The 54,946-nt window shown below is 61.5% G+C and carries 46 protein-coding genes and 1 pseudogene; 17 read left to right on the forward strand and 30 right to left on the reverse strand.

Going from position 1 to position 54,946, the window contains the following annotated elements; genetic code table 11:
• Nucleotides 1–733: 733 nt before the first annotated feature.
• A complete protein-coding gene (locus ACE3P0_RS16440; protein WP_374403811.1) occupies nt 734–964 on the forward strand; it encodes a helix-turn-helix domain-containing protein in 231 nt (76 codons plus the stop codon).
• Nucleotides 965–1,729: 765 nt separating this feature from the next.
• Here the strand turns inward: ACE3P0_RS16440 and ACE3P0_RS16445 are convergent.
• Together ACE3P0_RS16445 and ACE3P0_RS16450 are read right to left on the reverse strand one after the other, a co-directional pair.
• Nucleotides 1,730–2,023, reverse strand: a complete 294-nt coding sequence (locus ACE3P0_RS16445; RefSeq protein ID WP_374403812.1) for a zinc-ribbon domain-containing protein — start codon at nt 2,021–2,023, stop codon at nt 1,730–1,732.
• Nucleotides 2,024–2,109: 86 nt separating this feature from the next.
• Nucleotides 2,110–4,185 (reverse strand): heavy metal translocating P-type ATPase, encoded by a 2,076-nt coding sequence (locus tag ACE3P0_RS16450; protein WP_374403813.1) that lies wholly within the window; start codon nt 4,183–4,185, stop codon nt 2,110–2,112.
• A 267-nt stretch (nt 4,186–4,452) separates the two neighbouring features.
• On the opposite strand from ACE3P0_RS16450, the gene cadR reads away from it, so the two are divergent.
• From cadR to ACE3P0_RS16490, 8 genes are all read left to right on the forward strand, one after another.
• Entirely contained in the window at nt 4,453–4,884 is a 432-nt protein-coding gene (cadR, locus tag ACE3P0_RS16455; RefSeq protein ID WP_374403814.1) for a Cd(II)/Pb(II)-responsive transcriptional regulator, read from the forward strand.
• A 404-nt stretch (nt 4,885–5,288) separates the two neighbouring features.
• The gene (locus tag ACE3P0_RS16460) at nt 5,289–5,645 is read left to right on the forward strand and encodes a hypothetical protein (RefSeq protein WP_374403815.1); all 357 of its coding nucleotides are present in this window, start codon (nt 5,289–5,291) and stop codon (nt 5,643–5,645) included.
• Nucleotides 5,646–5,769: 124 nt separating this feature from the next.
• Nucleotides 5,770–7,074 carry a TolC family protein gene (locus ACE3P0_RS16465; RefSeq protein ID WP_374403816.1) on the forward strand — a complete coding sequence of 435 codons (1,305 nt, stop codon included), beginning with the start codon at nt 5,770–5,772 and terminating at the stop codon, nt 7,072–7,074.
• A 2-nt stretch (nt 7,075–7,076) separates the two neighbouring features.
• Entirely contained in the window at nt 7,077–8,273 is a 1,197-nt protein-coding gene (locus tag ACE3P0_RS16470; RefSeq protein WP_374403817.1) for an efflux RND transporter periplasmic adaptor subunit, read from the forward strand.
• A 13-nt stretch (nt 8,274–8,286) separates the two neighbouring features.
• Nucleotides 8,287–11,412 carry an efflux RND transporter permease subunit gene (locus ACE3P0_RS16475; RefSeq protein WP_374403818.1) on the forward strand — a complete coding sequence of 1,042 codons (3,126 nt, stop codon included), beginning with the start codon at nt 8,287–8,289 and terminating at the stop codon, nt 11,410–11,412.
• Nucleotide 11,413: 1 nt separating this feature from the next.
• The gene (locus ACE3P0_RS16480; RefSeq protein ID WP_374403819.1) at nt 11,414–11,752 is read left to right on the forward strand and encodes a P-II family nitrogen regulator; all 339 of its coding nucleotides are present in this window, start codon (nt 11,414–11,416) and stop codon (nt 11,750–11,752) included.
• A 68-nt stretch (nt 11,753–11,820) separates the two neighbouring features.
• The gene (locus ACE3P0_RS16485; RefSeq protein WP_374403820.1) at nt 11,821–12,138 is read left to right on the forward strand and encodes a hypothetical protein; all 318 of its coding nucleotides are present in this window, start codon (nt 11,821–11,823) and stop codon (nt 12,136–12,138) included.
• 432 nt (nt 12,139–12,570) lie between these two features.
• The gene (locus ACE3P0_RS16490) at nt 12,571–13,092 is read left to right on the forward strand and encodes an ankyrin repeat domain-containing protein (RefSeq protein ID WP_374403821.1); all 522 of its coding nucleotides are present in this window, start codon (nt 12,571–12,573) and stop codon (nt 13,090–13,092) included.
• 735 nt (nt 13,093–13,827) lie between these two features.
• Here the strand turns inward: ACE3P0_RS16490 and ACE3P0_RS16495 are convergent.
• The 3 genes from ACE3P0_RS16495 to guaB form a co-directional block, all read right to left on the reverse strand.
• A complete protein-coding gene (locus ACE3P0_RS16495; protein ID WP_374403822.1) occupies nt 13,828–15,165 on the reverse strand; it encodes a tyrosine-type recombinase/integrase in 1,338 nt (445 codons plus the stop codon).
• Between the two features lie 230 nt (nt 15,166–15,395).
• Entirely contained in the window at nt 15,396–16,979 is a 1,584-nt protein-coding gene (guaA, locus tag ACE3P0_RS16500) for a glutamine-hydrolyzing GMP synthase (protein WP_374403823.1), read from the reverse strand.
• 89 nt (nt 16,980–17,068) lie between these two features.
• The gene (gene guaB, locus ACE3P0_RS16505) at nt 17,069–18,529 is read right to left on the reverse strand and encodes an IMP dehydrogenase (RefSeq protein WP_374403824.1); all 1,461 of its coding nucleotides are present in this window, start codon (nt 18,527–18,529) and stop codon (nt 17,069–17,071) included.
• Here guaB and ACE3P0_RS16510 point away from each other — a divergent pair.
• A complete protein-coding gene (locus tag ACE3P0_RS16510; protein ID WP_374403825.1) occupies nt 18,528–19,052 on the forward strand; it encodes a DUF4124 domain-containing protein in 525 nt (174 codons plus the stop codon). The two genes, guaB and ACE3P0_RS16510, sit on opposite strands and share 2 nt — an antisense overlap.
• Before the next feature lie 48 nt (nt 19,053–19,100).
• Here ACE3P0_RS16510 and ACE3P0_RS16515 read toward each other — a convergent pair whose 3' ends face one another.
• Together ACE3P0_RS16515 and ACE3P0_RS16520 are read right to left on the reverse strand one after the other, a co-directional pair.
• On the reverse strand, nt 19,101–19,412 hold the full coding sequence (locus tag ACE3P0_RS16515; protein WP_374403855.1) for an RnfH family protein: 312 nt from the start codon (nt 19,410–19,412) through the stop codon (nt 19,101–19,103).
• The gene (locus ACE3P0_RS16520; RefSeq protein ID WP_374403826.1) at nt 19,405–19,851 is read right to left on the reverse strand and encodes a type II toxin-antitoxin system RatA family toxin; all 447 of its coding nucleotides are present in this window, start codon (nt 19,849–19,851) and stop codon (nt 19,405–19,407) included. Before ACE3P0_RS16520 ends, ACE3P0_RS16515 begins: the two co-directional genes overlap by 8 nt.
• 79 nt (nt 19,852–19,930) lie before the next feature.
• Between ACE3P0_RS16520 and smpB the strand changes: the two genes are divergently transcribed.
• Nucleotides 19,931–20,380, forward strand: a complete 450-nt coding sequence (gene smpB / locus ACE3P0_RS16525; protein ID WP_374403828.1) for an SsrA-binding protein SmpB — start codon at nt 19,931–19,933, stop codon at nt 20,378–20,380.
• Nucleotides 20,381–20,423: 43 nt separating this feature from the next.
• Here the strand turns inward: smpB and ppsA are convergent, their stop codons facing one another.
• Complete coding sequence (gene ppsA / locus ACE3P0_RS16530; RefSeq protein WP_374403829.1) at nt 20,424–22,793, reverse strand: phosphoenolpyruvate synthase; 2,370 nt, start codon at nt 22,791–22,793, stop codon at nt 20,424–20,426.
• A 112-nt stretch (nt 22,794–22,905) separates the two neighbouring features.
• Between ppsA and ACE3P0_RS16535 the strand changes: the two genes are divergently transcribed.
• On the forward strand, nt 22,906–23,736 hold the full coding sequence (locus ACE3P0_RS16535) for a pyruvate, water dikinase regulatory protein (RefSeq protein WP_374403856.1): 831 nt from the start codon (nt 22,906–22,908) through the stop codon (nt 23,734–23,736).
• Here the strand turns inward: ACE3P0_RS16535 and ACE3P0_RS16540 are convergent.
• From ACE3P0_RS16540 to rpsB, 16 genes are read right to left on the reverse strand one after another with little or no spacing between them, the layout of a single operon-like run.
• Nucleotides 23,730–24,524, reverse strand: a complete 795-nt coding sequence (locus tag ACE3P0_RS16540) for a TrmH family RNA methyltransferase (RefSeq protein ID WP_374403830.1) — start codon at nt 24,522–24,524, stop codon at nt 23,730–23,732. The two genes, ACE3P0_RS16535 and ACE3P0_RS16540, sit on opposite strands and share 7 nt — an antisense overlap.
• Before the next feature lie 41 nt (nt 24,525–24,565).
• Nucleotides 24,566–25,168 (reverse strand): ribonuclease HII, encoded by a 603-nt coding sequence (gene rnhB / locus ACE3P0_RS16545; protein ID WP_374403832.1) that lies wholly within the window; start codon nt 25,166–25,168, stop codon nt 24,566–24,568.
• Complete coding sequence (gene lpxB, locus ACE3P0_RS16550; RefSeq protein WP_374403833.1) at nt 25,165–26,316, reverse strand: lipid-A-disaccharide synthase; 1,152 nt, start codon at nt 26,314–26,316, stop codon at nt 25,165–25,167. The genes rnhB and lpxB overlap by 4 nt, the downstream gene beginning before the upstream one ends.
• Nucleotides 26,316–27,086, reverse strand: a complete 771-nt coding sequence (gene lpxA / locus ACE3P0_RS16555) for an acyl-ACP--UDP-N-acetylglucosamine O-acyltransferase (RefSeq protein ID WP_374403834.1) — start codon at nt 27,084–27,086, stop codon at nt 26,316–26,318. The genes lpxB and lpxA overlap by 1 nt, the downstream gene beginning before the upstream one ends.
• Entirely contained in the window at nt 27,083–27,523 is a 441-nt protein-coding gene (gene fabZ, locus ACE3P0_RS16560; protein WP_374403857.1) for a 3-hydroxyacyl-ACP dehydratase FabZ, read from the reverse strand. The genes lpxA and fabZ overlap by 4 nt, the downstream gene beginning before the upstream one ends.
• A gap of 2 nt (nt 27,524–27,525) precedes the next feature.
• A complete protein-coding gene (gene lpxD, locus ACE3P0_RS16565; protein ID WP_374403835.1) occupies nt 27,526–28,551 on the reverse strand; it encodes a UDP-3-O-(3-hydroxymyristoyl)glucosamine N-acyltransferase in 1,026 nt (341 codons plus the stop codon).
• Between the two features lie 6 nt (nt 28,552–28,557).
• On the reverse strand, nt 28,558–29,073 hold the full coding sequence (locus ACE3P0_RS16570) for an OmpH family outer membrane protein (RefSeq protein ID WP_374403836.1): 516 nt from the start codon (nt 29,071–29,073) through the stop codon (nt 28,558–28,560).
• Nucleotides 29,073–31,367, reverse strand: a complete 2,295-nt coding sequence (bamA, locus tag ACE3P0_RS16575) for an outer membrane protein assembly factor BamA (RefSeq protein ID WP_374403837.1) — start codon at nt 31,365–31,367, stop codon at nt 29,073–29,075. Before bamA ends, ACE3P0_RS16570 begins: the two co-directional genes overlap by 1 nt.
• Nucleotides 31,368–31,375: 8 nt before the next feature.
• Nucleotides 31,376–32,734: an RIP metalloprotease RseP gene (gene rseP / locus ACE3P0_RS16580; protein WP_374403838.1), complete on the reverse strand. Its 1,359-nt coding sequence runs from the start codon at nt 32,732–32,734 to the stop codon at nt 31,376–31,378.
• Nucleotides 32,731–33,921: a 1-deoxy-D-xylulose-5-phosphate reductoisomerase gene (gene ispC / locus ACE3P0_RS16585; protein WP_374403858.1), complete on the reverse strand. Its 1,191-nt coding sequence runs from the start codon at nt 33,919–33,921 to the stop codon at nt 32,731–32,733. Before ispC ends, rseP begins: the two co-directional genes overlap by 4 nt.
• A complete protein-coding gene (locus ACE3P0_RS16590; RefSeq protein ID WP_374403839.1) occupies nt 33,921–34,736 on the reverse strand; it encodes a phosphatidate cytidylyltransferase in 816 nt (271 codons plus the stop codon). Before ACE3P0_RS16590 ends, ispC begins: the two co-directional genes overlap by 1 nt.
• Before the next feature lie 3 nt (nt 34,737–34,739).
• Complete coding sequence (uppS, locus tag ACE3P0_RS16595) at nt 34,740–35,516, reverse strand: polyprenyl diphosphate synthase (RefSeq protein WP_374403840.1); 777 nt, start codon at nt 35,514–35,516, stop codon at nt 34,740–34,742.
• 36 nt (nt 35,517–35,552) lie between these two features.
• Nucleotides 35,553–36,110: a ribosome recycling factor gene (gene frr / locus ACE3P0_RS16600; RefSeq protein WP_374403841.1), complete on the reverse strand. Its 558-nt coding sequence runs from the start codon at nt 36,108–36,110 to the stop codon at nt 35,553–35,555.
• A gap of 16 nt (nt 36,111–36,126) precedes the next feature.
• Complete coding sequence (gene pyrH, locus ACE3P0_RS16605) at nt 36,127–36,843, reverse strand: UMP kinase (RefSeq protein WP_374403842.1); 717 nt, start codon at nt 36,841–36,843, stop codon at nt 36,127–36,129.
• A gap of 10 nt (nt 36,844–36,853) precedes the next feature.
• Nucleotides 36,854–37,753 carry a translation elongation factor Ts gene (gene tsf / locus ACE3P0_RS16610; RefSeq protein WP_374403843.1) on the reverse strand — a complete coding sequence of 300 codons (900 nt, stop codon included), beginning with the start codon at nt 37,751–37,753 and terminating at the stop codon, nt 36,854–36,856.
• Between the two features lie 47 nt (nt 37,754–37,800).
• Nucleotides 37,801–38,556: a 30S ribosomal protein S2 gene (gene rpsB, locus ACE3P0_RS16615; RefSeq protein ID WP_374403844.1), complete on the reverse strand. Its 756-nt coding sequence runs from the start codon at nt 38,554–38,556 to the stop codon at nt 37,801–37,803.
• A 258-nt stretch (nt 38,557–38,814) separates the two neighbouring features.
• Between rpsB and map the strand changes: the two genes are divergently transcribed.
• Both map and ACE3P0_RS16625 read left to right on the forward strand, forming a co-directional pair.
• Nucleotides 38,815–39,633 carry a type I methionyl aminopeptidase gene (gene map / locus ACE3P0_RS16620; protein ID WP_374403859.1) on the forward strand — a complete coding sequence of 273 codons (819 nt, stop codon included), beginning with the start codon at nt 38,815–38,817 and terminating at the stop codon, nt 39,631–39,633.
• 4 nt (nt 39,634–39,637) lie between these two features.
• A complete protein-coding gene (locus ACE3P0_RS16625) occupies nt 39,638–42,220 on the forward strand; it encodes a [protein-PII] uridylyltransferase (protein WP_374403845.1) in 2,583 nt (860 codons plus the stop codon).
• 23 nt (nt 42,221–42,243) lie between these two features.
• On the opposite strand, the gene def is transcribed toward ACE3P0_RS16625, so the two are convergent.
• Together def and ACE3P0_RS16635 are read right to left on the reverse strand one after the other, a co-directional pair.
• Complete coding sequence (gene def, locus ACE3P0_RS16630; protein ID WP_374403846.1) at nt 42,244–42,777, reverse strand: peptide deformylase; 534 nt, start codon at nt 42,775–42,777, stop codon at nt 42,244–42,246.
• Nucleotides 42,778–42,787: 10 nt separating this feature from the next.
• On the reverse strand, nt 42,788–43,522 hold the full coding sequence (locus ACE3P0_RS16635) for an S-methyl-5'-thioinosine phosphorylase (RefSeq protein ID WP_374403848.1): 735 nt from the start codon (nt 43,520–43,522) through the stop codon (nt 42,788–42,790).
• A 125-nt stretch (nt 43,523–43,647) separates the two neighbouring features.
• Here ACE3P0_RS16635 and typA point away from each other — a divergent pair, with 125 nt between their 5' ends.
• Nucleotides 43,648–45,465 carry a translational GTPase TypA gene (gene typA, locus ACE3P0_RS16640; RefSeq protein WP_374403849.1) on the forward strand — a complete coding sequence of 606 codons (1,818 nt, stop codon included), beginning with the start codon at nt 43,648–43,650 and terminating at the stop codon, nt 45,463–45,465.
• A 107-nt stretch (nt 45,466–45,572) separates the two neighbouring features.
• Here the strand turns inward: typA and galU are convergent, their stop codons facing one another.
• Genes galU through smc form a run of 4 tightly spaced genes read right to left on the reverse strand, consistent with a single transcriptional unit; the run spans nt 45,573 to nt 53,153 of the window.
• Nucleotides 45,573–46,448, reverse strand: coding sequence for a UTP--glucose-1-phosphate uridylyltransferase GalU (gene galU / locus ACE3P0_RS16645; protein ID WP_374403850.1), 876 nt, complete (start codon nt 46,446–46,448; stop codon nt 45,573–45,575).
• On the reverse strand, nt 46,445–48,520 hold the full coding sequence (ligA, locus tag ACE3P0_RS16650) for an NAD-dependent DNA ligase LigA (protein ID WP_374403851.1): 2,076 nt from the start codon (nt 48,518–48,520) through the stop codon (nt 46,445–46,447). Before ligA ends, galU begins: the two co-directional genes overlap by 4 nt.
• Before the next feature lie 8 nt (nt 48,521–48,528).
• Nucleotides 48,529–49,614 (reverse strand): cell division protein ZipA C-terminal FtsZ-binding domain-containing protein, encoded by a 1,086-nt coding sequence (locus ACE3P0_RS16655; RefSeq protein WP_374403852.1) that lies wholly within the window; start codon nt 49,612–49,614, stop codon nt 48,529–48,531.
• Between the two features lie 8 nt (nt 49,615–49,622).
• Nucleotides 49,623–53,153 (reverse strand): chromosome segregation protein SMC, encoded by a 3,531-nt coding sequence (gene smc / locus ACE3P0_RS16660; RefSeq protein ID WP_374403853.1) that lies wholly within the window; start codon nt 53,151–53,153, stop codon nt 49,623–49,625.
• A 166-nt stretch (nt 53,154–53,319) separates the two neighbouring features.
• Here smc and dapC point away from each other — a divergent pair, with 166 nt between their 5' ends.
• Nucleotides 53,320–54,525, forward strand: coding sequence for a succinyldiaminopimelate transaminase (gene dapC / locus ACE3P0_RS16665; protein WP_374403854.1), 1,206 nt, complete (start codon nt 53,320–53,322; stop codon nt 54,523–54,525).
• Nucleotides 54,526–54,574: 49 nt separating this feature from the next.
• Nucleotides 54,575–54,946 (forward strand): annotated as a pseudogene (locus ACE3P0_RS16670) (2,3,4,5-tetrahydropyridine-2,6-dicarboxylate N-succinyltransferase); the annotation flags it as partial.

The raw sequence follows: 54,946 nt of genomic DNA on the forward strand, positions 1-54,946 counted from the left end.
AAACGAACCCCCTCCGATTCCCGGCGCGGTGGCGCTAGATGCGAGCGACCTCGCCCCAACGCATAGGCTGGAGCTTCGGCGTGGTGCGGCGCGGAAAGCATGTCGGGCACCAAAACCGCCACCGCGCCGGGAAACGCCCACCCCGATTCCCGGCGCGGTGGCGCAAGAACCGAGCGACCTCGCCTCCAAGCGCACGGGGGGAAACGTCGGCGCAGTGCGGAGCGAAAAGCATGGCGGGCAACGAAGACACGAGCGCGCGGTGACGGGGAAGTTTACGGCGGCATGAGCCACTCATTGTCGCAGGTACGCCTGCACGAGACTGGCTTTGCGAGCATTAACATGACATTAGCTTCGTAGAAGCGCTGCCGGCAATTGCGCGCGCGCGCGCCACAGCTTCGGCTGCAACCAATCGAAACATTTATCAATTGTTAACAGATTAGAAAAGGGGTCACCGGCATCGCGCAGCAGCTATCACTGGCACCTCCACAGCGTTCTCCGCGCCGCACGACGACACTACTTAACGCGACCTCCACGACATGGTTATTCATATAGTACATACACCATAAAGCATTGATTTTACTTGCATCTCCCAGAGATGACGGACAGTTCAAATTGAGTCAGCATGATGGTCACTTGAACCGACCGGCTATCGGCAACGCGGCTCCCGCCAGTCGCGTCCAGCTGCAAAAAAACTGCTGAATACAATCGAACCTATTCTTTCTGGAGGCACTCAATGCCGCGAGTAACAAGGCTCAGCCAAGCTGTGCTGCGTTTTGATGATCTGCCCGACACCGCGTTGCTCAGCATATCTGATGCTTGCACACTGCTATGCCGCTCGCGCGCATCTATCTATCGAGCACTCAAGCAAGGAAAACTGCACTCAGTCAAAATCGGAGGATCCCGACGGCTCAGCGCAAGGGTTATCCGCGAGGCGGCCGGGGACCTGCGGAGCCTAGAGCAATAACGGTCACATTGCCCCCAAACGGTTCAGTGCCTCTGACCGCGGAGCACGTGGACATTGCGCTAAGCGAAGGCCAGCGCAAACACGGTGCGCATGAACCGAGATGTATCTGCGTATTCCGGTGAAACCAGCCGGCCGTTCTGGTTGAAACCCGCCACCTGTTCTGGTTCAAACTAAGCCAGCTGTTCTGGCTCAAACCATGGAACTGGCGACGGCCGTCCTCCATCCCGTGCGGTCACGAACGCGAATGGCAACCCGCAGCCCACTGGAGACATTCGACCTGTTGTGCTGCCAGAGGCGGGGAACTGGGTGCAGCGGTCATTCATGACCTGACGCGGGCTACTGGTGCTCGGCCTTAACTGTCGGTGAGCTCCGAGGCAAATTGATAGCGAACGTCAGCTAACGAGCACTAGGCGCGCATCGGCGTCCGGCCAGAAGCAGCCGCTGGCAACGACGACACAAGCAGTCAGTGAAGGCTGGTAGCAGACATTGTTCAGCAACACGCAAGCGGCGGCAGAGCCCAAGTCCGGTCATTCGAGGAACGCCCCTCCGAATGACCGCTGAGTCGTTCAGTCGATGCGCCAAATGCAGGGCGCCGAATGATCTCTTCCGTGCTCGATGAAGTGGCACTGCCGAACCACTGCAGGTCTTCCGTTTCGTAAGAGGCAGCCATCTACTGGGTTTCACGCACGCAAGGACTACCCGGCGGCCCTCGTTCGACTGATGCGACTTCGGGCTCTCGGCTCGATTCGATACCGAGGCCGGAAATCAAGCGGCTGTTCCGCACCGACTGCAGAACTTCGCGCCCGGCGGGAGAGACGTACCGCATTGCTTGCACCCGGAGGGGATGAGAGAGGCGCCGCACTGCTGACAGAACTTTGCGCCTTGGGAGTTCAATGCGTTGCAGTTCGGGCAGGCGATGCCGCTGTTCACGCTTGGCGGCTGCGACCTGTCGCTGTTGTTCCCACCGCCGTAGTTGTCTCGATGACCACCGCCGTGGTGACCACCACTGTAGTGGCCTCCGCCGTGGTGACCGCCAAATAACCTGTCAAAGATACTCATCTTTGATCTCCTGTTTGCTCCAGCTGCCGCCGAATGGGTTGGGTGCCGCCAACTGCAAGCACTGCGATGTCGGATCCATAGGGTGTTTACTTTCGCAACAGCCTTAATCCGTTGCCTACGACCAGCAGGCTCGCGCCAACATCAGCGAACACCGCCATCCACATGGTGCCGAAACCGACCAAGGTGAGCACCAGGAACACGGCTTTGATCCCTAATGACAAACTAATGTTTTGGACCAGTACCGAGCGCGTGGCTCGTGATAGACGGACGAACGCAGGAATCTTGCGCAAATCGTCGTCCATCAAGGCGACATCTGCTGTCTCGATTGCCGTATCGGTCCCCATCGCACCCATGGCGAAACCGATATTTGCGCGGGCAAGTGCTGGAGCGTCGTTGATACCGTCACCGACCATGCCTACAGTTCCTTCGGTGGCGAATCCTTCCACGACTTGCAGTTTGTCCTCGGGCAACAGGTTGCCGCGCGCTTCGTCGATGCCGACTTCCTGCGCGATGGCTTCGGCGGTGTGCGGGTTGTCGCCAGTTAACATTACGGTCCTGACACCAAGTCGGTGCAGCTCGGCAATGGCGGCCCGACTGCTATCTTTCACCGTATCCGCAACCGCGAACAGCGCCAGCACCTGCTGTTCATCGAACAACAGCACCGCTGTTTTTCCTTGGCGCTCCAGTTGATCAAGGCGTGTTTCGAGCTTAGGGGAGCAGCGGTTGAGTTCATGAACGAGGCGATGGTTACCCAACCAATATGGCTTACCACCAATCACGCCTCGCACGCCGCGACCTGCAAGCGCTTCGAGCTCATCAACTTGATCCAATGTCCCCGTATCGTCGCCGTTCGCCCGCGCAATGGCTTGCGATACCGGGTGGTCGGAACGACTGGCAAGGCTGACCACCAAATGGCGGCAACGCTTTTCATCCATGTCGGCCAGCAGTTCAAAATCGGTCTGCTGGGGTTTGCCATGGGTGATGGTCCCGGTCTTGTCGAGCGCAAGCCAACGCAGTTTGCGGCCCTCCTCCAAGTAGACGCCTCCCTTGATCAGAATGCCGCGCCGAGCCGCCGCGGCTAAGCCACTGACGACCGTAACAGGCGTCGAGATCACCAGCGCACACGGACATGCGATCACCAACAGGACCAGCGCTCGATAAATCCAATCCTGCCAGCCGCCAGCGAGGAACAGCGGTGGCACCAGGGCTACAGCCAGCGCGATCGCGAACACAATCGGCGTATAGACGCGCGCAAATTGGTCGACGAAACGCTGCGTTGGCGCCTTTGCACCCTGAGCCTCCTCGACTGTGTGGATGATGCGTGCGAGGGTCGTATTGTTAGCCACCGCGGTGACCCGATATTCGAAGGAGCCAGACTCGTTGATCGTGCCCGCGAAGACTGTGTCGCCGAGGTTCTTGTCCACTGGCATGCTCTCGCCTGTGATTGGCGCTTGATTCACGCTCGACGAGCCGCGGACTATCTCACCGTCTAGTCCGATGCGCTCACCGGGCCTAACGCGAACCAGACTTCCTATCGGCACGATGTTGGCCTCGATGTCTGCCCAGGAGCCATCCCCTTGCTGAACCGTAGCTGTCTCAGGAGCCAGTTTCATCAGTCCTTCGATGGCGTTGCGCGCACGATCAAGGGATTTCGTCTCAATCAATTCCGCCACGGTGAATAGCACCATCACCATTGCAGCCTCTGGCCATTGACCAATCGCCATTGCCCCCGTCACCGCGATGCTCATGAGTGCATTGATGTTCAGATTGCGGTTGCGGATCGCCACCCAGCCCTTCTTGTAGGTTGTCAGCCCGCATGACGCCACGGCCAATATGGCGAGTACCGCAGACACCCAGGTAGGTAAGCCAATCCAGCTCGTTGCCTCCGAGACGATTGCGCCAACACCCGCCAGAGCCAAGGGCCACCATTGCTGCCGGCGTTCCGTCGTGGGACCGAGCTGACCGCGAGTGTCGGGCAGTTCGGGCTCGAAACCGAGTGAGCGCAAGGCTTCGAGAATCCGGTCTAGCGCGTTCGGGGCATGCACGACCGTTAGCGCCTGCTGCATCAGATTGAATTCGATGGCTTTGATCCCCGCCATGCCGTCCAGCCTCTTGCGGATTAGCGCTTCCTCCGTTGGACAATCCATCTGCGTGATGCGCATTGACGTTCGAACAGTCTCCGCTTCCACTTCTGACGTATCTAGGCGAGCCGCCGCGACCGGCGCCTGCGCACAACATGAAGCGTCGATATGGTCGTGGGGGGGGGCCTCGATTGGTCTTTGGTCCGGGGAATCCTCTTGCTGAGCATCACGCCCAGGTTTCTTCTGATGGTCACAACAGCTTGTCATGGCGAGCCTCCGATTTTCGTCGTATGCTTCGCATTGAAAACCCTATAGCTACTGTAGGGTCAAGCGCGTTGGAGGAATTCCATGAAAATCGGCGAGCTCGCCTTAGCGGCGCAATGTACGGTAGAGACCGTCCGCTACTACGAACGCGAGGGGTTGTTAGCGGCGCCCGCGCGAACTTCTGCAAACTACCGAAGCTATGGCGCAAGCCACCTGGAGCGACTGCGCTTCATCCGTAACTGTCGTGCCCTCGACATGGCGCACGACGAAATTCGCGCACTCCTTGTCCTCGCGGAGCAGCCCGCCAGTGATTGCCACGGCGTTAACCATTTGCTGGACGAACACATCGCCCACGTCAACACCCGAATCGCGGAGCTGACACAGCTCAAGTCGCAGCTCGATGAACTTCGTCGTCGCTGCCAGCACGAGCAGCCGGTGGAAGCGTGTGGCATCTTGAAAGGACTCGCTTTGATGGAGCCAGAGACCCGGAAAGAAAAGCACACCCATTTGGGATAGCGATGGTTCGAATTGGGGTGTGTATGGGACGGCCAGCTTTCTCGGCGCAAAGTCCACATTGATGCGCTGGACGCAATGCCAACCGGCGTCAGGGCGCTAGACTCACGCATGACTGCGGTGCGGGGATCCCAACGCAAACAATGACGGTGGAGGCCCCAAAAGTGCTTACTCTTGGTTGTGCCAGCGAAACTGATCCGTCCAAGTCTGCTTGGCAGAAAGATTGACGCAAGATCTTCACGAGAGCCGCTTGACTCTACACCCACTTCAGGGTTTCTAATGGCGGCTACGTATGCAGCTTGAACGGCGAGCAAATCCGAAAAGAGGCTAGTAGTCTCGAGAGATTTGCCGAGCGCTCAGGGCTGCCAATACAGACCTTCTGTCAGTAGATCTTCCATCTGAACACTATGCGACGCCTCGTCTTCGTCCTGCTGCTCGTGTTTCTGCCGCTCCAGGCTGTCTGGGGTGCGGCGGCGAGCTATTGCGGACACGAGGCAGACCCGGCAGCCAAGCATTTTGGGCATCACCAGCACAAGCATCAGCCGGGGCAGGGCGAGCGCGGCACCGATGGCAACGGAAGCGCCAAGACCAACAGCATCGGGGACTTCGACTGCGCGACCTGTCACCTGAGCTCTCCCTCGCTGGCGTCCAGCCTCGTCGTGGGCCTCGTGCCGGCCGACGGCCCGCCGCAGTTCAACTACCACCGTAGCGATCTCTCGCATATCCCCGCAGGGCCTGAACGGCCGGATCGTGCGCTCGCCTGATTCCCGGCGAGCCGATCTCTTCGCGTTTCCCTTCGTGAGCTGAACGTCAGGCGCCAAGCCTGTCGGTCGCGGCATTGCGCTCGCCGGATCTCCCACGTCATTTCGTCGTACTCAGGAGAATCCGATGCGATTCAAGCTATTGGTCGCGGCCACGCTATGGGCTGCGACAACCGGGGCGAGCTTCGCCCAGAACACCGAACCACCGGTCGCGGGGCAGGCACTGCGCGCGCTGACGCTCGAAGAAGCCTGGCGGCTGGCCGAGCAGGCCAATCCTGCGCTGCGGCGCAAGGCCGCGCAACAGGCGGCCTTGGAGGGCCTGGCGCAGGACGCGCGTGCGCTCTTCTTCAGCAACCCCCAGATCAGCTGGGAAGGCACCCGGCGCGACGTGCCCCTGAGCGGGGCGCCAGACGAGCGCCGCAAGGAGTGGTCCGCGGGTCTTTCGCAAACGCTGGAGATCGGCGGACAACGTGGTTACCGGGTGTCCGCCGCCGATGCAGCGATCAGCGCGCAGGCGGCCCAACTGGAAACCCAGCGGCGCGAGCTTCAGGTCATCGTCGCGCAGCAGTTCTACCGGGTTCAGGCGCTTCAGCAACGGGTCGGCGTCGAGGAGGCAGCGCAGGCACTGTTCGAGCAGACCGCGAGCGCGGTATCCAAGCGCCGCGAGGCGGGAGAAGACACCAGGCTCGATGCGAACGTCGCCGCGGTGGAGGCCGAGCGGGCGCGCAGCCAGCTCGACGCCACCCGCGAGCAGTTGATAGCCGCGCGCAACGACTTGGCTGCCGCGCTGCAGTTGCCGGCCGGCGCGCAACCGGAGGTGTCAGCCGACCTCGCGACCGCGCTGGAGCAAGCCTTGCCTGCGTTGGCGCCGCTGCTCTCGGCACTACCGACGCAGCCGCGCCAGCGCGCGCTGGCGGCGCAGGAGGACGGTGCGCGAGCACGGCTGGGGCTGGAGCGTGCGAGCCGCATGCCGGATCTCACACTGGGCCTGAGCGTTGGGCGTGAGGGGGCGACCGATGCGCGTGAGCGCCTGACGACGCTGTCGCTGTCCGTACCGCTGCCGCTTTTCAAGCGCAACGCCACCGGCGTCGGTGAAGCCAGCGCAGCGCTGACGCAGGCACAGATTGAGCGCGAGAGCGGCCTGCGCGATGGCGAGGCGAACCTGCGCAGCCTGCATGCGCGGCTGCAGAGCCTGCAGCGCCGCGTGCAGCGCCTTCAGGGCGTGGTCGCGCCTACCCTCGCGAGCAATGCCCAGCTCTCCGAGAAGTCCAGGCGTGCGGGCCAGATCGGCCTGCTCGAACACATCGTCGTCAGCAGGCAGGCGCTCGACGCCCGCCGCGACCTGATCGATGCCCAACTCGAATTCCAGAACACGCGCCTCGCACTGACGCAGGCCGCCGGCCTGCCGCTGGCCCCCGAACAAGGAAAATGACCATGAACCCAAACCTCGACTACCCGCGCTCAGCGCTACGCCTAAGCCTGGTCGCAAGCGCCGTGGCGTTGACCCTGCTGGTTGGTTGTGGCGCCAAGACCGAAGCGCCCGAGGCCACCGACAAGGGGGCTCAGGCTGAAACACCTGCGGCGCAGAAGGGTGGCCTGCTCAGCTTAGGGAAGGACGAACTCGCGCGTAGCGGCCTCAAGGTCGAAGTGCTACAGGCCACAGCATTGACGGACGTAGTGGAAGTGACTGCAACCATCCAGCCCAATGCAGATCGCTTTGCTCGCGTAGGCGCCCCCGTGGAAGGCCGTGTCGTCAGCGTGGCTGCACCGATTGGCGCACAGGTGCGCGCCGGCCAGCTCCTGGCCGTGGTCGAGAGCGTGGCACTGGGCGAGGCCAACGCAACCCTGAGTGCGGCGCGCGCATCCGCGCGCATCGCCGAAGCGGACTTCAAGCGTGCCGAGGCGCTGCACGCCGACGAGATCATCGCGCAGAAGGACTATCTGCGTGCCCGCGCCGAGTACGAGAAGACCGCCGCCGAATTGCGCGCGGCGGAAGAGCGTGTTCGGGTGCTGGGCGCGAACCCGTCCGAGGCCGGGCGCGGAGGCGCTCGGCTGAGCATCACCGCGCCGTTTGCTGGCACGGTGGTGGCTCGCAAGGCAACGGTCGGCGAGCTCGCGACGCCTTCGGAGCCGATGTTCGCGGTGGCGGACCTATCCACCGTGTGGATCGAAGCGAACCTGACCGAGGCCATGCTGGCGCGCGTGCGTTCCGGCGCAAAGGCGAGCGTCAGTGTCGACGCGTATCCAGGCGAGGTCTTCGAGGGCAAGGTCACCTACGTGGCGGGCATGCTCGACAAGGCTTCGCGCACCGTGCCCGCGCGGATCGAACTCGCGAACAAGGATGGCCGCCTGAAGCCCGAGATGTTCGCGAAGGCGCGCATCGAGGCGGGCGACGCGCCGGCGACCGAACGCCTTGCCGTACCGGACGACGCGATCGTGCTGCTGCAGGGGCAGCCGACGGTCTTCGTTGCGGAGGCCGACGGCTTTGCTCCTCGCGCGGTCGAGCTTAGCGAGAAGCACGGCGGCCGCTCCGTGGTGCGTTCGGGGGTTGCGGCCGGTGAAAGACTGGTCGTGGCGGGAGCGTATGCCTTGAAGGCGCGCCTATTGAAGTCGCAGATCGGTAGCGATTGAGCGAAGGAGAACGATGATGCTCAATGCAATCGTGGATACCGCGCTGCGGTACAAGGTGCTGGTGCTGGTGGCCTTCGCGGTCATCGTCGGCCTGGGGGTGCAGGCTTTTCGCAACGTGCCGGTCGACGCTTTCCCGGATGTCACTCCGGTGCAGGTCAACATCTACACCGAGTCGCCGGGACTCGCGGCCGAAGACGTCGAGAAACTGCTGACGACGCCGATCGAAGGGGCCATGGCAGGGCTCGCCGGGGTCGAGGAAGTGCGCTCGGTGTCGCTGTTCGGCCTCTCGTATGTCGGTGTCTATTTCAAGGACAACGTCGACATCTACTTCGCACGCCGGCTCGTTGGCGAGAAGCTGCAAGAGGCGAAAGGGCGCCTGCCGCAAGGCTACGGCGAACCCGTGCTGGGGCCGAACAGCTCCGGTCTCGGCCAGGTGTTCTGGTACACCGTGGAGTCGGCCGACAAGAAACTCTCGGCGATGGATCTGCGCACCCTGCACGACTGGACGGTGCGGTTGATCCTGCGTACTGCGCCGGGTGTGGATGACGTGATCTCCTGGGGTGGCGAAGAGAAGCAGTACCAGGTGCAGATCGACCCGGCGAAGCTCATCAAGTACGAACTGGGCTTCAAGGAGGTAATGGAGCAGCTCACCGCCAACAACAAGCAGGTCGGCGGGCAGTATCTGAACATCGGCCGTGAGCAGTACTTGGTGCGCGGGCTCGGCCTCGTGTCGAACACGCGTGACATCGGCTCCATCGTGCTCGCCGAGCGCGACGGCACGCCGATCTACGTGCGCGACGTGGCGACGGTGACCGAGGCGCCCGCCCTGCGCTTCGGCGCGGTGACGCGCGACGGTAAGGAGGCGGTGCTGGGCATGGCGCTCTCGCGCGTCGGCGAGAACGCGAAGAGCGTGGTCGACGCGGTGAAGGCCAAGCTCGCCACCGCGCAGGCCGCCCTGCCAGAGGGCGTGAGTCTGAAGCCGATCTACGACCGTACCGACATCGTCGAGAAGGCCCTGAAGACGGCGGAGAGCGCGCTGGTCGAAGGCTCCCTTCTCGTCGCCATCGTGCTGTTCCTGTTCCTCGGAGAAGTGCGCTCGGCGGTCGTCGTGATCGTCACGCTGCCGCTGGCGATGCTGATGGCCTTCCTGATGATGAATCAGGTCGGCATGTCGGCGAACCTGATGTCACTCGCGGGGCTTGCGATCGGCATCGGCATGATGGTCGACGGCGCGGTGGTGATGGTCGAGAACGCGTTCCGGCTGCTCGCACATGCGAAGGAGTCGGGCCAACCGATCAACAAGACGCACCTGATCCTCGAGGCCGCTCGCGAGGTGGCGAACCCGATCGCGTTCGCGATCCTGATCATCATCGTCGTGTTCATGCCGCTGTTCTCGCTCACTGGTCTCGAAGGCAAGCTCTTCAAGCCGATGGCACTGACGATCACCTTCGCGATGGCGGGTTCGCTGATCCTCTCGCTGACCCTGGTGCCGGTGCTCGCCGCGCTGATCCTCAAGCCCAAGGAGGAGAAGGACACCTTCGTGGTGCGTCAGGCGAAGGCGGCCTATCTGCCGCTGCTCGACTGGGCGCTTGGGCACAAGAAGCAGGTGATGGCGGGGGCGGTGGCCTTGCTGGTCGGCTCGCTCGCGCTCTTCCCGCTGCTGGGCAAGGAGTTCATGCCCACGCTGCAGGAGGGCACGATCATGTTCCGCATCACCGGCATCCCCTCGACCTCGCTCGATGAGTCGATCCGCGTCTCCAATGTGGTGGATACGACGCTGCGCCAGCGCTTCCCGCAGGTGCGCTCGGTGCTCGCCACGATCGGCCGTGCCGAGAAGGGTGAGACCTCCGACGTGAACTACATGGAAGTGCTGCTCGACATGAAGCCCGAGGCCGAGTGGCCCGCGAAGGTCTCCTACGCGAAGCTTTCGGCCGACATGCAGGCGGTGCTGGAGGAAACCGTGCCGACAGCGGTATTCGGCGCGACGCAGCCTATCCAGATGCGTGTTGAGGAGTTGATCTCCGGGGTGCGCGCCACGCTTGCGCTGAAGCTCTATGGCGAGGACCTCGCGACGCTCGACCGCCTCAGCGGGCAGGTGAAGGCGGTGCTCGACAAAGTGCCGGGCGTGGCGGACCTCTCGGCGGAAGCCAACAAGGGCAAACCGCAACTCGTCATCAAGGTGGATCGCGAAGCCGCAGCGCGCTTTGGCGTCAACGCGGACGAGGTGTTGGAGATCGTGCAGTCCGGCATCGGTGGCAGCGCCGTCTCCACGCTGATCGACGGCACCAAGCGTTTCGACATCGCCGTACGCCTGGCTGAGAACTACCGCGCCAACCCAGCTCAGATTGCGGCGATTCCGCTGCGTACGCGAGAAGGCGTTCTGGTGCCTTTCGGCTCTGTGGCGAAAATTGAACTCGACGAGGGTTACTCATTCGTGCGCCGCGAGGCGCTGCAGCGCTACGCCGTGCTGCAGATGGACGTGAAAGGGCGCGATGTCGACAGCTTCGTGAAAGAGGCCGATGCACGCTTGCGCGAGCAGGTGAAGTTGCCGGCGGGGTATTGGGTCGAGTGGGGCGGGGCCTTCGAGAACCAGCAACGTGCGATGGCGCGGTTGGGAATGATCGTGCCGCTGACAATCGGGCTGATCTTCCTGCTGCTCTACACCGCCTTCAATTCGGTGAGGCACGCGACCCTGATCATCGCCAACGTGCCCTTCGCCATTATCGGCGGCGTCGTCAGCCTCTTTGTGACCGGGCAGTACCTGTCGGTGCCCTCGGCGATCGGCTTTATCGCCGTGTTCGGCGTGGCGATGCTTAACGGCATCGTGATGGTGTCCTTCCTCAATGATCTGCGACAACGCGGCCGCAGCATCCGCGACGCGGTTCGCGAGGGGGCCGCCTTGCGCCTGCGCCCGGTGCTCATGACGGCCACCGTGGCCATCCTGGGTCTCGTACCGATGCTGCTGTCCACCGGCGTGGGCGCCGAAACCCAGCGCCCGCTGGCGACGGTAGTCGTCGGGGGGCTTTTCACCTCAACGGCGCTGACGCTGTTGCTGCTGCCGCTGCTCTATGAATGGTCCGAACAGCGCGCCGAGGCGCGCCGCGTGGCCGCGCTCGACCTCGCCAAGGAAGGAGCCTGACATGAAGGAAATCAAGGCCTACGTGCATCGCAGCCGCATCGCCGACGTGATGCAGGCGCTCAAGGAGTCAAATCCTTTCAAGGGTCGCGAGGGCGCCCACCGACACAACCTGACGGCCTACGTCGTGAAGGGCTCGCTGAAGGCGCTTGACCAGCAGGAGCAGCACTACTCGCTGGATCTGGGTGACGCTGTGATCGACGAATACAAGCTGGAGTTCGTGTGCGACGACGCCGACGTCGCTGAACTGGTCGACCTGATCAAGACGACGGCACGCACCGGCGGAGGCTGTTGCGGGTGGGTCTATGTCCTTGACGTGCTCACGGCGGAGCCTATCGAATGATCCGTCCGGGCGTCGGGAATCGGCCTCGTCGCGTGGCGAGGCGAGGTCGGCTGTGGCTGGCCGCACTCATGCTGTCTTGGCTCGCCGCGTGCTCGACCTCGAGTGGTGCTGGCGAGAGGGATTCGGCGCGCGTACGAACTGGCAATGTTGTCGCGGTCGGTCTGCTCGCCGAACTGCAGCCGACGCGTCCGGATCGCTGCGCGCAACCAAGCGCCGAGTTCGATCAGCAGCGCGGCTATGTGGTGATGTACCGCTCGCCGGTGGGGTATCGGACTCGGGTTTTCGCGTCGAGCAGCGGGCAACAGGCAACAGTGGGCGATCGGGTCAGCTTCGACGACAGTGCCTGCTCCGCCGTTCCACGGCGTATCACTGCTGATTCGGACTGATCCACAGACCTTGACGGAAAGACGGGCCGCGCCATTGCGGTCCGTCGTAGTCCTGTTCCTGAGGGCGCGGCCAGTGCGCCATCGGTTGAAGCAGAACCAACGTTCTGAGATGAAACTGATGGGCAGTTATCGGGCAGAACCCATATCCGAACGCGCCGCCAAGGGCGGGGTTGGAGGTTGCCGCGCGTGTTGCGAAGAGCACAACGGTCAGCATGAAAAAGATCAAAGCTCCTGTTCGTTGCCGTTGCCGTTGCCGTTGCCGTTGCATTGCCAACGCCGTGCTGGAACGAAATACGGAGCCTGCGTGGGAAATGGAGCTGTGCCCGGCGAGAGCTCATAGACGTCACTTCAGCATAATCGACCACATGAGCTTTGCGCTTTGCGAGCGACTGCCCCAGGGCGTTCTCCTGAACGACGGGTGGTGAAATGTCAATGCGGAAAAACGAATCAATGCCGGAAGTATTGATCAACGCACTCAATCGAGAGCCGCCTGAAGCATTTATGCAGGCTTTGTTGGCTAGTGGATGGCAACCCGACGACGTCGACTGTGATGGCTTTCCGTTGCTGTTTCGGGCTGTCGACAAAGGCCGTCTCGACATTGCCGAACTTCTGGTTCGAGCTGGCGCGCAGGTGGATCGGCGTTTGCCGAACGGCTGGACGACGTTGTTCTGGGCAGTCCTCAACGGTCAAGAAGTTGCTGTAGCGTTCCTGCTGCGCTTCGGAGCCGATCCCAATTTCGAGAGCCGGGACGGTGAGCGGGTCCTGATGGTCGCTGCATGGAAAGGCTTTCCGACCATTGTGGTGCTATTGCTCGCACACGGTGCACAACATGATGCAGCCAACGCGGATGGTCTCAATGCTCTTGCCGCCGCAGCGGCGAGACGTCACGCCAGCATTGCTGAAACGCTCGCCGAGGCCGCCGAGCAGGCGGAAAACACGCGCCCAATCCACTGAATGATAGTGGAGGTGGCCGCCTGCGACTCCCGAGATCGGCTCGATGCCATAGAGTCTCAGTGACCGAAGTGGCGCCGTGACCGTGAAGTCGGACGTCCACTGCGAAGGACTGCAAACGCTTTGTTGCTGTGACAGGTTTGAACGTCCGCTTTGCGTTGGACACTTGCAGCCATGGCATTTCAAAGCCGAAGTTCGCGTGCTGACGGAACACGATTACCTGAATGTCGGCTAAGGCCGAGTTACGTGATTCGGCCCAACGGCAGGTTGCGGGGTGGAGGGGCCCTATTGGCGGTCGGCGTCCGGGCGAAGAGGAGCTTCCGCTCCTGGCCGGGAACTGCCGGACGCCTGTCTCGAGCCAGCGCCGAATCCGGTGGTCTGGCTTCAACCAGAACAGGTGGCTGTTTTCAGCCAGAACAACCGGCGGGTTTGCACCGGAATGGGTGGCCGGTTTCGCCGGAATGTGCAGTATCCGCCCAGGGGACTTTCAAGCAGTCAGAGGGTTGTGGCTAAGGTTAGGATGACGCCATTCACCCTGATATGGCAAAACCGACCAGTCGCGAGGGAATTTCAGGGTGGCCATTGCTCCCCTTATCCTAGGCCTTTGCAAGACTGAAGTCGGCGAGGACCTCGACTAATTTAGGCAGATCGGGATTGGCGCCCTGTCACAGCAGGGTGTTGATCGGCAGGCAATCGCTTCAGGGTCGCAGGACAGGGTTTCTTGGTCAGGCAGCCAGCCTAAAGATCCTCGTCCACTTCTAGATCCGGAACTTCTGCGGCTCGCCGCTTGGCATCGATGATCACCTCCCGCGCTGACTCTCCCCGGGTCCAACAGTCGATCATGTCTGCCCAGCACTGCATCATTACACGGCGCTCCGCCGTGTACCGTGCCGTATTGTAGGTAGCCGCAATTACATTGCTTGGGGTGTGCGCCAGAGACAACTCAATCCAACGATCGTCAAACTTGGCGCGGTGCAACGCGGTGGAGTACGTGCGGCGCAGGTCATGTACGCTGAATGACTCGAAATCCGGATCGACCTTCCTCACTTGGGCAACAGCAGCGTCGATCACCCGATTTAGTGTCGCGTTGGAGATTGGCGCGTCGCTATCGTAGCGGCCTGGATGCAGGTAACGGCTGGCACCGAAACACGAACGTAACGCAACCAAGATGTCCAAGGCTTGCTCGGAGAGATAGACGATGTGCTCTCGACCGGCCTTCATGCGTGTCGCCGGAACCACCCAACGCGCGCCCTCGAAGTCAATTTCGTCCCAGGTCGCGCCAATGAATTCGCCCTTGCGCACGCCAGTCAGCAGCACGAATTTCAGCGCCAAGCGCAGCGTAGGAGTCGTCGCCACGCGTCCAAGGGCGTCCAAAAACTTTGTGATTTCTTCAGGCTTAAGTGCGCGGTCGCGCGGTTTGAACGTTGCGATGGACTTGGGCCGAACGGCTTCAGCGGGGTTCGCCGTGTCAACGCCACAATCCTGGGCGTGCCGAAACACGTTCAGCACCAACTCACGCGCCTGGACAGCAACGGCGGGCCCCCTGCTCTCCTTGAGGTCATCACAAAGGGCCTTCAGCCGCGCCGATGTGATTTCCTCAAGCTTGAGTTTGCCTAGTTTTGCCTCCAACGCGCGGATATAGATCGATTTCCGCATCGCTAGGGTACTGTCTGCTAGCCGCTCGTTGCCACTCTTAGGGTCGGCCTTAAACGCGAAGTACTTTTGCGCCCAACCCCCGAAAGTCAGGGCGGTGATGGCATCAGCACGCTTCTCGACCTTCGCTCGCGACGGCGAGACCCCTACTTCAACACTGTGCCGCGCCTGTGCCAGCAATGTGCGGGCCTCGACAAGTGACAACGACATACCAAACGCCAGTCTGGACGGTTCTCGGGTCCGTTCAAGGGAGGTGTCGTATCGACCGATTGTTAGAGTCTCACGACGGCCATTTAACCGATAGTCGTAGCGAAACGTTAGCGTGCCAGCGGGTGACACGTTCACGTACATGCCATCTCGGTCGGCAACCTTGAACGCCTTCTCCCTGGGTTTCAGGTTCCTCAGCACTTTGTCTGTCAACACGGCTGCTTCCCTTCGGCGGCTATGGCTTCTCAGACAGTTTACCGTCACACCATCCTGACGGTCAAAAATCCAAATAATTCGAAGCCACGCTCAAAGCCCGTCGCTCATACCGACAAAACAAGTGAGCTACAGCGCGCTTGGCTGAGACGTCATGAGACAAGGAGCCCTTTCTAGACAAGGCCGTTCAGCGCATTTCGATACACCCTGAGACGGCATGAAGCAACCAACTATCATTCCCACTCAATCGTCGCCGGCGGCTTTCCGGAGACATCATAGACCACACGATTGATGCCACGCACTTCGTTGATGATGCGGTTCGACACGCGGCCGAGCAGCTCATACGGCAGATGCGCCCAGTGCGCCGTCATGAAGTCATGAGTCTGAACTGCGCGCAGCGCGACGACGTAGTCGTAGGTCCGGCCGTCACCCATCACGCCCACGCTCTTGACCGGCAGGAAGACCGCGAAGGCCTGACTGGTCAGCTCGTACCAGGTCTTGCCCGAGTTCTCGTCGACCGTCTTGTGCAACTCTTCGATGAAGATCGCGTCGGCCCGGCGCAGCAAATCCGCGTAGTCTTTCTTTACTTCGCCGAGGATCCGCACGCCCAAACCAGGGCCAGGGAACGGGTGACGATAAACCATGTTATGCGGCAAACCGAGCGCGATACCGAGCGCACGCACTTCATCCTTGAACAGCTCGCGCAGCGGTTCCAGAAGCTTCAGGTGCAGCGTATCCGGCAAGCCGCCAACGTTGTGGTGGCTCTTGATCGTCGTCGCTTTCTTCGACTTCGCGCCGCCAGACTCCACCACGTCCGGGTAGATCGTGCCCTGCGCCAGCCATTTCGCGTTCGAAAGTTTTGCCGATTCGCTCTGGAAGACTTCGACGAACTCCTTGCCGATGATCTTGCGCTTCGCTTCGGGATCGGTCACGCCAGCCAGCTTGCCCATAAACTGAGCCGTCGCATCGACATGGATCACCTTCACGCCCATGTTGCGCGCAAACATGTCCATCACCATCTCGGCTTCATTGAGTCGCAGCAGGCCGTGATCAACGAACACACAGGTCAGCTGGTCGCCGATCGCGCGGTGCAACAATGCTGCAGCCACGGAGGAATCCACGCCGCCCGAGAGCCCCAGGATCACTTCTTCATCGCCGACCTGCGCGCGGATCTTTTCCACCGCTTCGGCGATGTAGTCGCTCATGATCCAGTCCGCTTTCGCGCCACAGATTTCGCGCACGAAACGGTTGATGATCTCGGCACCTTGCAGCGTGTGCGTGACCTCTGGATGGAACTGCACTGCGTAGAAGCGACGATCTTCGTCCGCCATCGCAGCCACTGGGCAGGACGGCGTGGACGCCATCAACTTGAAGCCCGGCGGCAACTCGGTAACCTTGTCGCCATGACTCATCCACACTTTGAGCATGCCGTGGCCTTCAACAGTGCGGAAATCCTCGATACCGTCGAGCAGCTTGGTATGGCCGTGTGCGCGAACCTCTGCATAACCGAATTCGCGAACCGTACCCGGCTCCACCTTGCCACCCAGTTGTTGGGCCATCGTCTGCATGCCGTAGCAAATGCCGAAGACGGGCACGCCGAGTTCGAACACCGCTGACGGCGCCTTGTCGTTGGCCTCTTCGTAAGCGGACATATGGCTGCCGGACAAGATTACGCCCTTGGCGCCAAAGCCACGCACGAAGTCATCGGAAACATCGCAGGGGTGGATTTCGCAATAGACGTTCGCCTCACGCACGCGCCGTGCGATGAGTTGTGTGACCTGGGAGCCGAAATCGAGAATCAGGATCTTGTCGTGCATGGCGGGCTTCGGAGTTGGGTACTGCACTTGAATGCGCAAGGGGCAAGGCTCTCGCCTTACCCCTCGTGCGTACACTTCATCGACGGAACTCAGTCGATATGGTAGTTCGGCGCTTCTTTCGTAATCTGCACATCGTGAACATGCGATTCGCGCATGCCCGCCGAAGTGATTTCGACAAACTCAGCACGTTGATGCATGTCGGCAATCGACGCGCAGCCCACATAGCCCATCGACGAACGCAAACCGCCCATGAGCTGGTGGATCACCGCGGTCACGGCACCCTTGTACGGAACCCGACCCTCGATGCCTTCCGGCACCAGCTTGTCGGCGTTGCCTTCGTTGTCCTGGAAGTAACGATCGCTGGAACCCTGCTGCATCGCGCCCAGGGAGCCCATGCCACGGTAGCTCTTGTACGAACGCCCTTGGTAAAGCACCGTCTCGCCCGGCGCCTCTTCGGTACCTGCGAACAGGCCACCGAGCATGACGCACGAAGCACCCGCTGCAATTGCCTTGGAAATATCGCCCGAGAAGCGGATGCCGCCGTCGGCGATCAGCGGCACGCCCGTGCCTGCCAACGCGCTGGATACGTTATCAACCGCCGTGATCTGCGGAACACCCACGCCAGCGACGATCCGCGTCGTGCAGATCGAGCCTGGGCCGATACCGACCTTCACACCGTCCGCGCCGTTATCAACCAGCGCGCGCGCCGCATCGCCAGTGGCGATGTTGCCGCCGATGACCTGCACGTTCGGGAAGTTCTTCTTGACCCAGTTGACACGTTCGAGCACGCCCTGCGAGTGGCCGTGCGCCGTATCGACAATGACCACGTCGACGCCAGCCTCCACCAGCAACTCTGCGCGCTCCTCAGTGCCAGCGCCAACGCCGATGGCAGCACCCACCAACAGGCGGCCAAAGTTGTCCTTGGCGGCGAGCGGATGCTCGGTCGACTTCAAGATGTCCTTCACGGTCATAAGGCCGCACAGCTCACCAGCGTCGTTCAGCACCAGCACCCGCTCAAGGCGATGCTTGTGCATCAGCGCCTTCGCCTCTTCAACCGAAGCACCTTCCTTGACCGAAACCAGGCGCTCGCGCGGCGTCATGATCGCCGACACGGGCTGGTCGTACTGCATCTCGAAACGCAGATCGCGGTTGGTCACGATGCCGACCACGTGCTTGCCTTCGACCACCGGCAATCCAGAGATGCGGTGCTGGCGAGTGACGGCGATCACCTCGCGCACGCTCATCGTCGGCGGAACGGTAATCGGATCCTTGAGTACGCCGGACTCAAAACGCTTGACCTTGGCTACTTCTCCGGCCTGATCGCGCGGGCTCAGGTTCTTGTGAACAATACCGATGCCACCTTCCTGTGCGAGGGCAATCGCAAGGCGCGCTTCGGTAACCGTGTCCATGGCTGCGGACACGAGCGGGATGTTCAGGCGGATGCTGCGGGTCAGTTGCGTAGCAAGGCTGACGTCGCGGGGAAGAACCGTGGAGTGTGCGGGGACGAGAAGGACGTCGTCGAACGTCAGCGCTTTCCTGACGAGTCGCATGGCTGTCATCCTTTCGGGCAAATACGTATTATACCGGGATGCCGTATTTGCCGGCAAATCAACGGTTTCCCGGAGCTCTTGCATGAAGCACCTGACTATCGCGCTGTTCGTAGCCCTCATCGCTCAAGGCAACGTGTTTGCGAGCGACGTTTACACATGGAAAGACAAGAACGGCCAGGTGCATTATTCAGACAAGCCGCCGTCGGACGTTGATGCCAAGCTGATCCGGTCGGAAGCGCCTGCCTCAACCAGCACGCCCTCCGCCGATCTGTCGAAGGCCGATCGCGAATTCAAGGAACGCCAGGCGAAACAAAACGAGGCGAGCAAGAAAAACGCCGATCAGGTTGCGCGCAAAGCGGGCAAGGACGAAGCGTGCAACAACCTGCGCAACCGGATTGTGCTCTTCGAGCAAGGCGGCCGCATCGCGACGCAGGAAGGGGGCGAACGCGTGTTCCTGAGCGACGACCAGATCGCCGCCGAACTCTCGACGATGAGAGCGCGGCTCGACAAAGAGTGCCGTTGATACCTTCTGAACACCACTGAAACGGGGCCGTCAGGCCCCGTTTTGCATTCAGGCATCGCCGCCGCCCTTCTTCATCGCCTTGCCATCTTCCGCGCGCTTTCGGCGGACCTCTTTCGGGTCAGCAATTAGCGGCCGGTAGACCTCGACGCGGTCCCGATCGCGCAGCACCGTGTCGGCTTTGCACAACTTGCCGAACACACCGACCTTATTCGCAGAGAGGTCAATTTCAGGATGCTTTTGCAGCAGCCCCGAGGCCTCCAGCGCCTGTTGCAGCGTGCTGCCCTGCGGAAGATTAACGCGAACGAGGTCAGCCTTGTGTGTATGCGCGTAAAGCACTTCAACATGAATCGAGTCAGTCACGGCCATCCTTGTTCAGCACCTGTTCGGCGCGTTTGACGAATGCATCGACAAAGGTGTTCGCAATGTGATGAAAAACGGGCCCCACCGCCTTCTCGATCAGCTTGTTCGAGAACTCATAGATCAGGCGAAACTCGATCTTGCAGGCGGTATCGCCCAGCGGCGTAAAGACCCAGTCGCCTTCCAGGTGATGAAACGGCCCCTCAACGAGGCGGATATCCATCCTGCGCGGAAAGTCCTTGGCGTTTTCGGTTGCGAAATCCGTTTTGATGCCGTGGTAGTTCACATGCAAACGCGCGGACGTCTGCTCCTCACTACGCCCCAGCACCTCCGCGCCGCTGCACCACGGGAGAAACTGCGGGTAGGCTTCGACCCCGTCGACCAGATCGAACATCTGCGACGGGGTGAATTCGATCAGAACAAGTTTGCGGACTTCCGCCATGAGCAGGGCGACGCGATTGCCGTGTTGGTAGAATCTGCCATTTTAACGGGTCACACCGTAACAGGCATCCGGCACGCACATGAGCATCATCGATAACCGCAAGGCCACACACGACTACTTCATCGAGGACCGCTTCGAGGCTGGCATGGCGCTCGAGGGGTGGGAGGTGAAGGCGATTCGTGCTGGGCGCGTGCAGATCAAGGAAGCGTACGTGATCGTCCGGGATGCTGAGATCTTCGTGATCGGCATGCATATCAGCCCGTTGCAGTCTGCGTCGACGCATATCAAGCCGGACCCGGTACGCACACGAAAGCTGCTGCTGCACGAAGCCGAGATTTCACGCCTGATCGGCAAGACCGAACGGGCCGGCTATGCCCTCGTGCCGCTGGATCTGCACTTCACGAAGGGCCGCATCAAGATGGCGATCGGTCTTGGCAAAGGCAAGAAGATGTTCGACAAGCGCGAGTCCGAAAAGGAACGCGACTGGGAGCGCGAAAAACAACGCCTTGTTCGCGACAAGCGCGCATAAAAAACGGCGGGACTCCCCGCCGTTTTTGCTTTCACCCAGCAAGTCAGTGCTTGCGATGCTCGGCAAGCTGCAACCAGGTATCCAGCACCGTATCGGGGTTCAGCGAGATGGACTGGATGCCCTCATCCATCAGCCACTCGGCGAAATCCGCATGATCCGATGGTCCCTGGCCACAAATGCCGACATATTTGCCGAGTCGATTGGCTGTATTGATGGCCATCTTGAGCAGCGCTTTGACGGCCGCGTCACGTTCGTCGAAGGCGTGCGCCACGAGACCTGAATCGCGATCCAGGCCGAGCGTAAGCTGGGTCAGATCGTTCGAGCCGATCGAGAAACCGTCGAAGTGCGCGAGGAAATCCTCGGCAAGCAACGCATTCGACGGGATCTCGCACATCATCACGAGCTTGAGTTCGTTCTCGCCGCGACGCAGTCCATTCTCGGCAAGCAGATCGACCACACCTTTTGCCTCGGCAACAGTGCGAACGAAAGGCACCATCAACTGCACGTTGGTCAGCCCCAGCTCGTCGCGAACCCGACGCATCGCGATGCACTCAAGCTCGAAGCATTCGCGATACGAATTCGCGATGTAACGCGACGCGCCACGGAAGCCGAGCATCGGGTTCTCCTCTTCCGGTTCGTAGATGTCGCCACCCAGCAGTTTGCGATACTCGTTCGACTTGAAGTCGGACAGCCGCACGATCACCGGCTTCGGCCAGAACGCCGCGGCAATCGTCGCTACGCCCTCGACCAACTTCTCGATGAAGAACTGGCGCGGTGTTGCATAACCTCGGGCTCGCCGATGAATCTCATCGCGCAGATTGGCAGGCACCTGAGCGACATCCAGCACGGCCTTCGGATGGATGCCGATCATGTTGTTGATGACGAACTCAAGCCGCGCCAGGCCCACGCCAGCGTTGGGAATCTGCGCAAACTCGAACGCGAGTTCGGGGTTGCCCACGTTCATCATGATTTTGACCGGGATCTCGGGCAGATGCCCGGTATCCCGTGTGACGACTTCGAACTCCAGCCGTCCGCGATACACGTAACCCGTATCGCCCTCAGCACACGACACCGTGGCGGACTCACCTTCGGTGAGAACCTCGGTCGCATCGCCACAACCAACAATCGCCGGAATACCCAGCTCCCGCGCGATGATCGCGGCGTGACAGGTGCGCCCGCCCCGATTGGTCACGATTGCTGACGCGCGCTTCATGACCGGTTCCCAGTTGGGGTCAGTCATGTCGGTCACCAGGATGTCACCCGCCTGCACACGGTTCATCTGCGACGCGTCGGAGACGATGCGCACAACACCCGCACCGATCTTCTGCCCGATCGCTCGCCCGGTGCACACAACCTTGCCGTGCTGCTTGATGCGGTACTTCTCCATCACGTGACCAGAGGTCTGCGATTTCACCGTCTCGGGTCGCGCTTGCAGGATGTAGAGATTGCCGTCGACACCGTCCTTGCCCCATTCGATGTCCATCGGGCGCTCGTAGTGCTTCTCGATGATCGCGGCGTAGCGTGCGAGCTCCAGCACATCGGCATCGGTGATCGAAAAGCGGTTGCGATCTTGCTCTGCCACGTCTTCGGTACGCGTAGAGCGGCCAGCGGCGCGCGAATCGGTGAACACCATCTTGATCAGCTTGGAGCCCAGATTACGCCGCACGATTGCGGGCTTGCCGGCTTCAAGCATCGGCTTATGGACGTAGAACTCGTCCGGATTGACCGCGCCCTGCACAACGGTCTCTCCCAGGCCGTAAGCCGCGGTGATGAACACCGCATCCTTGAAACCCGATTCGGTATCCAGTGTGAACATCACGCCCGAAGCGCCGAGATCGGAGCGCACCATGCGCTGCACACCGGCCGAGAGTGCGACATCTGCGTGCACGAAACCTTTGTGGACGCGATAGGCGATCGCGCGATCGTTGTACAGTGACGCGAACACTTCCTTGATCGCATGGAGAATGTTCTCGTAGCCGTGAACGTTCAGGAAGGATTCCTGTTGCCCCGCGAAAGACGCATCGGGCAAATCCTCCGCCGTTGCCGAAGAACGCACTGCGAACGACCCCTCCCCTTCACTCGCGAGGCGTTCGTAGTGCGTCTTGATCTCGGCTTCCAGCGTGGCCGGGAAGGGAGTCTCGACGATCCAGCCCCGGATCTGCGCCCCCGCGCGGACCAGAGCATCGACGTCGTCGACGTCAAGGCCGTCCAGCAACGCATTGATGCGCGCCGCAAGGCCGTTGTGTGCGAGAAACTCGCGGTACGCCGCTGCCGTGGTGGCGAAACCGCCGGGAACTCGAACATGCGATGCAGCAAGCTGGCTGATCATCTCGCCCAACGAGGCATTCTTGCCCCCAACCTCGTGGACGTCCGTCATACGCAGCGCTTCGAACGGTATGACATTGCGGGTCATTGCGCAGCCCTTTCGTTGTCAGTTATGGGTGTTGCAGGGAAAATCCCATTCTAGACAGCAATCTTGCTGCACCGCATCGACGTTTTCCCTGATCCCGGAGCGAGCCGTGTCCATTCAACAACGCCCTACCCGCACCGTATTCTTCATCTCGGATGGCACCGGGATCACATCGGAAACGCTTGGGCACAGCCTGCTCTCGCAGTTCCCAGACATCCGGTTTCGCCATGTGCGCATGCCCTTTATCGACTCCGACGACAAGGCGAAGGACGCAGTCTTCCGGATCAATGATGCAGCGCGGCGAGACGGTGTGAAGCCGATCGTGTTCTCAACGCTGGTCAACCAAGTGACGGCAGATACCTTGCGCCGCGCCGACGCGCAATTCGTGGACCTTTTCCTGACCTTCATTGAACCGCTGGAAATGGAACTTGGGGTGAAGTCAGCGCACACAGTCGGGCGCTTCCATGGCGGCGCCGACTCGCGTAGCTACACGCAGCGGATCGACGCGATCAACTTCACGCTTTCGCACGACGACGGGGTGTCGCACGAAAATCTGGAGGACGCCGACGTGATCCTGGTCGGTGTGTCGCGCTCCGGCAAGACGCCAACCAGTCTCTATCTCGCGATGCAGTTCGGGGTGAAGGCCGCCAACTACCCGTTGATCCCCGAGGACTTCGAGCGCAACCGCTTGCCGCAGGAACTCTCGAAGCATCGAACCAAGCTTTTCGGCCTCACGATCACGCCGGAGCGCTTGTCCCAGATCCGTCAGGAGCGGCGGCCGAACAGCGTCTACGCGTCTGCCGACAACTGCAAGTTCGAGATCGAGGCAGCGATGCGGCTGATGCGCAGGGAGCAGATTCCCTTTATTGATTCGACCGCCCGTTCTATCGAGGAGATCTCGGCAAAGATCATCCAAGATATCCGTATCGACAAGAACGGCTACTGAGTTGCGAGACGCTGGCGACGCTGTTCGAACAGGCAAACCGCCGCCGCCGCGGCGACATTGAGTGACTCGATGCCAGGCGCCATCGGGATCAGGATGCCGCGCTGCGCCGCGGCCGCAACCGGAGCCGAAAGGCCCTGCCCCTCGGCGCCGAAGAGCCATGCAATTGGGCCGCGCAGATCCGTTTCGAACAAAGACTCCGCTCCGTCGAGCCGCGTGGCGGCGATACATCCGGAATAGCTGCTCAGTAGCGCGGGCAAGTCATCGGACAGATGCACGCGCACGACGAAGTGCGCCCCCATCGCGGCGCGAAGGACTTTCGGCCCCCACGCATTTGCGCAGCCCGGTCCGAGAATGATCTCTCGAACGCCCGTCGCCGCGGCAGTCCGCATCATCGTTCCCGCGTTGCCGGCATCCTGCACACCATCAAGCACCAACCAATCCGCCTCAGCCACAGGAGGCGTGTCAGGCTCGCTCCAGCGAACGGTTGCCAGCAAGCCGGAGGGCGTTTCGACCGGGCTGATCTGCCGAAACAGGGCATCGGGAAGCACATAGCACTGAACGCTGCTGGCTCGCAGCAACAGCCGCACCGTCTCGTCCGCATGACGCGCCGACTCGGCAACAACGATTTCGCCAAACTGCCAGTCGGCATCCTGAGCAGCCGCGATCAGGTGCGCGCCGTCGATCAGTGCGAGCCGCTCGTCGCGTCGCGCGCGCGAGGATTCCGCCAATCGCCTGAGGCGCTTGACGACAGGATTCTCGCGAGAACTGATCGAGTTGAGCGTTGGCATCACGTCGGCCCCGGTCGCATCAAGAGCGCAAAAGTGGGACGTTAAAACAGCTCGCCTTGCGCGAGAATGTCGCGTACGGGCGCGTAGCTGCGTCGATAGAAGTCCGGCACCCCGAATTTGCGCAGGGCAGCCACATGCTCGGCAGTCGGGTAACCCTTGTGTTTGGCGAGGCCCAACGCCGGATATTGCGCATCGAGCGCCTGCATCTGAGCGTCCCGCACCGTCTTCGCGAGGATCGATGCGGCGGAGATTTCTTCAACCAGCGCGTCGCCCGAGACAATCGCACGCGCCACACAGTTCAGCTGCGGGCAACGGTTGCCGTCCACCCACACCTCATCCGGCTGGACTGCCAGCCCCGCAACTGCCCGCTGCATCGCCAGCATCGTCGCGCCGAGAATGTTCAAGCGGTCAATCTCCGCCGGCGATGCTTCGGCAACGCACCACGCAAGCGCCTGTACGCGAATCTGCGCGGCAAGCAGCTCACGTTTCTTCGCGCTGAGTTTCTTGGAGTCGTTGAGCCCAGAAATCGGGCGCGCCGGATCCAGGATCACCGAAGCGGCCACGACGGCGCCACAGAGGGGGCCACGACCGGCTTCGTCGACACCGGCAACGTATCCATCCGGTCGCGGCGGCAGCCCCCTCATCGGGTGCGCCCAATCAACCCGAGAATCGCTTCCGCTGCACGGCTGGCGTTATCCTGCCGCAGGCTTACATGGAGATCCAGAAAGCGCTTCTGCAGCGCGGCTGCGCCGTCGGCATCGTCCAACCACTTGAGCACTGCATCGGCAAGCTTCTTAGGTTCGCAGTTCTCCTGCAGGTGTTCCGGCACCACAAACTCGCGACACAGGATGTTAGGCAAGCCGACGTAAGGCAAGTACATCATCCGTTTCACGATGCTGAAGGTCCAGCCGGCCATCTTGTAAGCGATCACCATCGGCCGCTTGAGAAAGGCCGCTTCCAGCGTTGCAGTGCCGCTCGCAAGCAAAACGACGTCCGCTGCGATCATCGCATCGTGGCTATGCCCGAACATCAGCGTCATCGGGAAATCAGGAGCAAGCGAAGCCTCGTGCATCGCACGCTCGAACATCGTGCGCGTATCGCGGGTTACAAGGGGAACGAGAAAACGCACATCCGGACGCGTCTCGTGGATCTTGACGGCCGCGCCGACAAAATCCGCCGCAAGGCGGCTCACTTCACCATTCCGGCTGCCTGGCATCACCGCAACAATTTTGGCGTCACGCGGGAGGCAAAGACGCTCCCGCACGCCAGCGCGATCCGGGTCAAGCGGAAACTCGTCTGCCAGCGGATGCCCGACAAAGGTCGCCGCCACGCCTGCGCGCTGATAAAGCTCAGGCTCGAATGGAAACAGGCAGAGTATATGGTCGGCGGATTTGCGGATCTTCTTCACGCGCCCGCCGCGCCACGCCCACACTGACGGGCTAACGTAATGGACAGTTGGAATGCGCATCGCCTTGACGCGTCGTTCCACCCCAAGATTGAAATCCGGCGCGTCGATCCCGATGAAAATTGCCGGCTGCTCTGCCTTGATGCGTGCCAGAAGATCGCGCCGGATCCCAAGCAGCTCCGGTACGCGACGCAGCGCATCGCCGATTCCGTTAACCGCAAGGCGCTCCGCCGGGAACCACGACTCCATGCCTTCGCGTTGCATGCCCGGCCCACCGATGCCGACAAAGCGGGCGTCCGGAATATGGCGCCGGATCGCCGCGATCAGGCGGCTGCCAAGCTGGTCGCCGGACGCCTCGCCGGCAACCATCGCAATACACGTGGTCATTAACGAACGATGCCGCGTCCGGCAACCGAGATAAAATCAAGCAGCGGCTGAAGCTCGGGCGTGGCAGCAGCCGCCTCGGCCAACTGTTGTCGAGCCTCGTCGAGCGTCAGCCCCGAACGATAGATCGTCTTGTAGGCGCGCTTGATCGCGGCAATCGCTTCTGCTGAATAACCGCGACGGCGAAGCCCTTCGCTATTGGTGCCATGCGTCGCAGCCGGGTTGCCCGACACCATTACGTAAGGGGGTAAATCCTGCAAAAGGATCGTGCCGCCGCCACACATGCTGTGCGCGCCAATACGGGCGAACTGGTGCACCGCCGTCATGCCGCCGAGGATGACCCAATCGCCAACTGTCACGTGTCCCGCCAGCGTCACGTTGTTGGCCATGATGGTCTTGTTGCCGACCTGGCAGTCATGCCCGATGTGAACCGACGCCATCACCCAGTTGTCGTCGCCAATCCGGGTGACGCCCGCATCCTGTACGGTACCGGTATTGAAATTGCAATACTCGCGAATCGTGTTCCGGTCACCGATTTCGAGCCGCGTTGGCTCGCCGCCGTACTTCTTGTCTTGGGGGATCTCCCCCAGAGAGCAGAACTGGAAGATCCGGTTATCGCGGCCGATGCGTGTATGCCCCGTGATGACCACATGTGACGCAATGCGGGTACCCGCCCCGATCTCGACATGCTCGCCAATAACGGAAAAGGGGCCGATCTCGACCCCTTCAGCGATGCAAGCGCCCGGATGAACGATTGCAGTCGGATGAATCATTTCAGCCTCTTGAAGAAGCACATCAGATCGGCCTCCGCGGCCGGCTGACCGTCTACCGTCGCAACCCCACGGTACTTCCAGAGGTCGCCCTTGTTCTTAACCAGGTGGACGTCGAACACCAGTTGGTCACCCGGCACAACCGGGCGCTTGAAGCGCACATTATCGATGCCGGCAAAATAGGCCACAGTATTGCAGTCCGGCTTCATGTCGCGCGACTTGTACGACAGGATCGCCGCCGCCTGCGCCATGGCTTCAATGACCAACACGCCCGGCATTACCGGGAAATGCGGAAAGTGCCCGGTAAAGAACGGTTCGTTGATCGTCACGTTCTTGATCGCCTTGATCGATTCGCCTGCCGTCATTTCGGTCACGCGGTCAATCAATAGGAACGGGTAACGATGCGGGAGGTACTCCATGACCTCGCCGATTTCCATGATGCTCAAGGCTTCCTCTCCAGATCTGCGATGCGTTTTTCTAGTTCGCGCAGCCTCGTCACCAATGCATCAAGGTGTCTGAAATGGGCCGCACTTTTCATCCATTCGTCATGCGGCATCGCCGGCATGGCGGAGGTGTAAATACCTGCTTGCTTGACTGATTTGCTGATCAGCGTGCGTGACGATACAACCGTGTCGCTCGCGACTTCGATATGTCCGTTGATGCCAGCTTGCCCACCAACCATCACGCGCGCACCCACAATGGTGCTACCCGCAACGCCCGAGCAGCCGGCCATCGCCGTGTGCTCGCCGATCTTCACGTTGTGGGCGATCTGGACCATGTTGTCCAGCTTCACGCCATTCCCGACAAAAGTGTCGTCAAGGGCGCCACGGTCAATGGTTGTGTTGGCTCCGACTTCCACATCGTCGCCAAGCACAGCGCGTCCGATCTGCGGAATCTTGACCCACGCCCCGTTGCGCTCGCGCGCATAGCCAAATCCGTCTGCGCCAATCACGGCGCCGGAATGAATGATGCAACGCTCACCGATCACCGTGTCGTGATAGAGCGTCACGTTCCCGTACAACAAGGATCCGGCACCGATTCGGGTTCCCGCCCCCACAGAGCAGCCCGGACCAATGATGACGTTCTCTCCGATCTCGCAGTTAACGCCGATATGCGCCAATGGCCCCACGCTAACCGACGCCGGGACTGCCGACTCAACGACCGCCGACGGATGAATGCCAGTCGCCGCTTGCGCCGACGGATTCAGTAACTGTGCGAGTCGGGCGAAATAAAGATAGGGCTGATCGGTAATGATGCGAGGCAGCTCGCTCGCCGACTCCGCAGCCGGCGGCAGAATCACCGCGGAGGCACCTGTCGTCGCGAGCACCTTGCGATACTTTGGGCTCGCCAGGAACGCAATCTCGCCCGCCTTCGCGGCTTCAAGACTGCCAACTTGACTCACGACCGTCGAGCCATCACCAACAACTCGGCCGCCGAGGCGGCCGACAATCTCGACGAGACTTGGCACTTCGGCTTACTTGGCGTTGAGCGCTTTGATGACCTTGTCGGTCAGATCAACACGCGGACTGATGTAGATCGCGTCCTGAAGGATCGCGTCGTACTTCTCCGTATCAGCAATCTCCCGGATCGTACGGTTCGCGCGTTCCAGTACACTGGCCAACTCTTCGTTGCGTCTCTGGTTCAGATCCTCGCGGAATTCCCGCTGCCGGCGCTGAAACTCACGATTCAAGTCGGCAAACTCGCGCTCCTTCGTCTTGCGATCACTCTCCGACATCGTCACCGCATTTTTCTCCAGGTTTTCCTGCATACCCTGAAGCTGCTTGGTGAGCTTCTGCAGGTCCTGGTCACGCTTCTCGAATTCCTTCTCAAGCTTCTTCTGAGCGACAACCGCCGGCGCAGACTCCCGCAGAACTCGATCAGAATTCACGAATCCGATCTTGCTCTGAGCCATGGCGCTCGCTGACAGGCCCAAGGCCACTGCGACAGCCAGAACTGCACGAGTCTTTCTCACAACCGTCTCCTTCAGCATCAGAAAATGTTGCCCAACTGGAACTGGAAGCGTTGCGTCCGGTCGCCTTCCTGCTTGTTCAACGGCTGACCGAAACTGAACTTCAGCGGCCCGATCGGTGAAACCCACGCCAGACCCAGACCGGCACTATACCGGATATCCGCATACTGAACTTTCTGGTCCGCACCCCAGACCTGACCACCATCGACGAACAAGCCCAGCCTGAAACTCTTGTCGATGTTGGTCATTGGCAGCGGGAAGAAGTACTCCGCACCATAGGTAAGCAGTTGCGTACCGCCGAGCGCATTCCCGCTTCCGGACCGGGGCCCGAGCGAGTTGTCATCATAGGCGCGAACAGAACCGATACCACCCGCGTAGTAGTTCTTGTAGAACGGAACAGGCAAGCCACCATACCCGGCCGCATACGACGCGTTGCCGTGGAACTGCAGCGTTGCGTCCTTGAAAAACAAGGGGATGAAATACTGAGCCTGGTAGTTGACGCGGTAATAACGCTGCTCGGCGGGCGGCACCGCCACTTCGCCCTGAAGTCGCTGATAAAAGCCGGACACTGGCGTTAGGTAACTATCCCGCGAGTCGTAAGACCAGGATGCCGTCAGCAAAAATGTATTCGTCAGTTCGCCGAATTTGTTAACAAAATCGATGTACTGCACATCACTCGCGCTCGATACCGTGGTCCGAGTCGAGTCGAAAGAAGCGCCGAAATAGACCGCATCGTCCTCGGCAATCGGATAACCAAAGGTCATGCCGAGGCCAGAAGATTGCGTCTTGTAATACGCGACGTTTGTCGTCGCCGAGGGGTTGTAATTGCGGTGATAGAGGTTATAGCCGACGCTTACACCCTCTGGCGTAAAGTACGGATTGGTGTAGGACAGCACCAAGGTCCGGTTCGACTTGCCTGTATTAAGGTTCAGTGACAGCGCGTTGCCTGTACCAAACAGGTTGTTCTGGGACAGCGAGCCTTGCAGCACCAGTTTGTCGGTGGTCGAGTAACCTGCGCCGACCAAGAAGTTACCGGTGGCACGTTCCTTGACGACTACGTTCAGATCAACCTGGTCACTGGTGCCTGCGACCGGTTGCGTCTCGAGATTCGTTTCCTCGTAGAAGCCGGTTCGATCAAGGCGCGCCTTCGAACGTTTGATCTTTGTGCCGTCGTACCAAGCGTTTTCGAACTGCCGCAACTCACGCCGGATCACCACGTCCCGCGTGCGCGTATTGCCGGAAATGTTCACCCGCCGAATGTAAACGCGCTTCCCCGGATCAACAAAGATCGTGAATGCGACCTCCCGCTTCTCCTTGTCCAGTTCAGGTGCCGCGTTTACGTTCGCAAACGCGTAGCCCTCATTAGCTAGGCGCTCAGTGATGGAGCGGGTTGTTTCGGTGAGTTGGTCGCGGGAGAAGATGTCTCCTGGGCGGAGCGCGACCAAGGCCTTCGCCTCAGCATCGGTGATGATCAGGTCCCCCGCCAACTTCACCGCAGAAACCTTGTATTGCTCACCCTCTGCCAGCGCAATCGCGATGTATACATCCTGCTTGTCAGGTGTAATCGAAACTTGGGAGCTCTCGACAGCAAAATCGAGATAACCGCGATTCAAGTAATAGCTTCGCAAGCTCTCCAGATCACCCTGCAACTTCGGCTTGGCATACTCGTGCCCCTTGGACAACCAATTGACGGGAGGAAACCAATGCTTCGGGCGCGCTGAAATCTGACCCTTCAGATCGGACTCCGAGAAGACCTTGTTTCCAGTGATGCTCACCTGCTTGATTGCAGCAATCTCACCTTCGACGATCTTGAATTTCAACGCGACTCGGTTGCGCTCAAGCGGTGTTATGTCGGTAATGATCGTCGCACCGTAGTAACTACGGTTCAGGTATTGCCGCTTCAGCTCCTGCTCGGCGCGATCAAGCAACGCGCGATCGAGAATGCGCGACTCAATGATCCCCGCGTCGCGCAACCCTTTTCTGAGGTTGTCGCTATCAAAGGCGCTATTACCCTCGAACTCGATCGAACCAATTGCAGGACGCTCGTCGACAACAACAACGAGAACGTTGCTGTCGACCTCAAGCCGGACATCCTTGAAGAAACCGGTCGCGTAAAGCGCACGAATCGCTTGCGCAGCGCGCTCTTCGCTGAGTTTCTCCCCGACCTTGACCGGTAGATAATTGAAAACGGTGCCTGCTTCAGTACGCTGCAAACCCTCGACCCGGATGTCCTTGACGACGAAAGGCTCGAAGGCAGATACAGTATTTGCAGCAAAAAGGGACAGCAGCAGCCCCGGGATCAACTTGAGTCGCATTGGGAGAGTCAGGACAACAACCGGGTGATGTCGTTGAAAAAAGCGAAGGCCATCAGGCTTGCCAGCAGCGTGAAACCGATCTGCTGGCCGATCTCCATGACTTTCTGTGAGACAGGGCGCCGCATCAGGATCTCGGCCAGATAATACATGATGTGTCCGCCGTCCAGCAGCGGGATCGGTAACAGATTAAGAACGGCGATGCTGATGCTGATAAGCGCCAGAAAACGGACGTAGGCGTCAGCACCGATGCGCGCCGACTGCCCGGCGTAGTCGGCGATCGTTACCGGGCCACTGATGTTCTTCAAGGAGACGTGCCCCGTTACCATCCGACCGAGCATCTTCAGCGAGAAACCAGCCATTTCCCAGGTCTGACGCACCGCACGACCGAAGGCCTCAACGGGGCCATAGCGAAGCTCTACCAGTAGGCGCTCGCGCCAAGCGCCGTCAGACTGCACTGCAACGCCAATTCGCCCGATCGACTTTCCATGCTCTTCGTGTGCCTCGGGCACGACACGCATCTGCGCGCGTTGCTCGCCACGGCGTACCTCCACCGACAGCGCCCGCCCCGGCGAAGCGCTTACCTCACGAACGAGATCTTCCCAATTCGAGAGCACTCGACCATCGATCTTCTCAATCCTGTCCCCTGCCCTTAATCCCGCTTTCGCTGCCGGCCCGTTGTCCGCGACGCTACCAATGATCGGCGGCACTGCAGGGCGAAACGGCAACAGGCCGAGATCCTTAAGCGGGTCAGCTCGCTCCAGATCGTCACCCAAGCCGTTCGTCTCCAGCAGCGCAATCCGCTCGCCGCCCGCCGAGCGAAGCTTGAGTTCGACAGAATGGTCATCAACAAGATGCCGCAACAATGCCCACCGCACATCGGTCCATGAACGCGTGAGCCTGTCGCCGACAGCAAGCACTTCATCGCCGGCACGCACCCCCGCGCGCCCCGCAGCACTCTCAATCGACGGCTGAGCAACGATGGGTCGCAGCTCGGAGACGCCGTGCATGAACCCAACCCAGTAGATGAGTACCGCTAGCAGCAGATTCGCCAACGGGCCGGCGGCCACGATCGCGAGACGCCGCCAGACCGATTTGCAGTTAAAGGCAAGCGCCAGTTCGCTTTCAGGAACCGGTGCTTCGCGCTCATCGAGCATTCGGACGTAGCCGCCCAAAGGAACGGCACACAGCACCCACTCGGTGTCACCTGGGCGCCTCTGATGGCGAAGCAAGACACGGCCAAAGCCCAAGGAGAAGCGCAGGACTTTCACGCCACACAGGCGCGCGACGATGAAATGGCCAAACTCGTGAACAGTGACCAGAACACCGATCGCCAGGACGAAAGCCCCGATGTACCAGAGAATGCTCACATGCAGCTCCGCGAACGGTTGGCGACAAACGCCTGAGCGACCTCACGCGCCGCAGCGTCAGCCGCGAGCACGTGCTCAAGCGATTCCTGAGCCCCGGTGTCGCAGGAGTCAAGGACCGCCGCCACCGTCGTAGCAATATCCAGAAACGGAATCTTCCGATCCAGAAAGGCAGCCACAGCCACTTCGTTTGCGGCATTAAGCACGGTTGGCGCGAGGCCGTCTGCGCTGAGCGCCGCATAAGCAAGACCAAGGCACGGAAAACGTGTCAGATCCGGCTTTTCGAAGGTCAATCCCATCACGGACGCAAGATCAAGCGGTTCAACGCCAGACGCAATCCGGTCCGGATAAGCCAACGCATGCGCGATTGGCGTACGCATATCCGGATTGCCAAGCTGCGCCAGCACCGAACCGTCCGCATACTGGACCATTGAGTGAATGACACTCTGCGGATGAATCACTACATCGATTCGATCGCCACCCACACCAAAAAGCCACCGCGCCTCGATGACCTCAAGGCCCTTATTCATCATGGTGGCCGAGTCGACCGAAATTTTGCGCCCCATGACCCAGTTTGGGTGCGCAACCGCCTGATCGGGCGTGACTGATTTAAGTTGCTCGGCAGACCACGTGCGAAACGGTCCACCAGACGCTGTCAGCAAAAGTTTCGCGACGCCGGAATTCGGCAGGCCGTACCCAAAGCCGGCCGGTAAGGACTGAAAGACCGCGTTGTGCTCGCTATCAATCGGCAACACGGTTGCACCCGCACGTCTCGCCTCATCCATGAAGATGCGGCCAGACATCACTAGCGCTTCTTTATTGGCAAGCAAAACGCGTTTGCCGGCTCGGACGGCCGACAAGGTAGGCGCCAGGCCGGCAGCGCCAACAATGGCGGCCATGACGGTGCTGACATCACGATGCGCTGCCACTTCACACAAGCCAGACTCACCAACCAGGATATCGCATTGAATCTGCCGCTCGGCCAGCATCGACTGAAGCGTCTCTCGCGCCGCGAGATCGGGCACTACGGCACACTGAGGGCGAAACACCGCGATCTGATCTGCAAGCCTATCGAGCTGCCGGAATGCAGTGAGCGCAAAGACTCGGTAACGATCTGGATGGCGAGCAACGACATCAAGCGTGCTCGTACCAATCGACCCGGTCGCACCAAGGATGGTCAGCGTTTGCATCATTGGCTTGCGAGTCTCCAGACCAGCACCCACAGCGCCACGAGCGGAAGCGTCGACGTGAGGCTGTCGATGCGGTCAAGCACGCCACCATGCCCCGGAAGCAGCGCTGACGAATCCTTGATCCCCGCTTGTCGTTTGAGCAGCGACTCAAACAGGTCACCGATGACACTCAGCGCGGACAACACAAGCAGAAGCATAACCGTAACCGGCCACCCCAAGCGCTGAGGAACCATCGGCATCCAGATGGAGAACACCACGACACCGTAGATCAGAACGCCTAACAGCCCAGCGTAGACGCCCTCCCAGCTCTTGCCGGGCGAAATCTCGGGCGCCAACTTGCGACGACCAAACGCGCGACCGCCGAAATATGCGGCAATGTCGGCGACCCAGACAACCGCCATCACAGCCAGCATCATCCAGACGTTTGCCTCGCGCAGACGCGCGAACGCCACCGCGGCCGGTAGCAGCACCACGAGCCCCAACAGCAATGGAAGTACGGCCCCTTCAGCAATGAGCCAGCGCTGCTTGAGCCAGGGCGGCGCAAGTAGCATCCAGAACAGGGCGGAGAGCGCAAACAACGCCGTATCGATCGCCGGCGAGCCTATCGCCGCAAACGCCACAACTGCGGCGGCAACGATCAGGCCATACCCCCAGCGCACGGCAGAAGGCAGCCGAAACAGCCCCGCCCACTCCCAAGCGGCGGCGAGGCCGAGCAAGCCACAAGCGCCCCACCATCCCGAGGTCGGCAACAGGAATACAGCGGCAAGCAGCCCCGCCAACATCAACAGGGCCGTAACAACACGTTCGCGCAGCATTGCTTACTCCGTCGCGCTTGGCGTCTGTTCTAGCACTTGCTCACTAGTACGACCGAAGCGCCGTTCGCGCTGCCGATAGGAGTCAAGCGCAAGGTCAAACGCTGCCGCATCGAACTCAGGCCAGAGGGTTTCCGTGAAATAGAACTCGGTGTAAGCCAACTGCCAGAGGAGGAAATTGCTGATTCGCTCCTCGCCGCCCGTCCGAATGAAAAGGTCGGGCTCAGGCGCATCAGAAAGCGCCAGGAAAGGCGCCAGATCTTCTTCCTGAAAACCCGAACGTTTCTCAGGATGCGCCGCAAGCATGGATTCAATCGCGTTGAGGATGTCCCATCGACCGCCGTAGTTAGCGGCAATCGTTAGAGTAAGGCCGGTATTTTCAAAAGTCAGCGATTCCGCATTGGTAATCATCTGCCGGATCTGATCATCAAACCGGCTCAGATCACCAACAACCCGGAACTTGATGTTGTTGCGATGAAGCTTCGCGATTTCCTGCTGCAACGCTTTCAGGAACAGGTTCATCAGAAAACTGACTTCATCCGCTGGACGACGCCAGTTCTCTGAACTGAAAGCGAAAAGCGTCAGGTGACGAACGCCGCGATCGATACAGGCGGACACAATCTGGCGAACGGTCTCGAGACCGCGCTTGTGGCCCGCGACGCGCGGCATCAGGCGCTTGCGCGCCCAACGCCCGTTACCGTCCATGATGATCGCGACGTGCAGTGGGACCGTGTTTACGGCGGGCACGTCGCGGGTACTGCTGAAAAATCGGCTGAGCGCCATGATAGGAGGGGACTCCGCCTAGAGGTTGGCGGGTCCTCAGACCTGCATCAGGTCTTTTTCTTTCTCGGCGAGCAGCTTGTCGACTTCCGCCACGTAGCGGTCAGTCAGTTTCTGAATGTCTTCCTCGGCCCGACGCTCGTCGTCTTCCGAGATTTCCTTCGCCTTGACCGCATCCTTGAGGTGGTTGTTCGCATCACGGCGAAGGTTACGCACGGCCACGCGCGCATTCTCCGCTTCGCCACGAACCACCTTGATCAGGTCCTTACGACGCTCTTCAGTCAATGCGGGCATCGGAACGCGGATGGTATCGCCCATCGCGGAGGGATTGAGGCCGAGATCCGAGTCGCGGATCGCCTTCTCGACCTTCGCCAGCATGGTCTTCTCCCACGGCTGCACACCAATCGTGCGAGCGTCGAGAAGGTTGATGTTGGCGACCTGATTAACCGGCACCATGGAGCCGTAGTAATCCACTTGCACGTGATCGAGCAGACCCGCATGGGCACGCCCGGTACGCACTTTGCCGAGGTCGTTCTTCAACGCCTCGACAGACTTCTGCATCTTCTGCTCGGTATTCTTCTTCAGATCGGCAATCATGTTTTGAGTCCTTGTTTCAGATATGCACCAAAGTGCCTTCGTCTTCGCCCATCACGACACGCTTGAGCGCGCCGGTCGCGAAGATGCTGAAAACCTTGATCGGCAACTTCTGGTCGCGACACAACGCAAAAGCAGTTGCATCGAGCACCTGAAGATTGCGGGCGATCGCCTCGTCAAAACTGATCTTTGCGTAGCGCGTGGCTGACGGATCCTTCTTCGGATCGGCGGTATAGATACCATCGACCTTGGTCGCCTTCAGCACGATCTCCGCACCGATTTCAGCGCCGCGCAATGCGGCTGCCGTATCCGTTGTAAAGAACGGGTTGCCGGTGCCGGCAGCAAAAATCACAACCTTGCCATCTTCCAGGTAGCGAATCGCCTTACCCCGGATATAGGGCTCGACAACGGCTTCCATATTCAGTGCGGATTGAACGCGCGCAACGACGCCCACATGCTTCATAGCATCGGCAAGCGCCATGGCGTTCATGACGGTTGCCAACATACCCATGTAGTCGGCCGTTGCGCGGTCCATGCCGCTTGCAGCGCCGGCCATGCCGCGGAAGATGTTTCCCCCGCCGATGACCACGCCAACTTCCACCCCAAGGCTCACCACCTCCGCTACTTCCTGGACGATCCGGGACACGACATCGCGATTGATACCGAAGGCATCATCGCCCATCAGAGCTTCACCGGAAAGTTTGAGCAGAATGCGGCGGTAGGCGGGAGCGGTCATGGGTTAGTCCTCAGCGTTGTGCGGCGGCGGCAGCGGCTTGAGCCGCAACTTCTGCTGCGAAGTCGGTCGTCTTCTTCTCGATGCCTTCGCCAACGATGAACAGCGTGAAGCTGTGAACCGTTGCGCCCTTGGCCTTGAGCAGTTGCTCAACCGTCTGCTTGCCGTCCTCGGCCTTGACGAAGACCTGACCATACAGCGTCACGTCCTTGAGGAACTTCTGCACGGTACCTTCGGCGATCTTTTCCAGCATCGCTTCCGGCTTGCCGGCTTCCTTGGCCTTCTCGATGGCAACGCGACGCTCGGTTTCAATCAACTCGGCCGAAACGCCGGACGCATCCAGCGACTTGGGCTTGTTGGCAGCGATGTGCATCGCCAGATCCTTGGCCAGCGCCTCGTCACCACCCTCGACGTCGATCAGCACGCCGATCTTCGAGCCGCCGTGGATGTACTGAGCAACCTTGCCCTTGGCCTCGACGCGCACAAAGCGGCGGATCGACATGTTCTCGCCGATCTTGCCCACCAGTGCAGTGCGAACCGAATCCACCGTACCTTCGCCGAGCGGCAGCGCCGACAGCGCGGCCACGTCGACCGGTGCCTTGCTGGCAACCAGTTCAGCGCAGTCGCGTGCGAGCTTCAGGAAGTCGTCGTTTTTCGCGACAAAGTCGGTTTCGCTGTTGATCTCGACGATCGAAGCGAGCTTGCCGTCGGCCGAAATAAACGTGGAAACCACGCCCTCAGCAGCGACGCGCGCGGCGGCCTTGGTCGCCTTGCTGCCTAGCTTGACGCGCAGAATCTCCTCAGCCTTGGCCATATCGCCAGCAGCTTCGGTGAGCGCCTTCTTGCATTCCATCATCGGAGCATCGGTCTTCTCGCGAAGCTCCTTAACCATGCCTGCGGTGATTTCCGCCATGCTGACTCCTTAAATTCAGTTAATGCAGTGGATCAATCCGAAGCGGCTTAGGCCTGCTCTTCGGTGCCTTCGTCCACTTCAACGAATTCGTCTGCTTCACCAGCGGCGACGATCTCGTTGATCACCTGGCTACGGCCTTCCAGCACGGCGTCAGCGACACCGCGGGCGTACAGGCGGATCGCGCGGCTCGAGTCATCGTTACCCGGGATCACGTAATCGACACCTTCCGGCGAGTGGTTGGTATCGACCACGGCCACAACTGGGATACCGAGCTTTTTCGCTTCGGTGATCGCGATCTTGTGATAGCCGACGTCGATGACAAACAGTGCATCGGGCAGACCGCTCATTTCCTTGATGCCGCCGATCGACTTCTGCAGCTTCTCGAGCTCGCGCGTCGCCATCAGCGCTTCCTTCTTCGAGAGCTTTTCGATCGAGCCATCCTCAACCATCTGCTCCATTTCCTTCAGACGCTTGATCGACTGCTTGACCGTCTTGAAGTTGGTCAGCATGCCGCCGAGCCAGCGCTCGTCAACGAAAGGCATACCAGCGCGCTGAGCTTCTTCAGCGAGGATCTCGCGAGCCTGACGCTTGGTGCCAACAAAAAGGATGGTGCCGCGGTTGGCTGCCAGCTTGCGCGTGAAAGCCATCGCTTCCTGGTACTTGGCCAGGGTCTTTTCGAGGTTGATGATATGAATCTTGTTGCGATGGCCGAAAATGAACGGGGCCATCTTGGGGTTCCAGAAACGGGTCTGGTGGCCGAAGTGAACACCGGCTTCCAGCATCTGGCGCATAGTCACGGACATGTTGATTCTCCGATCTAAGGGTTAGCCTCCGTCCCTGGTGGCCGCGCAGAGATCGCGACCTCAGCCCGCTTGTGCGGGACCCTTGCAACAGGGACGTGCGTAGTTCGCTATACCCCCCATGGGTATAGCCAAGCCCGCGATTGTAGCAGGTCAGGCGAGGTTCTCTCAAGCCAGGCAAGCGCGAACAGGCCGGCCATGTGGCCGACACCCGCGAAAGCAGCTAACCTTTCAGTTTATTTTGCTGCTGTCACAACAACAATGAGCGTCACCATCAAAACCCCCGCGGAAATCGAATCGATGCGCATTGCCGGCCGCCTCGCGTCCGAAGTGCTGGATTTCATCACCCCGCATGTACAGCCAGGCGTAACAACTGAAACGCTCGACCGGCTGTGCCATGACTACATGGTGAATGTGCAGGGAACGATCCCCGCGCCGCTCAATTACGCGCCACCCGGCTACACGCCCTACCCCAAGTCAATCTGCACATCGATCAACCATCAGGTTTGTCACGGCATTCCCGCCAACAAGGCGCTCAAGCGTGGCGACATCGTCAATCTGGACATCACCGTCATCAAGGACGGCTTCCACGGCGACACCAGCCGGATGTTCATCGTCGGCGGCGAGGCCAGCATTCTTGCCAAGCGCCTCTGCCACATCACATACGAATGCATGTGGCTGGGCATTGCGCAGGTTCGCCCCGGCGCGCACCTTGGCGACATAGGCCACGCGATCCAGCGCCACGCGGAAGGCGCCGGGTTTTCGGTGGTGCGCGAATTCTGCGGCCATGGGATTGGTCGGAACTTCCACGAAGAGCCGCAGGTGGTGCACTACGGCCGCCCCGGCGCCGGCCTCGAACTCAAGCCGGGCATGATCTTCACGATCGAACCGATGATCAATGCGGGCAAAGCTGCAATTTCAGAACTACCGGACGGCTGGACGATCGTAACGAAAGATCGCAGCCTCTCGGCTCAGTGGGAACACACCGTTGTGGTGACCGACACCGGCGTAGAAGTACTCACCCGTTCCGCAGGTACGCCGGCCATCCCGGACATCGTCGCCAAGCAATTCGCTGTCTGATCCGATGAGCAACCCTGCCGGCAGCGACGACCTGCGGCGCGTCGCGGAGCACTTGCGCAAGCGGGTTGCCGATGGTCGCGCGCAACTCAAGGCGGCCTTTGACGCAAAACCGGAACCCGCCAAGCTCCTCCACGAACACGCGCTGCTGGTCGATGGCGTACTGCGCGACCTCTGGGCAGCCGCGGGATTGCCTTCGAATACGGCATTGGTCGCGGTGGGTGGCTACGGCCGCGGCCAGTTGTATCCGCATTCAGATGTAGACATCCTGATCCTGCTCGGCGAGGAACCTGAGCGAGAGACGCGCCAACGTATCGAGCAACTCGTCGGCGTGTTCTGGGATATCGGACTAGAGGTCGGCCATAGCGTCCGAACGATCGACGAATGCCTGGAGGAGTCGGGCCGCGACGTAACCGTCCAGACAAACCTGCTTGAGGCACGCTGGCTGTCGGGCGACGAAGCCCTAGTTTCGACGCTACTGGCCCGACATAGCGAGGCCCTTCACCTACCAAGCTTCTTCATTGCCAAGCGCGCTGAACAAGAACAGCGCTACAACCGATTCAACGACACACCCTATTCACTTGAGCCGAATTGCAAGGAGAGCCCAGGCGGCTTGCGTGACATTCAGACTCTCGTGTGGATCTCGCTCGCATCCGGGCTGGGTTCAAGCTGGGAAGCACTTGCCGAGCAAGGGCTCGTGACTGCGGAAGAATGCGCAGAACTGAACAAGTCAGAACGCTTTCTGCAGAACTTGCGAATCCGCCTGCATCACCTCACCCGCCGGCGTGAAGACCGCATCCTCTTTGACCACCAGGAAGCGCTCGCACGCGCACTGACCATCTCGGCAACAACCACGCGACGCGCTTCAGAAGTGATGATGCAGCGCTACTATCTGGTCGCAAAGAAGGTTACCCAGCTCAACGCGCTGCTGCTGCAGAACCTCGCCAGTCGCATCCTGCCGAGTGGCCTCGACGCTCCAACGCCGATTGATGCGCGTTTCTGCAAGCGTCAGAACCTGCTCGACGTGCTGGACGACAAGCTGTTCATCAACGAACCGTCAGCGATTCTTGACGCCTTCCTTCTGCTCGAACAGCACGACGAACTCAAAGGGATGACGGCGCGTACGCTACGCGCGCTTTGGCAAAGCCGCGGACGGGTGGATGCTGTCTTTCGCCGAAATCCGGAAAACCGTCGGCGTTTCCTTGCGCTGTTCCAGCAACCGCAAGGCATCACGCATGTTTTCCGGTGGTTGAACCAGTACGGCATCCTCGGTCGCTACATCCCGGCCTTCGGTCAGATCGTCGGGCAGATGCAGCATGACCTCTTTCATGTGTACACGGTCGATCAGCACATCCTTCAGGTGATGCGAAACGTCCGCCGCATGACGATGGATGAGCACGCGCACGAGTACCCGCTTTGCACGCGACTGATCAGCGCCTTCGACCGAACTTGGCTGCTCTACATCGCTGCACTGTTTCATGACATTGCCAAAGGCCGCGGCGGTGACCATTCGAAGCTCGGCATGAGTGACGCGCGCCAGTTCTGCGAGGACCACGGCATCTCGGCCGAAGACACCGATCTCGTCGAGTGGCTGGTCGGTGAGCATCTGACGATGTCGCAGATCGCACAGAAGAGCGACTTGTCCGACCCAGACGTGATCAGGGGGTTTGCCGCGCTAGTGAAGGACGAGCGACGCCTCACCGCCCTGTACCTGCTCACCCATGCGGACATTCGCGGAACCAGCCCGAAGGTTTGGAACGGCTGGAAGGCCAAGCTACTGGAAGACCTGTTCCTCACCACCCAACGTCTGTTGCGCGGTGATACGCCTGTACAGGCCAAGGGCTTGGCGGAACGCCAGGACGAAGCGCGCGCGCGACTGCGCTTCTATGGCCTTGTCGAGGGGGTTGAGCGCCCGCTTTGGGAAGAGCTCGACACCGTCTATTTCATGCGCCACGACATCGACGAGATCGTCTGGCACACCCGCATGCTCTACTACCGCCCGGCCAGTGGCGAAGCCGTCGTCAAGGCGCGTCCGAGCCAGGTTGAGCAAGGCCTGCAGGTGATGGTCTACGCGCCGGATTCGCAGGATCTGTTCATGCGCCTGTGCGGCTTCTTCAGCCGTCAGGGCTTAAGCATCCTGGACGCCAAGATCCACACCACGCGGCACAACTACGCGCTGGACAGCTTCGTGCTGATGGACCCGAGCGGCGACGAAAACTACCGCGACATCGTGCCGCTGATCGAGCACGACCTGACGCAACGCCTGCGCACACAGGCGCCGATCGACAAACCGGGCTCGGGGCGCCTTTCGCGTCAGGTGCGCCATTTTCCGATCACACCGGAAGTGGCGATCAGGCCGGACGAGCGCGGCCAGCACTACATCCTGGCCGTTGCAGCAGCGGATCGACCTGGACTGCTGTTCGACATCGCCAGCGTACTGGCGGAATGCCGCGTCAATCTCCATACCGCGAAGATCGCCACACTCGGCGAGCGCGCAGAAGACACCTTCCTGATTTCCGGCCCGGACCTTGGGGCTACCAGCGCGGTCGTTCGCCTGGAAGGCGCGCTGCTGGCACGACTACAACCCTGACGCGACGGCGCGGCGACTATGACTCAGTCGTCGCGCGTCGCGTCCAACCCAGGGAACAGGATGTCGGTGAAGCCAAAGCGGCGGAAATCCTGCACCCGCATCGGATACAAGACGCCATCAAGGTGGTCGCATTCGTGCTGCACCACACGCGCATGGAATCCGCTCGCTTCACGTTCGATCGGCTCACCCGAGACACCGAAACCGCTGTAGCGCAAACGCGAATAGCGGGGCACGACGCCTCGGAAGCCGGGCACAGACAGACAGCCCTCCCAGCCCTCCTCCATCTCGTCGCCGAGAAAAGTGATGACGGGGTTGCACAGGATCGTCAGCGGCACCGGCTCGACATCCGGATAGCGAGGATTACGCTCAACACCGAAAATGACAACGCGAAGATCGACGCCGATCTGTGGCGCGGCAAGCCCGGCACCGCTCAGATGCCGCATCGTGTCGAACATGTCCTCGACCAAGCCGTGCAGCTCGGGCGTATCGAAACGTTCGACGGGTTGGGCCACACGCAGCAGGCGCGCGTCGCCCATTCGCAAGACTTCGCGGATCACGGCGCCGACCTCAGCCGCAGATGCGGTCGATTACATGCCGCACACGCCCCATTGCGGCCTGCGCAGTCTGCTCGATCTTCTCGAAGCGGATCTCGTGCTCGCTGTCGGCGCGCCCGGCCGCCCAGTTGACCACGACGTTCAGCGCCGCATACGGAAGATCCAGTTCGCGTGCCAGAGCGGCTTCCGGCATACCAGTCATGCCAACCACATCTGCGCCGTCGCGTGCAAGACGTTCGATTTCGGCGGCCGTTTCGAGGCGCGGCCCCTGCGTGGCGGCGTACACGGCACCATCGACGACGGTTTCGCCAGCCTCAACAGCTGCGGCGAGGATGCGTCGCCGCAGCACGGAGTCGTACGGCTCCGTGAAATCCACATGCACCACGGGGCCATCCACGCCATCGAAGAAGGTGCCGCGGCGGCTGTGTGTGTAGTCGATGATCTGATGCGGCACCACCAGCACGCCGGGCCCGAGATCGGCACGGATGCCGCCAACGGAAGCCACCGACAGCACACCGGTCGCGCCGGCCTTGTGCAAGGCCCACATGTTGGCGCGGTAGTTGACCATGTGCGGCGGAATCGTATGGCCGTAACCATGACGCGCTAAAAACACCACATTCATACTGCAGACTCGGCCGAACAGCAGCACACCGGACGGCTCACCGTAAGGGGTGCGCACCACCTCGCGACGTTCTATGTTGAGGTTGGCGAGCTGGGTAAGACCACTACCGCCGATGATCGCGAGCATGGATTTGGCTTTCCGGTAAATTCTGGACAGCCGAAAATGTTAGCACGCAGCATTCCGGAATTTCGCTGCACCGCGACATGCCCGTGCTAGAATCCTGCCCTTTTTCAAAGACTTGGCAAAAATCAATGAGCCGCGCAATCCGTAACATCGCCATCATCGCTCACGTCGACCACGGCAAAACCACGCTGGTCGACCAACTGCTGCGCCAATCCGGCACCTTCCGTGAGAACCAGCAGGTCGCAGAACGCGTGATGGACTCCAACGATCTGGAAAAGGAGCGCGGCATCACGATTCTTGCCAAGAACTGCGCAATCCAGTACGGCGAGACACACATCAACATCGTCGACACCCCGGGACACGCCGACTTCGGTGGCGAAGTTGAGCGCGTGCTGTCGATGGTCGACGGCGTGCTGCTGCTGGTCGACGCGGTCGAAGGCCCGATGCCGCAGACCCGCTTCGTGACGCGCAAGGCGCTCGCGATGGGCCTCAAGCCGATCGTCGTGATCAACAAGATCGACCGCCCGGGCTCGCGTCCGGACTGGGTGATCAACCACACCTTCGACCTGTTCGACAAACTCGGCGCAACCGAAGAGCAGCTCGACTTCCCGGTCGTCTACGCCTCGGCACTGAACGGCTACGCGATGCTCGAGGCGGACAAGCCGGGCGCCGACATGACCGCGCTGTACGAAGCGATCCTCAAGCATGTGCCGCAACCGGAAGTGGATTCCGACGCGCCGCTGCAGCTGCAGATCTGCTCGCTGGATTACTCGACTTACGTCGGCCAGCTCGGCATCGGTCGCATACGCGCCGGCCGCATCCGCCCGAACCAGGAAGTCGTCGTGATGTACGGCGACGAGAACCGCGGCAAGGCCAAGGTCGGCCAGGTGCTGACCTTCAAGGGTCTGGAACGCAGCCAGGCGGAGTCCGCCGAAGCCGGCGACATCGTGCTGGTTTCCGGTATCGATCAGGTGAACATCGGCGTCACGATCTGCGATCCGGAGAAGCCCGAGGGCATGAAACCGATCGCCGTGGATGAGCCGACGCTGACGATGAACTTCATGGTGAACTCCTCGCCGCTCGCCGGCCGCGAAGGCAAGTTCGTCACCAGTCGCCAGATCCGCGAGCGCCTTGAGAAGGAACTGCTGAAGAACGTCGCGCTGCGCGTGAACTACACCGGCGACTCCGACGTGTTCGAAGTCTCGGGTCGCGGCGAACTGCACCTGACCATCCTGCTCGAAAACATGCGCCGTGAAGGCTACGAGCTGGCGGTTGGCCGTCCGCGCGTGGTGTTCAAGGAAATCAACGGCGAAAAGTGTGAGCCGTACGAGATGCTGACGGTGGACGTCGAAGAGAACCACCAGGGCGGGGTCATGGAAGAGTTGGGCCGCCGCCGTGGCGAGCTGCAGGACATGCAGCCGGACGGTAAGGGTCGTGTGCGCCTCGAATACCGCATTCCCGCGCGTGGCCTGATCGGCTTCCAGGGCGAGTTCCTGACGATGACGCGCGGCACCGGCCTCGCCAGCCACGTGTTCGACGACTACGGCCCGATGGCCGGCGTAATGGCCGAGCGCCGCAACGGCGTCCTGATCTCGCAGAACGATGGCGAAGCCGTTGCCTACGCGCTGTGGAACCTGCAAGACCGCGGCCGCATGTTCGTCAGCCCGGGTGAAGCGCTGTACGAAGGCATGATCATCGGCATCCATACCCGCGACAACGATCTGGTCGTGAACCCGATCAAGGGCAAGCAGCTGACCAACGTTCGCGCTTCGGGTACCGATGAAGCGGTCCGCCTGACGCCGCCGATCTCGCTGACGCTGGAATCGGCGATCGAGTTCATCGCTGATGATGAGATCGTCGAAATAACACCGAAGTCGATCCGCCTGCGCAAGCGGCATCTGAAGGAAACCGATCGCAAGCGGGCCGCGAAAAACGACGCAGTCTGATTGAGCGCGGCTTAGCCCGCACTCAGCAAAAAGGGCAGCCCGATGGCTGCCCTTTTTCATTCCGATTCGAAAGAGGCGACTCGCCCTCGCCGCCTGCTCACCGCATTTCAGCTGTGCCCGAAACGCTCAGCCAGGAAATTCTTGAAGTCGGCGCCGATTTCCGGATGACGCATGCCCAGCTCCACCGTGGCTTTCAGGTAGCCCAACTTGTCGCCGCAGTCGTAGCGGGTTGCATCGAAGCGATATGCGAGTACCGATTCTTCGCGCAGCAAAGCAGAGATCGCATCGGTCAGCTGCAGTTCGCCGTGCGTACCGGGTTTCAGATTGCGCAGATGCTCGAAGATCTGCGGCGTCAGGATGTAGCGGCCGACCACCGCAAGGTTCGAAGGCGCCTCCTCCGGCTTCGGTTTCTCAACGATCCCGGAAATGCGGCGTAGATCGCCCGACTCCTTCTCGGTACTCACAACACCATACGAGCCGGTCGCCTCGCGCGGCACTTCCATCACGCCCAGCACCGAGCAGCGGTTGTAGTTGAACACGTCCGCCATCTGCTTGGTGACCGAGGTCGTGCCATCGAGCAGATCGTCCGCGAGCAGCACGGCAAAGGGTTCGTTGCCGACCACCGCTTCGGCGCACAGCACTGCATGACCGAGGCCAAGCGCTTCGGCCTGGCGGATGAAGATGCAGTTCACGCCCTTGGGGATCGTGTCTTCGACAATCTTCAGCATGTCGTGCTTGCCGCGCGTGACCAGCTCGTTCTCAAGCTCGTAGGCCTTATCGAAATGGTCAGCGATCGCACGCTTGGTACGGCCGATGATGAAGACCATGTCGGTGATGCCGGCATCCGCCGCTTCTTCCACCGCGTACTGGATGATCGGCTTGTCGACGATCGGCAACATTTCCTTGGGCATCACCTTGGTTGCCGGAAGGAAGCGGCTACCCAAGCCAGCTACCGGAAAGACCGCCTTGCGAATTCGCTTCATTGTTCTTGTTCCATGGTTTCTGGGGCGCTGCCACCGTCTCGAAGCAGAGCAAGAAGTGCATCCTCGTCGAGAATCGTGACACCCAACTGTTGCGCCTTGTCGAGCTTCGAGCCCGCTTCGGCGCCGGCAACGACATAGCTCGTCTTCTTCGACACCGATCCGGCCACCTTGGCGCCCTGCGCCTCGATCAGCGCTGTCGCTTCATCGCGAGAGAGTGTCGGCAGCGTACCGGTGAGCACGAAGGTCTTGCCGGCCAGCGGCGCCGATGCGGCGGCATCAACCAAGCCCGCCGATTCGGGCCAATGCACGCCCGCCGCGCGCAATTGCTCAACCACCTCACGGTTGTGCGGCTCGGCAAAGAAGCCGGCAATGCTGGCTGCAACGATGGGGCCAACGTCCGGCACGGCAAGCAGCGCCGCTTCGTCGGCGGCCATCAGCGCATCGAGTGCGCCGAAGTGTCGCGCGAGATCCTTCGCGGTCGCCTCGCCAACGTTGCGAATTCCAAGCGAGTAGATGAAGCGCGCGAGCGTCGTGTTACGGCTGCGATCGATCGCGTCGACAAGGTTCTGTGCCGACTTCTCGGCCATCCGATCAAGGTTCGCCAGCGCGACGACGCCGAGTTTGTAGACGTCGGCAGGTGTGCGAACAATCGCCGCGTCGACAAGCTGATCGACCAGCTTGTCGCCCAAGCCCTCGATATCCATTGCGCGCCGGGAGGCAAAATGCAGCAGCGCCTGCTTGCGCTGTGCGGGGCAATACAGTCCGCCGCTGCAGCGATGGTCCGCCTCGCCTTCCTCGCGCACGACGGCTGAGCCGCATACCGGACATTGGCCCGGCATCTCAAACGCGTTGGTTCCCTCCGGCCGTCGCTCCGGTAACGAGGAAACGATCTCCGGAATCACATCCCCTGCGCGCCGAACCACGACGCTGTCGCCGACACGAACATCCTTGCGCGCCACCTCATCGTGGTTATGAAGCGTCACGTTGGTCACCGTCACGCCCCCCACGAAAACCGGTTCCAGCCGAGCCACCGGCGTCAGCTTGCCGGTACGCCCGACCTGGACCTCGATACCAAGCACACGCGTGACCACTTCCTGCGCAGGATATTTGTGCGCCACCGCCCAGCGCGGCTCGCGGGTGCGGAAACCGAGCCTGCGCTGTAGCGCGATGCTGTTGACCTTGTACACAACGCCGTCGATGTCGAAAGACAAGGCATCGCGCTGTGCGCCGACGCGCTCATGAAAGGCGACCAGCCCCTCCGCGCCGGCAGCCACACAGCGCTCGCTGCAGACCGGAAAGCCCCACTGCTGAAGCTGATCGAGCAACGCGGCGTGCGTATCCGTGGCGGTCCAACCGGCTGTCTCCCCAAGCCCATAGGCAAAGAATGACAAGGGGCGTTGTGCGCTGATCGCGGGATCGAGCTGCCGCACACTGCCGGCTGCAGCGTTGCGCGGGTTGACGAAGGTTTTCTCGCCGCGAGCCAGCTGTCGCTCGTTCATGCGCGCAAAATCGTCGCGCCGCATGTAAACTTCACCACGCACCTCGAACACTTCGGGCGGTGCATCGGTATGCAGGCGAAGCGGAACCTGGCGAATTGCGCGAATGTTCTGCGTTACGTCTTCACCTGTTTCACCGTCGCCGCGCGTCGCCGCCTGCACCAGCACGCCACGCTCGTAGCGCAAGCTGATCGCAAGCCCGTCGAACTTCAGCTCGGCAGCGTATTCGACGGGCGGATCGGTGTCGGTCAGCTCAAGCTCACGCCGTACCTGCGCATCGAATGCGCGCGCACCGCTTGCTTCGGTGTCGGTTTCGGTTCGGATCGAGAGCATCGGCACGGCATGGCGCACCGGCGCGAACTGAGCGAGCGGTTTTCCACCGACTCGCTGCGTCGGCGAATCGGCGGTACACAGTTCCGGGTACTGGGCTTCCAGCGCCTGCAGCGCCTGGAACAGGCGGTCGTACTCGGCGTCCGGCACCAGCGGTGCGTCCTGCACATAGTAGGCGTGGTTGTAACGCTCAAGCGTAGACCGCAGGACAGCCGCCTGCTCGAAGGCCTCACGGGGAGCAATCATGGGTGGCCTCAGGTAAAGAGGCGCAGCGCGAGCATGCTGCCAGCCGGCACACCCTGGCGGTCCATCTGCTCCTGGAACTGCTGAACCTGGCTGCGGATCATTGACAGCGAGGCATCGCTGAGCGCCTTGCCATTGTCGTCAACCAGATGACCGTGCAGCGCGCCGGCGAACTGGCGCGCCAGCGCCACCATGCGGTCGAAAGCTTCGACGCCGCTTGCGACGCGCGGCACGTCAAGGCTCAAGGTCACGCCACTGCTACTGCCGTGACGCAGCGAATCGGGCGAGAACAACGCGGCGTCGCGGTTGGCAAGCACGAAGAGGCTTTGTCCGGCATCGTCGCGCGCATGGAAACAACCATCGCTGTCGAGTATCAGCCCGGCCGCTTCTGCCAGACCGCGCAACTTCGTGCCCGGGAAGGCTTGCTCACCGGCGACCACGTTGACCGCAATCTGGATATCGAGCGCAGCGCAGAACTGGTCCACGCCCTGCGCCAGCGTCAACGCTTCGGCCCGATCCATGAAGCGCGGCACCGCCATGAACTGATCACACACGCGCTGAATCGCGGCGCAGAACGCGTCCACTTCGCGCTCGCCCACTGCGCCGCGGCGATCCGCAAGCTGCATGGCAGCACTCATGCGCGTGAAGCTGCGCTTGTCACCAGCATCCAACGCCAGCCACGCATGGGCGGTGTCATCGAAGCCATACCAGCGTACCGCTCGATGCACTTGCGACAGGGGGCCGCCGGCGCCCTGCACTAGGGCGCCGCCGACTACGCCAGCCGGCGCTTCAATGCGCGCCACGCAATCGATCGCGCGCGCCTCCAACGGCAGCTCGGGTTCCGCCGCCCGGCCAATCGGCGGCTGCGCCGGGATACGTGCCGACGCTGGCTCCATCCTGCCACCGGGCTCTACCGGCTCTGCCGGGCCGCCCGCCGCGCCCGCCCCTTCGAGCAGCACATCGCGGTGCTCGGAGCGGAACGCCTTCTCGGCGTTGCGGCGCGCCTTGCGTTCCTGCCAGGCGTTGTAACCCAGGACCAACACCACCACGCCGGCGCCGGAACCAATCAGACCATAAAGGAGTTCGTTGCCTGCCATGAGACCTCTCAAGCCGCGACTGGATCAGCCAGGCGCAGCGCTTCTTCGATATCCACCTCGACCACGCGCGATACACCCTGCTCCTGCATGGTGACGCCGACAAGCTGGCGTGCCAGCTCCATCGTGATCTTGCTGTGACTGATGAACATGAACTGCGTGATCGCCGACATGCGTTTGACCATCGCGCAGAACCGTTCGGTGTTGGCGTCGTCGAGCGGTGCATCGACTTCGTCGAGCAGGCAGAACGGCGCCGGATTGAGTTGAAAGAACGAAAAAACCAGCGCGATTGCGGTCAGCGCCTTCTCGCCACCCGACAGCAGGTGGATCGAACTGTTCTTCTTGCCGGGCGGGCGCGCCACGATCTGGATGCCCGCATCAAGGATTTCGTCCCCGGTCAGGATCAGCTGGGCCTCCCCGCCGCCGAACAGCTGCGGGAAAAGCTCGCCGAACTGACGATTGACCGTATTGTACGTCTCCTGCAATTGCTCTCGAGTCTCACGATCGATGCGACGGATGGCGTCTTCCAGCGTGCCGATCGCCTCGTTAAGGTCGCCCGACTGGGCGTCAAGGTAGCCTTTCCGCTCTTCGGCGGCGAGCAACTCTTCCACTGCCGCAAGGTTCACCGGCCCCAACTCGGCCAGCTCGCGCGTGAGGCGGTTGATCTCGCGCACCAGCGTCTGGTCTTTCGGGCCCGCGGCAAGCCGCGCAGCGAACTCGGATTCGTCCAGTTCGATCTCCGCGAGGCGCTCGTCATACTGTTGCTGCCCGAGCTCAGCCGCCTGCAGCTTCAGGCGGGCCTCGGCGAGCGAATCATTCAGCGGCCGCAGCGCGAGTTCGGCACGCAAACGCGCCTCATCGAGTTCGCGCAAACGCGTGGCGGCCAGATCAAGCGCTTCGCGGCTTTGCGCAAGCAGGGCTTCGCGGGACTCACGCATCTCCAGCGCGCCCTGCAAGGCGTCGCCGATCGGCGTTTCATCCAGCCCCGCCTGTTCGGCCTCGGCTGCTTCGCGCTCCCGGGCACAACGCACGATCTGCTCGGCTGCCTGCGATAGTTGCCGCGCCAGGTCATCGAGCTTGCCGTGGCACTCCCGCTCAGAGAACGCGGCTTCCTGCACCTCACGTGCAAGCTGCTGTTCCTGCTGGCGCAAGGCGCGCAAGGTGTTGTCCTGCTGCTGCGCAATACCCTCCGTGGCTTCGAGGCGTTCGCGCAATTGTTCGGCGCGCTCTTCCTGCACCGATTGCGCGGTGATGGCGGATTCCAGGTGGGTCCGTTCCGCAGCCACCTGCACATCGAGTTCCTCGATATCGCGCAACAGCTGGCCTGCACGCTCGTCATAGCGTTGCTGCGCCTGTCCGAGTTGCACCGCAGCGAGCTGCTCACGATGCGCCGTTTGCTGGGCGGCCTGATGCTCACGGCGCAGCGTGGCGAGCGATTCCTGAGCGCGATGACTGGCCGCTTCGGATTCGGCGAGCGCAGCATGCGCAGCCGCCGCTTCGGCTTCGAGCGCCTCGACATGCGCTTCGAGTTCTTCGAGTTCGCGCTGGCGTTCCAGCACGCCGTGCGTGCCGGCATCCGCCCGCAGCCAGGAGCACGCAGCGCGGCTCAATTCACGGCCGGCACGGTCGATCAAACGCACATCTGCCGGCAAGGACGCGACCTGCGCAAGCCATTCGCGGCAATCCTCAACCGCGCGCACGCCGCGTAGCCAGACTGAAAGCCCGGCCGCCCAAGCCTCGCCGTCCAGCTGAACCAGGCTCAGCAGCGGCACCCCCGGCAGCGCACGAGCGGCGTCATCGGACTCGGCAGATGGAACGCCCGGCAAGCCCAGCGAAACGCTAGCCGGCGGCTGCGCGGCCAGTGCATCGGCGGCCGTTGCCACGTCGGCCACCTGCAAGGCGTTGAAGTGCTCGCGCAGCACGGTTTCGACTGCCAGCTCCCAACCCGGTTCGACGCGCAGCGACTGCCACAAGGGCTTGGCGCTATCGAGCCTACGTGATCTGAGCCAATCCGACAGAGCGCCGGGCGCGGCAGCTTTTTGCTGAATTCGCAGCAGCGCCTCGCGTCGCGCGCGCGACTCGGTGAGATGGCGGTTGGCCTGACGCTCAGCGTCCTGGGCACTGCGCACGGCAGCGAGAAGCGCGGGCAGACTGGCGGCACCGTCGTCGAGCGCTTCCTGCAGTTGTTCAAGGCGAGCGGTTGCGACTTCGGCGGCCGCTTCGGCTCGCGAGAGCGCCTCGGTATCCGGCGCCTGCAAGGCGTGCCGCTCGCTTTCGATACGCATGCGCCGCTGGACCAGGGTGTCCAGGGCCCGCAGGGCGCTCGCTCGGCGCGTCTCTTCAACCCGCAATTGCTGCTCGGTGCTGCCCAGTTCGTGACGCAGCGAACGCGTCGCGGCTTGGGCACCCGCGAGCGCGTCTTCGGCCGACGGCAAACGCGCGGCGAGTTCTTCGTGGCGCGACTGAGCTTGTTCGTGACGGAGCTCGGCGGCGTCCAGCAAAGATTCCCAGCGTTGCCGGTCGCCGTCGGCCGCATCGCGTTGTGCAATCCAGCGCGCTTCGTCCGCGACTAGTTGGCTAACGCGGCTGCCCAGCATCTGCCGGCGCTCGCGCATGCGCGTCATTTCGCCTTCCAGACGCGTCACCTCGCCGTTGGCGGCGTACAAGTCGGCCTGGGCCGCGTGCAATGCGTCCGATGCCTTGTAGTGGGTTTCACGCGCGGACTCAGCGAGCGCTTCGGCTTCGCGCAGGCGTGCAGTCTCGGCTTCGATACGCGCCGAGGTTTCCGCCACCGCCGCGGCAACCCGGGCTGCGTCTTCGCGTGCCTCGTTGCGACGCAACAGCCACAGCAGGATCTGCTGTTCGCGCAAGGCTTCGTTGAGCGACTTGTAGCGGCGTGCGACTTCGGCCTGACCGGAGAGGCGCTCGATCTGCGCGCCGAGCTCGTTCCGGATGTCTTCGACGCGGGCAAGGTTGTCGCGCGCATCCGACAAACGGCCTTCGGTCTCCTTGCGCCGCTCCTTGTACTTGGTGACGCCAGCGGCTTCTTCGAGGAAGCCGCGCACATCTTCGGGGCGCGCCTCGATGATGCGCGAGATCATGCCTTGTTCGATGATCGCGTAAGCGCGCGGGCCAAGGCCGGTACCGAGGAACAGATCGATCACGTCCTTGCGGCGGACGTGGATGTTGTTGATCCAGTAGCTCGATTCGCCCGAACGATCCAGCACCCGCTTGACCGAGATCTCGGCGTATTGCGACCACTGGCCGGCTGCGCGCCCCTCGGCGTTGTCGAACACCAACTCGACGCTGGCGCGGCTGACCGGCTTGCGGGTGGTGGAGCCATTGAAGATGACGTCCATCATCGATTCGCCGCGCAGCGCGCCAGCGCGGGATTCGCCAAGGACCCAGCGCACCGCGTCGATGATATTGGACTTGCCGCAGCCGTTCGGGCCAACGACGCCGACCAGCTGACCGGGCGTGAGCACGGTCGTCGGATCGACGAAGGACTTGAACCCGGCGAGTTTGAGCTTGGAAAGGCGCACGTGAGCGGAACCGGAACTGGCGTGGGCGCGGCAATCGGCGGCGCGGCGGGCAAAACGGGTGGCTATAATATCACCCCCGCAACGCTGCCCGGCATGCCAGCAAGCACGCCGCAATGCGCAGCGCCAAGCCCGTCACACCGACCGCAAGCCTCGCCTGGAGCCCGATTTGAATCCGCGCCTCGACCTGCTGCAGCCCTATCCGTTCGAACGCCTTCGCCAGCTGTTTGCCGGCGTCGAGCCACCGGCAGGGCAACGCCCGGTGCGGCTTTCGATCGGCGAACCGCAGCACGCCACGCCGGCCTTCATCCAGGAAGCGCTGGTGATAAACCTGCGCGGCCTGTCGGCCTACCCCACTACCGCGGGCGGCGACGCGCTGCGCGAAACGATCGCCGCTTGGCTGACACAGCGTTACGCACTGACACCTGTCGACGCGGCGCACGAAGTGTTGCCGGTGTGCGGTTCGCGCGAAGCGCTGTTCGCCTTTGCACAAGCCGTGGTCGACGCCTCGGCAACCAAACCGCTGGTTGTATGCCCGAACCCGTTTTATCAGATCTACGAAGGCGCGGCCTTGCTCTCAGGCGCCGAGCCGGTGTTCCTGAATCAGCTACGCGAAAACGACTTCGGCCTTGATCTCGACTCGCTTACGGCCGACGAATGGTCGCGCGTACAGCTAATGTTCGTCTGTTCGCCGGGCAACCCGACCGGGAAAGTTCTGCAACTCGAAGACTGGAAGCGCCTCTTCGAATACGCCGACCGTTACGGCTTCGTGATCGCGGCGGACGAGTGTTATTCCGAGATCTACTTTGACGAAGGCAAGCCGCCGCTGGGCGCGCTGGAAGCCGCCAAGGCGCTTGGGCGCAATGGTTATGAACGGCTTGTGGTGTTTTCAAGCCTTTCCAAGCGCTCCAACGTGCCGGGCCTGCGCTCCGGTTTCGTCGCGGGTGATCGCGCGGTGCTGAAGCAATTCCTGCTCTATCGCACCTACCACGGCTGCGCGATGAGCCTGCCGGTTCAGGCCGCCAGCGTGGCTGCGTGGCGCGACGAAACCCATGTGCGCGACAATCGCACGCTGTATCGTGAGAAATTCGCCGCGCTCAAACCGATTCTTGATCCGGCGCTCGATGTGCAGCTTCCGGATGCCGGCTTCTACTTCTGGGCTCGCACGCCAGTCGATGACCGCGAGTTCGCGCGGGAGCTGTTCGCGGCGACGCACGTTACGGTTCTACCCGGGCAGTTCCTGTCGCGCGAGAGCCGCGGCGTGAATCCGGGCGCTGGCTTCGTGCGGATCGCTCTGGTGGCCTCGCACGATGAATGTGTCGATGCCGCACAACGGATCGCAGGCTTCGTGGCGCGTCGCTTCGGCACCGCCTGACCGAATACCTTTTGCTTACTTTCAACCACCAATTATCGAGGTCCCCCTGATGAGCAACCTGCAAACCATCATCGAAAACGCGTGGGAACAGCGCGCCGAAATCAATCCGGGCAATGTGGCCGCCGAACTGCGCGACGCGATCGAGCACACGATTGCCGATCTGGATGCCGGCCGTGTCCGCGTTGCCGAGAAGATCGATGGCAACTGGGTGACGCATCAGTGGGTGAAGAAAGCCGTGCTGCTGTCTTTCCGCGCCAACGACAACGTGCTGACGGACGACGGCGTGAACAAGTATTTCGACAAGGTGCCGACCAAGTTCGCGAACTGGACCGAGGCGGATTTCCGCGCTGCCGGTTTCCGCGCAACGCCCGGCTCCGTCGCGCGCCGCGGCAGCTTCGTCGCCCGCAACGCGGTACTTCTG

It is taken from the genome of Niveibacterium sp. (assembly GCF_041909475.1).
Classification (GTDB): domain Bacteria; phylum Pseudomonadota; class Gammaproteobacteria; order Burkholderiales; family Rhodocyclaceae; genus Niveibacterium.

Coding starts and splice junctions, on each gene's coding strand:
- ACE3P0_RS16440 (WP_374403811.1), top strand. CDS start 734: ATGCCGCGAGTAACAAGGCTCAGCCAAGCTGTGCTGCGTTTTGATGAT.
- guaA (WP_374403823.1), bottom strand. CDS start 16,979: ATGCACGACAAGATCCTGATTCTCGATTTCGGCTCCCAGGTCACACAA.
- ACE3P0_RS16480 (WP_374403819.1), top strand. CDS start 11,414: ATGAAGGAAATCAAGGCCTACGTGCATCGCAGCCGCATCGCCGACGTG.
- ACE3P0_RS16570 (WP_374403836.1), bottom strand. CDS start 29,073: ATGCTGAAGGAGACGGTTGTGAGAAAGACTCGTGCAGTTCTGGCTGTC.
- ACE3P0_RS16490 (WP_374403821.1), top strand. CDS start 12,571: ATGCGGAAAAACGAATCAATGCCGGAAGTATTGATCAACGCACTCAAT.
- ACE3P0_RS16450 (WP_374403813.1), bottom strand. CDS start 4,185: ATGCGCATCACGCAGATGGATTGTCCAACGGAGGAAGCGCTAATCCGC.
- lpxA (WP_374403834.1), bottom strand. CDS start 27,086: ATGATTCATCCGACTGCAATCGTTCATCCGGGCGCTTGCATCGCTGAA.
- map (WP_374403859.1), top strand. CDS start 38,815: ATGAGCGTCACCATCAAAACCCCCGCGGAAATCGAATCGATGCGCATT.
- ACE3P0_RS16540 (WP_374403830.1), bottom strand. CDS start 24,524: ATGCCAACGCTCAACTCGATCAGTTCTCGCGAGAATCCTGTCGTCAAG.
- typA (WP_374403849.1), top strand. CDS start 43,648: ATGAGCCGCGCAATCCGTAACATCGCCATCATCGCTCACGTCGACCAC.
- lpxB (WP_374403833.1), bottom strand. CDS start 26,316: ATGACCACGTGTATTGCGATGGTTGCCGGCGAGGCGTCCGGCGACCAG.
- rpsB (WP_374403844.1), bottom strand. CDS start 38,556: ATGTCCGTGACTATGCGCCAGATGCTGGAAGCCGGTGTTCACTTCGGC.
- guaB (WP_374403824.1), bottom strand. CDS start 18,529: ATGCGACTCGTCAGGAAAGCGCTGACGTTCGACGACGTCCTTCTCGTC.
- uppS (WP_374403840.1), bottom strand. CDS start 35,516: ATGGCGCTCAGCCGATTTTTCAGCAGTACCCGCGACGTGCCCGCCGTA.
- frr (WP_374403841.1), bottom strand. CDS start 36,110: ATGATTGCCGATCTGAAGAAGAATACCGAGCAGAAGATGCAGAAGTCT.
- pyrH (WP_374403842.1), bottom strand. CDS start 36,843: ATGACCGCTCCCGCCTACCGCCGCATTCTGCTCAAACTTTCCGGTGAA.
- ppsA (WP_374403829.1), bottom strand. CDS start 22,793: ATGACCCGCAATGTCATACCGTTCGAAGCGCTGCGTATGACGGACGTC.
- ACE3P0_RS16445 (WP_374403812.1), bottom strand. CDS start 2,023: ATGAGTATCTTTGACAGGTTATTTGGCGGTCACCACGGCGGAGGCCAC.
- galU (WP_374403850.1), bottom strand. CDS start 46,448: ATGAAGCGAATTCGCAAGGCGGTCTTTCCGGTAGCTGGCTTGGGTAGC.
- ACE3P0_RS16655 (WP_374403852.1), bottom strand. CDS start 49,614: ATGGCAGGCAACGAACTCCTTTATGGTCTGATTGGTTCCGGCGCCGGC.
- ACE3P0_RS16465 (WP_374403816.1), top strand. CDS start 5,770: ATGCGATTCAAGCTATTGGTCGCGGCCACGCTATGGGCTGCGACAACC.
- cadR (WP_374403814.1), top strand. CDS start 4,453: ATGAAAATCGGCGAGCTCGCCTTAGCGGCGCAATGTACGGTAGAGACC.
- ispC (WP_374403858.1), bottom strand. CDS start 33,921: ATGCAAACGCTGACCATCCTTGGTGCGACCGGGTCGATTGGTACGAGC.
- ACE3P0_RS16470 (WP_374403817.1), top strand. CDS start 7,077: ATGAACCCAAACCTCGACTACCCGCGCTCAGCGCTACGCCTAAGCCTG.
- ACE3P0_RS16520 (WP_374403826.1), bottom strand. CDS start 19,851: ATGGCGGAAGTCCGCAAACTTGTTCTGATCGAATTCACCCCGTCGCAG.
- ACE3P0_RS16625 (WP_374403845.1), top strand. CDS start 39,638: ATGAGCAACCCTGCCGGCAGCGACGACCTGCGGCGCGTCGCGGAGCAC.
- rnhB (WP_374403832.1), bottom strand. CDS start 25,168: ATGAGGGGGCTGCCGCCGCGACCGGATGGATACGTTGCCGGTGTCGAC.
- smpB (WP_374403828.1), top strand. CDS start 19,931: ATGAGCATCATCGATAACCGCAAGGCCACACACGACTACTTCATCGAG.
- ACE3P0_RS16590 (WP_374403839.1), bottom strand. CDS start 34,736: ATGCTGCGCGAACGTGTTGTTACGGCCCTGTTGATGTTGGCGGGGCTG.
- bamA (WP_374403837.1), bottom strand. CDS start 31,367: ATGCGACTCAAGTTGATCCCGGGGCTGCTGCTGTCCCTTTTTGCTGCA.
- tsf (WP_374403843.1), bottom strand. CDS start 37,753: ATGGCGGAAATCACCGCAGGCATGGTTAAGGAGCTTCGCGAGAAGACC.
- ACE3P0_RS16485 (WP_374403820.1), top strand. CDS start 11,821: ATGCTGTCTTGGCTCGCCGCGTGCTCGACCTCGAGTGGTGCTGGCGAG.
- ACE3P0_RS16635 (WP_374403848.1), bottom strand. CDS start 43,522: ATGCTCGCGATCATCGGCGGTAGTGGTCTTACCCAGCTCGCCAACCTC.
- ligA (WP_374403851.1), bottom strand. CDS start 48,520: ATGATTGCTCCCCGTGAGGCCTTCGAGCAGGCGGCTGTCCTGCGGTCT.
- ACE3P0_RS16510 (WP_374403825.1), top strand. CDS start 18,528: ATGGCTGTCATCCTTTCGGGCAAATACGTATTATACCGGGATGCCGTA.
- ACE3P0_RS16460 (WP_374403815.1), top strand. CDS start 5,289: ATGCGACGCCTCGTCTTCGTCCTGCTGCTCGTGTTTCTGCCGCTCCAG.
- ACE3P0_RS16475 (WP_374403818.1), top strand. CDS start 8,287: ATGATGCTCAATGCAATCGTGGATACCGCGCTGCGGTACAAGGTGCTG.